42 protein-coding genes and 2 pseudogenes are annotated in these 55,335 nt (G+C 71.0%); 24 read left to right on the top strand and 20 right to left on the bottom strand.

The features are described 5' to 3' along the window. Positions 1 to 110 precede the first annotated feature (110 nt). The 4 genes from BJF79_RS30495 to BJF79_RS30480 all read left to right on the top strand — a co-directional run bounded on the left by BJF79_RS30495 (position 111) and on the right by BJF79_RS30480 (position 4,290). On the top strand, positions 111 to 662 hold the full coding sequence (locus BJF79_RS30495; protein ID WP_075902601.1) for a hypothetical protein: 552 nt from the start codon (positions 111 to 113) through the stop codon (positions 660 to 662). A 149-nt stretch (positions 663 to 811) separates the two neighbouring features. Continuing rightward, positions 812 to 1,885 (top strand): threonine aldolase family protein, encoded by a 1,074-nt coding sequence (locus BJF79_RS30490; protein ID WP_075902599.1) that lies wholly within the window; start codon positions 812 to 814, stop codon positions 1,883 to 1,885. Positions 1,886 to 2,086: 201 nt separating this feature from the next. Beyond that, positions 2,087 to 3,277 carry a lipid-transfer protein gene (locus BJF79_RS30485; protein WP_075902597.1) on the top strand — a complete coding sequence of 397 codons (1,191 nt, stop codon included), beginning with the start codon at positions 2,087 to 2,089 and terminating at the stop codon, positions 3,275 to 3,277. Positions 3,278 to 3,486: 209 nt separating this feature from the next. Then, entirely contained in the window at positions 3,487 to 4,290 is an 804-nt protein-coding gene (locus tag BJF79_RS30480) for an oxygenase MpaB family protein (protein WP_075902595.1), read from the top strand. Between the two features lie 73 nt (positions 4,291 to 4,363). Here the strand turns inward: BJF79_RS30480 and BJF79_RS30475 are convergent, their stop codons facing one another. Next, complete coding sequence (locus BJF79_RS30475; RefSeq protein WP_075902593.1) at positions 4,364 to 5,524, bottom strand: aminotransferase class I/II-fold pyridoxal phosphate-dependent enzyme; 1,161 nt, start codon at positions 5,522 to 5,524, stop codon at positions 4,364 to 4,366. Positions 5,525 to 6,118: 594 nt separating this feature from the next. On the opposite strand from BJF79_RS30475, the pseudogene BJF79_RS30470 reads away from it, so the two are divergent. Then, positions 6,119 to 7,283 (top strand): annotated as a pseudogene (locus BJF79_RS30470) (Cmx/CmrA family chloramphenicol efflux MFS transporter). Here BJF79_RS30470 and BJF79_RS30465 read toward each other — a convergent pair. From BJF79_RS30465 to BJF79_RS30445, 5 genes are all read right to left on the bottom strand, one after another. After that, positions 7,235 to 8,044 (bottom strand): SGNH/GDSL hydrolase family protein, encoded by an 810-nt coding sequence (locus BJF79_RS30465; RefSeq protein ID WP_075902609.1) that lies wholly within the window; start codon positions 8,042 to 8,044, stop codon positions 7,235 to 7,237. The pseudogene BJF79_RS30470 and the gene BJF79_RS30465 sit on opposite strands and share 49 nt — an antisense overlap. A gap of 209 nt (positions 8,045 to 8,253) precedes the next feature. Next, positions 8,254 to 9,543 carry an MBL fold metallo-hydrolase gene (locus tag BJF79_RS30460; RefSeq protein ID WP_075902591.1) on the bottom strand — a complete coding sequence of 430 codons (1,290 nt, stop codon included), beginning with the start codon at positions 9,541 to 9,543 and terminating at the stop codon, positions 8,254 to 8,256. Positions 9,544 to 10,009: 466 nt separating this feature from the next. After that, positions 10,010 to 12,979: an ATP-binding protein gene (locus BJF79_RS30455; RefSeq protein ID WP_075902589.1), complete on the bottom strand. Its 2,970-nt coding sequence runs from the start codon at positions 12,977 to 12,979 to the stop codon at positions 10,010 to 10,012. Positions 12,980 to 13,386: 407 nt separating this feature from the next. Continuing rightward, complete coding sequence (locus BJF79_RS30450) at positions 13,387 to 14,733, bottom strand: hypothetical protein (RefSeq protein ID WP_075902587.1); 1,347 nt, start codon at positions 14,731 to 14,733, stop codon at positions 13,387 to 13,389. A gap of 727 nt (positions 14,734 to 15,460) precedes the next feature. After that, positions 15,461 to 16,243 carry a hypothetical protein gene (locus BJF79_RS30445; RefSeq protein ID WP_075902585.1) on the bottom strand — a complete coding sequence of 261 codons (783 nt, stop codon included), beginning with the start codon at positions 16,241 to 16,243 and terminating at the stop codon, positions 15,461 to 15,463. 335 nt (positions 16,244 to 16,578) lie between these two features. On the opposite strand from BJF79_RS30445, the gene BJF79_RS30440 reads away from it, so the two are divergent. The 3 genes from BJF79_RS30440 to BJF79_RS30430 are packed head-to-tail and all read left to right on the top strand — an operon-like array spanning position 16,579 to position 18,782. Further along, complete coding sequence (locus BJF79_RS30440; RefSeq protein WP_075902583.1) at positions 16,579 to 17,571, top strand: aldo/keto reductase; 993 nt, start codon at positions 16,579 to 16,581, stop codon at positions 17,569 to 17,571. Positions 17,572 to 17,610: 39 nt separating this feature from the next. Next, positions 17,611 to 18,249 carry a GNAT family N-acetyltransferase gene (locus BJF79_RS30435; protein WP_083734208.1) on the top strand — a complete coding sequence of 213 codons (639 nt, stop codon included), beginning with the start codon at positions 17,611 to 17,613 and terminating at the stop codon, positions 18,247 to 18,249. A 47-nt stretch (positions 18,250 to 18,296) separates the two neighbouring features. After that, positions 18,297 to 18,782, top strand: a complete 486-nt coding sequence (locus BJF79_RS30430) for an NUDIX domain-containing protein (RefSeq protein WP_262402764.1) — start codon at positions 18,297 to 18,299, stop codon at positions 18,780 to 18,782. On the opposite strand, the gene BJF79_RS30425 is transcribed toward BJF79_RS30430, so the two are convergent. Beyond that, positions 18,767 to 19,906 (bottom strand): cytochrome P450, encoded by a 1,140-nt coding sequence (locus BJF79_RS30425; protein WP_083734205.1) that lies wholly within the window; start codon positions 19,904 to 19,906, stop codon positions 18,767 to 18,769. The two genes, BJF79_RS30430 and BJF79_RS30425, sit on opposite strands and share 16 nt — an antisense overlap. Positions 19,907 to 20,252: 346 nt before the next feature. Between BJF79_RS30425 and BJF79_RS30420 the strand changes: the two genes are divergently transcribed. Continuing rightward, positions 20,253 to 21,926, top strand: a complete 1,674-nt coding sequence (locus tag BJF79_RS30420) for a hypothetical protein (protein WP_143220413.1) — start codon at positions 20,253 to 20,255, stop codon at positions 21,924 to 21,926. Here the strand turns inward: BJF79_RS30420 and BJF79_RS30415 are convergent. From BJF79_RS30415 to BJF79_RS30380, 8 genes are all read right to left on the bottom strand, one after another. Next, on the bottom strand, positions 21,898 to 24,024 hold the full coding sequence (locus BJF79_RS30415) for a tetratricopeptide repeat protein (protein WP_075902575.1): 2,127 nt from the start codon (positions 24,022 to 24,024) through the stop codon (positions 21,898 to 21,900). The two genes, BJF79_RS30420 and BJF79_RS30415, sit on opposite strands and share 29 nt — an antisense overlap. A 72-nt stretch (positions 24,025 to 24,096) precedes the next feature. Next, on the bottom strand, positions 24,097 to 25,293 hold the full coding sequence (locus BJF79_RS30410) for an McrC family protein (RefSeq protein WP_075902573.1): 1,197 nt from the start codon (positions 25,291 to 25,293) through the stop codon (positions 24,097 to 24,099). Continuing rightward, positions 25,290 to 26,846 carry an McrB family protein gene (locus tag BJF79_RS30405; RefSeq protein WP_075902571.1) on the bottom strand — a complete coding sequence of 519 codons (1,557 nt, stop codon included), beginning with the start codon at positions 26,844 to 26,846 and terminating at the stop codon, positions 25,290 to 25,292. The genes BJF79_RS30410 and BJF79_RS30405 overlap by 4 nt, the downstream gene beginning before the upstream one ends. Next, positions 26,804 to 27,373, bottom strand: a complete 570-nt coding sequence (locus BJF79_RS54030; protein ID WP_143220412.1) for a hypothetical protein — start codon at positions 27,371 to 27,373, stop codon at positions 26,804 to 26,806. Before BJF79_RS54030 ends, BJF79_RS30405 begins: the two co-directional genes overlap by 43 nt. Before the next feature lie 98 nt (positions 27,374 to 27,471). Continuing rightward, complete coding sequence (locus tag BJF79_RS30395; protein ID WP_143220411.1) at positions 27,472 to 28,038, bottom strand: hypothetical protein; 567 nt, start codon at positions 28,036 to 28,038, stop codon at positions 27,472 to 27,474. Then, on the bottom strand, positions 28,035 to 28,448 hold the full coding sequence (locus BJF79_RS30390; protein ID WP_075902605.1) for an ATP-binding protein: 414 nt from the start codon (positions 28,446 to 28,448) through the stop codon (positions 28,035 to 28,037). Before BJF79_RS30390 ends, BJF79_RS30395 begins: the two co-directional genes overlap by 4 nt. A 238-nt stretch (positions 28,449 to 28,686) precedes the next feature. Then, entirely contained in the window at positions 28,687 to 30,156 is a 1,470-nt protein-coding gene (locus BJF79_RS30385) for a hypothetical protein (RefSeq protein ID WP_143220407.1), read from the bottom strand. Positions 30,157 to 30,214: 58 nt separating this feature from the next. Next, the gene (locus BJF79_RS30380) at positions 30,215 to 32,002 is read right to left on the bottom strand and encodes a DUF262 domain-containing protein (RefSeq protein ID WP_075902563.1); all 1,788 of its coding nucleotides are present in this window, start codon (positions 32,000 to 32,002) and stop codon (positions 30,215 to 30,217) included. A gap of 261 nt (positions 32,003 to 32,263) precedes the next feature. On the opposite strand from BJF79_RS30380, the gene BJF79_RS30375 reads away from it, so the two are divergent. From BJF79_RS30375 to BJF79_RS30360, 5 genes are all read left to right on the top strand, one after another. Further along, complete coding sequence (locus tag BJF79_RS30375; protein ID WP_075902560.1) at positions 32,264 to 33,958, top strand: hypothetical protein; 1,695 nt, start codon at positions 32,264 to 32,266, stop codon at positions 33,956 to 33,958. 96 nt (positions 33,959 to 34,054) lie between these two features. After that, a complete protein-coding gene (locus tag BJF79_RS30370) occupies positions 34,055 to 35,413 on the top strand; it encodes an ATP-dependent nuclease (protein WP_083734198.1) in 1,359 nt (452 codons plus the stop codon). Beyond that, positions 35,383 to 35,952: an ATP-dependent endonuclease gene (locus BJF79_RS51695; RefSeq protein WP_083734196.1), complete on the top strand. Its 570-nt coding sequence runs from the start codon at positions 35,383 to 35,385 to the stop codon at positions 35,950 to 35,952. The genes BJF79_RS30370 and BJF79_RS51695 overlap by 31 nt, the downstream gene beginning before the upstream one ends. 408 nt (positions 35,953 to 36,360) lie before the next feature. Continuing rightward, positions 36,361 to 37,242, top strand: coding sequence for a helix-turn-helix domain-containing protein (locus BJF79_RS30365; RefSeq protein ID WP_075902558.1), 882 nt, complete (start codon positions 36,361 to 36,363; stop codon positions 37,240 to 37,242). Further along, positions 37,239 to 37,436 (top strand): DUF397 domain-containing protein, encoded by a 198-nt coding sequence (locus BJF79_RS30360; protein WP_075902556.1) that lies wholly within the window; start codon positions 37,239 to 37,241, stop codon positions 37,434 to 37,436. The genes BJF79_RS30365 and BJF79_RS30360 overlap by 4 nt, the downstream gene beginning before the upstream one ends. A 235-nt stretch (positions 37,437 to 37,671) precedes the next feature. On the opposite strand, the gene BJF79_RS30355 is transcribed toward BJF79_RS30360, so the two are convergent. Beyond that, positions 37,672 to 38,799 carry a DNA sulfur modification protein DndB gene (locus tag BJF79_RS30355; RefSeq protein WP_262402763.1) on the bottom strand — a complete coding sequence of 376 codons (1,128 nt, stop codon included), beginning with the start codon at positions 38,797 to 38,799 and terminating at the stop codon, positions 37,672 to 37,674. Positions 38,800 to 38,943: 144 nt separating this feature from the next. On the opposite strand from BJF79_RS30355, the pseudogene BJF79_RS65900 reads away from it, so the two are divergent. The 7 genes and pseudogenes from BJF79_RS65900 to BJF79_RS62235 all read left to right on the top strand — a co-directional run. Then, positions 38,944 to 39,585, top strand: a pseudogene (locus BJF79_RS65900) (N-6 DNA methylase); the annotation flags it as partial. Further along, positions 39,486 to 41,525 (top strand): N-6 DNA methylase, encoded by a 2,040-nt coding sequence (locus BJF79_RS62240; protein WP_316043472.1) that lies wholly within the window; start codon positions 39,486 to 39,488, stop codon positions 41,523 to 41,525. The pseudogene BJF79_RS65900 and the gene BJF79_RS62240, both read left to right, overlap by 100 nt. Further along, positions 41,522 to 43,024 (top strand): class I SAM-dependent DNA methyltransferase, encoded by a 1,503-nt coding sequence (locus BJF79_RS30340; protein WP_262402761.1) that lies wholly within the window; start codon positions 41,522 to 41,524, stop codon positions 43,022 to 43,024. The genes BJF79_RS62240 and BJF79_RS30340 overlap by 4 nt, the downstream gene beginning before the upstream one ends. A gap of 94 nt (positions 43,025 to 43,118) precedes the next feature. Then, positions 43,119 to 44,279: a restriction endonuclease subunit S gene (locus tag BJF79_RS30335; RefSeq protein ID WP_158079343.1), complete on the top strand. Its 1,161-nt coding sequence runs from the start codon at positions 43,119 to 43,121 to the stop codon at positions 44,277 to 44,279. A 13-nt stretch (positions 44,280 to 44,292) separates the two neighbouring features. After that, on the top strand, positions 44,293 to 47,451 hold the full coding sequence (locus BJF79_RS30330; RefSeq protein ID WP_262402765.1) for a type I restriction endonuclease subunit R: 3,159 nt from the start codon (positions 44,293 to 44,295) through the stop codon (positions 47,449 to 47,451). 84 nt (positions 47,452 to 47,535) lie between these two features. Further along, positions 47,536 to 48,678: a serine/threonine-protein kinase gene (locus BJF79_RS30325; RefSeq protein WP_262402760.1), complete on the top strand. Its 1,143-nt coding sequence runs from the start codon at positions 47,536 to 47,538 to the stop codon at positions 48,676 to 48,678. Continuing rightward, complete coding sequence (locus BJF79_RS62235) at positions 48,615 to 49,103, top strand: tetratricopeptide repeat protein (RefSeq protein ID WP_262402759.1); 489 nt, start codon at positions 48,615 to 48,617, stop codon at positions 49,101 to 49,103. Before BJF79_RS30325 ends, BJF79_RS62235 begins: the two co-directional genes overlap by 64 nt. A 12-nt stretch (positions 49,104 to 49,115) precedes the next feature. Here BJF79_RS62235 and BJF79_RS30320 read toward each other — a convergent pair whose 3' ends face one another. Both BJF79_RS30320 and BJF79_RS30315 read right to left on the bottom strand, forming a co-directional pair. Beyond that, on the bottom strand, positions 49,116 to 50,036 hold the full coding sequence (locus BJF79_RS30320; RefSeq protein ID WP_143220405.1) for a serine/threonine-protein kinase: 921 nt from the start codon (positions 50,034 to 50,036) through the stop codon (positions 49,116 to 49,118). A gap of 145 nt (positions 50,037 to 50,181) precedes the next feature. Continuing rightward, positions 50,182 to 50,886: a hypothetical protein gene (locus BJF79_RS30315; RefSeq protein WP_075902545.1), complete on the bottom strand. Its 705-nt coding sequence runs from the start codon at positions 50,884 to 50,886 to the stop codon at positions 50,182 to 50,184. A gap of 75 nt (positions 50,887 to 50,961) precedes the next feature. Here BJF79_RS30315 and BJF79_RS30310 point away from each other — a divergent pair, with 75 nt between their 5' ends. After that, a complete protein-coding gene (locus tag BJF79_RS30310) occupies positions 50,962 to 51,591 on the top strand; it encodes a TetR/AcrR family transcriptional regulator C-terminal domain-containing protein (RefSeq protein ID WP_143220403.1) in 630 nt (209 codons plus the stop codon). A 7-nt stretch (positions 51,592 to 51,598) separates the two neighbouring features. Here the strand turns inward: BJF79_RS30310 and BJF79_RS62230 are convergent, their stop codons facing one another. Both BJF79_RS62230 and BJF79_RS30305 read right to left on the bottom strand, forming a co-directional pair. Further along, a complete protein-coding gene (locus BJF79_RS62230; RefSeq protein WP_262402758.1) occupies positions 51,599 to 52,147 on the bottom strand; it encodes a hypothetical protein in 549 nt (182 codons plus the stop codon). A gap of 29 nt (positions 52,148 to 52,176) precedes the next feature. Next, the gene (locus BJF79_RS30305; protein ID WP_262402757.1) at positions 52,177 to 53,565 is read right to left on the bottom strand and encodes a class I SAM-dependent DNA methyltransferase; all 1,389 of its coding nucleotides are present in this window, start codon (positions 53,563 to 53,565) and stop codon (positions 52,177 to 52,179) included. 248 nt (positions 53,566 to 53,813) lie between these two features. Between BJF79_RS30305 and BJF79_RS30300 the strand changes: the two genes are divergently transcribed. Then, positions 53,814 to 54,518, top strand: coding sequence for a DUF4352 domain-containing protein (locus BJF79_RS30300; protein ID WP_143220402.1), 705 nt, complete (start codon positions 53,814 to 53,816; stop codon positions 54,516 to 54,518). Between the two features lie 74 nt (positions 54,519 to 54,592). Beyond that, positions 54,593 to 55,335: hypothetical protein (locus BJF79_RS57460; protein WP_075902541.1), on the top strand; the 743-nt coding region annotated here is incomplete at its 3' end.

Here is a 55,335-nt window from a genome sequence, read left to right as displayed (position 1 = left end):
GATCACCGGGGGCGGTTCACCGAAACGACACGTGATTTACATAAGGGGTTCGGGGCACGTTCGCCTAGAGTTAAAGGAGCATCCCGTCGCCGGCCCCTGGGGGGAGCATCATGACCGTTATCCCGGGTCTCGTCCGCCGCGCCGCCGCGGAGGCGGAACGCCAGTTGCGTGGAGGCGCCGCCCTCCTGTGCAGACTGGGCCGAGATCTGGAACGGTCGGCCGACCTGGAACGGCTGCTCCCCACGCACTCCGCCCGCCTGCGCGCCCTGGAGGACGCCCTCCACGCGCGGGACGCGCAGATGTGCGCGCTGCGCACCGAGCTCGACTCGCTCGTCGCGCAGCTCAACGACCGCCTCCTGCCGCGCATCGACGAGCGCATCGACGACACCGAACGGGACGTGTCGGCGGTCATGGCGGGCCTGGTCCGCGCCGGGCGCGAGACCGCCGAGCAGGGCACCCGGCTGGAGACCGCGGACCGCCGCCTCGACGACCTGCGCTCCCGCCTCGCGCAGCTCGAACAGCGGACCGGTCTGTGGCGCGACGTCCAGGCCAACATGGCCCGCCTCGGCGACGACCTCGACTCCCTGCGCGCGCGCCTGGTGGTGCACACCACCGAACCCGAACCGGCGCCCGTCCAGAACATCACCGACCGTCCCGCCTGATTTCGGACGGGCGTATCGTCGAAGGCCGGGCGCGTCGTGTTCAGGCGCGATGCGCCGAAGGTCCCGGACGTCCCGTTCACCGTTCCCCCGGCGCGGCACGGCGCGGTGCGCCCGGGGCACGGTCGTCGTCCAACCGAACGGAACCCGCCTTGACCTCTCCGGAGCCGGTCGCCCCCGCCACCACCGTTCCCGCCGCCCGCCGCGGATTCGCGAGCGACAACCACGCGTCCGTCCACCCCGAGGTCCTCGCGGCGCTCGCGGCGGTCAACGACGGGCACCAGCCCGCCTACGGGGCCGACACCGTCACCGCGCGGCTCGGCGAGATCGTCCGGGGGCACTTCGGCGCGCGCGCGGAGGCGTACCCGGTGTTCAACGGGACGGGCGCGAACGTGGTCGCGCTGCAGGCGATGTCGGAACGGTGGAGCGCGGTGATCTGCCCGGACGCGGCGCACATCAACACCGACGAGTGCGGCGCCCCGGAGAGGATCGCCGGGCTCAAGCTCGTCACCGCGCCCGCCCCGGACGGGAAGCTGACGCCCGCGGCGGTGGAGCGGCTCGCCGTCGGGTTCGGCAGCGTGCAGCGCGCGCAGCCCGCCGCGGTGTCGATCAGCCAGAGCACCGAGCTCGGCACCGTCTACACCCCGGACGAGGTCGCGGCGATCGCGGCGGCGGCGCACGGGCGCGGCCTCGGCGTCCACATGGACGGTGCCCGGCTGGCCAACGCGGCCGCGGCGCTCGGCGTCCCGCTGCGGGCCCTCACCACCGACGCGGGCGTGGACGTCCTGTCGTTCGGCGGGACGAAGAACGGGCTGCTGCTCGGCGAGGCCGTCGTCGTGCTGAACCCGGACGCCGCCCGCGGGGTCGAGTTCCTGCGCAAGTCGAGCCTGCAACTGGCGTCCAAGATGCGGTACGTGTCGGCGCAGCTCGTCGCGCTGCTGGAGGGCGACCTGTGGCACCGCAACGCCGCGCGGGCCAACGCGATGGCGCGGCGGCTCGCCGACGGCGCGGGCGCGCTGCCGGGCGTGGAGATCACCCAGGCGGTGCAGGCCAACACGGTGTTCGCGACCATGCCGAAGGACGTGTGCGAGCGGCTCCGCGAGCGGTTCGCGTTCTACGTGTGGGACGAGCGGACGGGCGAGGTCCGCTGGGTGTGCTCGTTCGACACCACGGAGGCGGACGTCGACACGTTCGTCGCCGCGCTCGCCGCGGAACTCCCGGGCTGACCCGGCGGCCGACCGGAGCCGACCCGGCGGCTGTCCCGGGGTCGGCCCGGCGGCGTCCCGGGGCTGACCTGGGGCCGGCCCGGACGCCCACCGGCCGGGACGTCCGCGACGATCCCGATCAACGGAACCAAGCGATCGCTTGGAAGCCGCGCCGCGTTATCGTGTCCCGAACTGGATTCGGTACCGAGAGAGGCGAGCCTGATGGCCAACCGCACCTTCGTCGTCGGCGTGGGCATGACCAAGTTCGAGAAGCCGGGCTCCCGCGACTGGGAGTACCCCGACATGGCCAAGGAAGCCGTCGGCAAGGCCCTCGAGGACGCCGGCGTCGGCTACGACAAGATCGAGATGGCCTACGCGGGCTCGATGTACGGGTCGATGGGCCAGCGCGCCCTCTACGAGACCGGCATGACCGGCATCCCGGTCATGACCGTCATGAACGCGTGCGCCACCGGATCCAGCGCGCTGTTCCTCGCCCGCCAGGCCGTCCGCGGCGGCCTCGCCGACTGCGCCCTCGCGCTCGGCATGGAGAAGATGAAGAAGGGCTCGCTCGGCGCGGGCATGGACTCCAAGGTCACCATCATCGACCACCACCTCCGCTCGATGACCGCGGGCCGCGAGTGGGAGCTGGACAAGGCGCCCATGCCGCAGATGTTCGGCAACGCCGGCCGCGAGCACATGGAGAAGTACGGCTCCACCCCCGACCACTTCGCCTGGATCGGGTGGAAGAACCACAAGCACTCGGTGAACAACCCGTACGCGCAGTTCCAGGACGAGTACTCCCTCGACGACATCAAGAACGCCACGATGGTGTTCGACCCGCTCACCAAGCTGCAGTGCTCCCCCACCTCCGACGGCGCCGGGGCCGCGCTCGTCGTCAGCGAGCGGTTCCTCGACGAGCACGACCTGTGGGACCAGGCCGTCGAGATCGCCGGGCACAACATCACCACCGACACCCCCGACAGCTTCGAGGACCACTCGTCCATCAACGTCGTCGGCTTCGGCTGCTCGCAGCGCGCCGCCCGCGCCGCGCTCGACGAGGCGCAGGTCGGCATCGAGGACGTCGACGTCATCGAGCTGCACGACTGCTTCAGCGCCAACGAGCTGATCACCTACGAGGCGCTCGGCATGGCCGGGGTCGGCGAGGGCCACAAGCTGATCGACGACCAGGCCACCACCTACGGCGGCAAGTGGGTCGTCAACCCGTCCGGCGGGCTGATCTCCAAGGGCCACCCGCTGGGCGCCACCGGCCTCGCCCAGTGCGCCGAGCTGACCTGGCAGCTGCGCGGCAAGGCCGGCGCCCGCCAGGTGGACGGCGCCCGCGTCGCCCTGCAGCACAACATCGGCCTCGGCAGCGCCTGCGCCGTCGCCGTCTACAAGCCCGCCACCGCCTGACCCGGCCGCCGGGCCCGTCCGCCCGGACGGACGGACGGGCCCGGCGCACGCGGCACATGCGACAAACCTCGCCTCTTGTCTCAGCAGTCTCCGCGCCTTACGCTCAAGGTCAGCAGACTTCGATCAGGAGGTGCGATGCCCGCCTCGCCCCCGACGGCAGCCCGCGCCCCGCTCGGCCCCGGCACCCTCCTCAGGCGGCACGCGGCGACGTGCGCTCCCTGCTGCCCGGCGCCGCCGCCGGGCTCCTGCAACTGCTGCACCCCGGGATCGGCGCCGGCGTCGGCGAGCACTCCGCGTTCTTCGACGCCCCGTTCGACCGCATCCACCGGTCCGTCCCGCAGATCTGGGCGACGATCCTCGCCCCCGACGGGGACGCCCGCGGCCGCGCCATCCGCGACCTGCACCGCGGCATCGGCGGCCGCGACGAACGCGCCCGCCGCTACCACGCCCTCGAACCCGAGACGTTCTGGTGGGCGCACGCCACGTTCACGTGGGAGATCTTCAAGGCCGCCGAACTGTTCCACCCCGGCACCCTCACCGCCGAGGAACACGAACGCATGTACGCCGAGACCGTCACCTGGTACTCCCGCTACGGCGTCAGCATGCGGCCCGTCCCCGCCGACTACGCCGCCTTCCAGTCCAAGTTCTGGCACGTCTGCGCCGAACGCCTCGAACTCACCCCCGCCGCGGCCCGCGCCCTGGAGATCGCCAAGCACGGCTCCGACACCGTCACCCTGCTCCCGGTCGGCGGCCCCCGCCTCGACCGCGCCGGACGCATCGTCGCCGAACGCCCCCTCCGCCTCGTCACGTTCGGCTGCCTCCCGCCGATCGTCCGCGACCGCTTCGACATCCCCTGGAGCACCCTCGACCAGGCCAGGTTCGCCGCCATGGCCCTCGCGAACCGGCAGGGCCACCGCATGATCCCCACCGGCCTCAACCACTGGGCGCTGCGCAGCATGCTCCGCTACATCGGCGCTCGGACCCGCGACCACCGCTACGTCCCCGCCGCCTGACCGGCGGCCGCCCTTGCCGGGGGGGGTGTGGGGGGTCGCCCCCCACAATGACACGCCTGACCGGCGGCGGCGGTCAGGCACGCGGCAGCGGAATCCGCGCACGGGCCTCCCGGCACACGGCGAGCACCAGCGACACGTCCTCGTCGGTCAGCGCCGCGTGCGCCGACAGCCGGACGAGGCTGCGGTGCGGCGACGCGGCCGGCTGGAACAGCGCGGCGCTGAACACGTCCCGCGCCATCAGCGCGTCCCGCAGCAGCAGCGCGTCCGCCTCCGTCCCCGTCTCGACCGCGACGATCTGCGTGTCGGCGTCGACGAGCCGGTACCCCATCCCGGCCAGGCCGTCCCGCAGGCGGCGGGTCACCGCCCCCAGCCGCTCCCGCCGCCAGCCCTCCTCGCGCACTATGCCGAGCGCCGCCCGCAGCCCCGCCAGGTCGTGCGGCGGCAGCGTCGACCCGCACACCGCCGGGAACGCCGTGTCGACGAAGTAGTCGGCGAACCCGGGACGGTCGCAGACGATCAGCCCCGCCCGCGCGTGCAGCGCCTTCGACAGGCTCGCGGTGCCGAAGTCGACGCGTCCCCCCAGCCCCGCCTCCGCCGCCAGCCCCTCGCCCCGCTCCCCGCGCACCCCCAGCGAGTGCGACTCGTCCACCACCAGCAGGCAGTCGCGCTCCTCGGCCAGCCGGACGAGCTCGTCGAGCGGGCAGCGCGCCCCGCTCGTCCCGTACACGGCGTCGACCACGACCACCCCGGACCCGCCGACGTCGATCCGCCGCCGCAGGTGGTCCACGTCGTTGTGCCGGAAGTACGCGATCTCCGCACCGGCCGCGCGCGCCCCCTCCCACAACGACAGGTGCGCCAGCGCGTCCAGGTACACCGGCACGTCCGGGCCCGCGACCACCTGCATCAACCCGGTGTTGGCGGCCCAGCCGGACGGGCACACGACCCCGGCCCGCGCCCCCATGTGCCGCGCCAGCGCCTCGCCCAGCAGGATCTGCGGATGGTCTGCGGGCGGGCGCCGCGCGCGCGAGACGGTCTCCCCGCTCTCCGCCGACCGCAGCCCCGCGATCATCGCCCCGGTGATCGCCGGATGTTCCCCGAGCGCCAGGTAGTCGCTGCAGGTCAGCACGACCGTCCGGTCGGCGTCGGGCGCGCGCGGACGGGGGGCTCGGGGCGCGTCGTCCGCACCGTGGAAGTCCCTGATGCGTTCGCCCAGGCGCTGATGCGCGCTCGTCATCGCCGTCCCTCTCCCCCGCAACGGATACGTCACTCAGTGTAGCGCGACCTAATCAGCATGTGAAAAGGATCTATGGAGTCGATCAAACCCGCGACGCCCCACCCGATCGCACGACAGGAGGCCTCAGACGACGGCCACCCCTCACGAATCCGACGCCCCGGGCCCGCGACGCGTCCCCTCCCGGTTCCGAGCAGGCGCCGACGGTCGACCTTCGAGTTCGTGACGGCGACGCCCGCGGCCGCGCCGGTCGGCGCCTTTACGTTGTAGATCACGAAATATCGGACATCGTGTCTTCCGCCTGCTAACCTGGCGCCCATATCCAGCCCCGACCCGGGTAGACGCTGACCGCCCCGATGGCCGCGTGCGTCGCGGACCAGCGGATCACCGTCCCGCGGGGCTTCCAGGGGATCTCCCCCTTCTCGCCGCGCTCCTCGACGCCCACACGTCGTCCCGTCTCGAAACGGCCTCGGCCGCCCGCGCGAACACGCGACCCGCCCGGTTCGGACGGTCTCGCGGCACGCCTCCCCGCACGGTCCGGCCCGTCCGGCCGCCCGTTCGCGGGCGCCGTGTCCGTTCGACGTCTCGGGAGCTTCCTTGCCCTTCGCCGTTTATGTCCTCGGGCTCGCAGTGTTCGCCCAGGGCACCTCGGAGTTCATGCTCGCCGGGCTGCTGCCCGGCATCGCCGCCGACCTGAGCGTGTCCGTCCCCGCCGCCGGGCTGCTCACGTCCGCGTTCGCCGCCGGCATGGTCGTCGGCGCGCCGCTGATGTCGCTGCTCGGCCGCCGGTGGCCGCGCCGCCGCGCTCTGCTGGCGTTCCTGCTCGTCTTCGTCGCCGCCCATGTCGCGGGGGCCGTGACCGGCGACTACGCGGTGCTGCTGGGCACCCGGGTCGTCGCCGCGTTCGCGAACGCCGGGTTCTGGGCGGTCGCCCTCGCCGCGGCCGCCCGGATGGTCGCGCCGGAGATCCGCGCCCGCGCCACCGCCGTCGTGGTCGGCGGCGTCACCGTCGCGTGCGTCGCGGGCGTGCCCGCCGGCGCGCTGCTCGGCGGGCACTGGGGCTGGCGGTCCGCCTTCTGGGCGGTCGCCCTGGTGTCGCTGCCCGCCGTCGCCGCCATCGCCCGGACGATCCCGGACGAGCGGCCCAACGCACCGAGCCCGCGCCGCGAACTGGGCGTCCTGCGCGACCGGCGCGTCCTGCTCGCGCTGCTGACGAACGCGCTCGTGCAGGGCGCGACGTTCTGCACCTTCACCTACCTGGCGCCGCTGGCCACGCGGGTGTCCGGGCTGGACGAGACGTGGGTGCCGGGGATCCTCGCGCTGTTCGGCGTCGGCGCGTTCGTCGGCGTGACGCTCGGCGGCCGGATCGCCGACGCGCGTCCGACCGTCCTGCTGTTCGCCGGGACGGGCGCGCTCGCGGTCGGCTGGGCGGCGCTCGCGCTCGCCGCCGGGAACGCGGCCGCCGCGACCGCGCTCGTCTTCGTGCAGGGCATGCTCGCGTTCGGGACGGGGCCCGCGCTGATCACCCGAGTCCTGGAGACGGCCGCGGAGGCGCCCACGCTGGCGGGCGGTTTCGCCACCGCCGCGTTCAACGCGGGCGCCGTCGCCGGGCCCTGTGCTCGGCGGCGTCGCGATCGGCGCGGGCCTCGGCTTGCGCTCCCCCGCGTGGACGAGCGCGCTGCTGATGTGCCTCGCGGCGGGCGTCCTCGCGGCTCAGGTCACGGTGCTGCGGGCGGTCGACCCGGTGAACGCGGGCAGGTAGCCGAGCCGGTGGCCGCGGGCCGTCGGGTGGTAGGAGTCCTCGAAGGGCCACGCGACGGCGTTGAGCCAGTCGTCGCCCGAGCACAGCTCGTGCCCGTCGAACTCGTCGCGGACGTCCGACCAGACGAACCCGGCGCGGCCCGCGGCCTTCTCGACCGTCTCGTCGAGGGCGTCCGCGGCGCCGTTCAGCGCCTTGCGCTTGGTGTTGCCGATCCCGATGCAGCCGCTGACGATCGTGTAGAGGCGCGGGTACCCGAGCACGACCACCCGCGCCTCCGGCGCCCGGTCGCGGATCTTCCCGTACAGGTCGTCGAGGCGGCCCGGCAGCGTGTCCCGCATGTACCGCTCGGCCTCGGCGACCCGGCTCTCGCACGCCGACGCGGTCTGCAGCACGCACGTCAGCATCACGTCGGAGAACCCCGCGTCGTTGCCGCCGACTGTGATACTGACGAGCGTGGTCGCGCCGCTCAGCGCGTCCAGCTGCCCGCTCGCGACGTCCGTCGAAGTCGCTCCGGAACACGCGACGAACTCGTACGATTCGGTCTCGTTCTGCGCGGCCCACAGATTCGGATAGGCGTTCGCGCTGCGCGTGCAGGAACCGCTCGCGGGATCGTAATCCCCGGCGCCCGTTCCGGACGAGTAGGAATCACCGAGAGCAACATATCGGGCCCCGGCCGCCGAAGCGGACGCGGGCCAGGCGAACGAGCCGGCGGCTAGGACGACCGCGCCGAGAGCGGCCAGGCAGGGGCGGGAGATTCGCATCACCACTCCGGGGAAAATCGATTGGCGTCACCCCGATTCTTACCCGCACCGCCATTCACTCAAGCCACCGGACAGATCAACTAATTTCGTCATATATCGCTATTGAACCGCATCCAGAACGGGCACCCGCTGATCATCAATCACATCCGGAACAGCCAATACCCTGAACGACACAATCCAGTACCGCCCGGCTTCGGACGCCGCGTCGCTCACGGACGCCACGCGCCCGTGCCGACCGTCGCGCGGTCGCGGACGCGCAACGTCTCGCGGAACGCCCGCTGCCGGTGCGCGACCCCGTGCACGAGCATCGTCCGTCCGGGCGCGACCTCGTCGACGACGTCGAGAAGACCCCGCCGGTCGGCGTGCGCGGACAGCCGCATCGTCGCGACGCGGGCGCGCACCGGGACGGTCGCCTCGCCGGCGCGGTCGGGCAGCGTGAACTCACCGCCCGTGTCCGCCAGGTCCCGCAGGGCGCGTCCGGGCGACTCCTCGTCCTGGTAGCCGGAGATGAACAGCGCGCTGCCCGGCTCCGGCAGGATCCGCCGCGCCCACTGCAGGGCCGGCCCGCCGGTCAGCATCCCGGACGTCGAGATGACGACGCCCGTCCGGAACGTGTCGAGTTCCCCCGGGCGCGCCGCCACGGCCGTCCCGCCGCCCAGGATGCGCAGGGACGGGTCGAGCAACTCGAACTCGGCGGACAGGTCGGCGGCCATGCCGTCGATGCGGACCGGCACCTCCGGCAGCCACCGCTTCATGATCAGCGCCAGCTCCTGGGCCCGGCCCAGCGCGAACGCCGGGATCAGCACCCGGCCGCCGCCCCGGTGCACGTCGGCGACGGCCCGCACCAGCTCCCCGACCCGCATGCCGCGGTCGTCGTGCTCCTCGGCGCAGCAGGTCGACTCCATGACCAGCAGGTCCGCGCCGCGGGCCGACTCGGGCACCGCGTACCCGTCCACGGTTTCCTGCCGGAAGCCGGAAATGTCCCCGGTGACGACGACGCGGCGTCCGCCCGCGTGCACGACGACGCCCGCCGCGCCGAGGACGTGCCCCGCCGGAAACAGCTCGACGGTCAGCGCGCCGATCCCGCGGGGCGCTCCGAACGCCAGTTCCTCGCAGCGCCGCACCGCCGCCGCCACGTCGTCCCGTCCGTACAGGGCCGCCGCCCCGGCGTCACCCCAGCGAGCGCGACCGCGCTCCCGCCCCGCCATCACCTTCACGGCGTCGGTCCACATCGCCGGCATCAGCGCCGTGGTCGGCGGAGTGGCGACGACCCGCAGGTCCGGACGCCGCGCGACCAGCCCGGGCACGTACCCGCAGTGGTCGGTGTGGGCGTGCGTCACCACGACGGCGTCGAGCGGCCCGTCGAACGCCCGCGCGATGTCGCGCGGCGGACCGCCCGGGTCGCCCGGCCGCAGGCCGGCGTCGACGAGGATCCGCGTCCCGCCCGCCTCGACCAGCAGGCACGACCCGCCGATGTGGTCGTCCCCGCCGAGCGGCACGACCCGCAGGTCCAGCTCCCGGACGCCGCGACCGGCGGCGGCGACGGATCCACGATCGCCCGCAGCATCGCCAGGACGTCGTCCGGGGCGCGGCCCGCGGCGCGTGCGGCGGCCACGAGGTGCTCGTCGCGGCGCCGCGCCGGTTCGAGGTTGCGCGGGTCGCGCGCCGCCGCGTCGTCCTCCGGCGCCGAGCGGCCCCCTTCGAGCAGGCCGAGCAGCCCCGCGGCGAGACCGCGCGGATCCGTCCAGCGGAGCTGCTCGTTCCCGAGCCGCTGCCGCAGTACGGACAGTTGCTCGTCCCGCTCGGCGAGCGCGTCCCGGGCGTCCTCCAGCAACCGGCCGTTCACCGCCGCCTCCCGCCGGGCGTGGCCGAGCCGCCCGCGTTCGGCGGCGAGCCGCGCCCGCAGGTCCCCGATCCTGCGCTCCCTGCGCTCGGCGGCACGGTCCCGGACCGGCGTCACCCATTTCACGGCCGCCCTGACGATCTCGTCGTCCGGGTGCAGCAGGACGGCGGCGAGCGCACGTGCGCGGCCGTCCGCCCGGGCCCCGGCGAGCCGCGCCGCCGCCCGGCGCCGCAACGCCGGGAACCGCTGCAGCGCCGCCAGCAGCATCGGAGTCCTTTCCTTGACGAGGACGTCCGGGCGGACGCAGGTCCGCGCCGGACGGCCGGTCGAGCACGACGGACGCGGCGGCGCGCAGGACGGCGGCGAGCGCCTCCTCGTCGCGGATCACCGGTCCGCCGCCCACCGGGTCGCCGCGGCGAGCACGGGCTCGCAGGACAGCCGTCCGTCCGCGGGGAACAGCGCCCCCAGCGCGCACAGGGCATCCACCAGGTCGGCGGTTCCGGCGTAGCCCCGCTCCGCCAGCGCGGCCGGGCCGAGGTCCGGCGCCGACTCCTCGCCGTGCAGTTCGAGGAGGGTCGCCAGCTCATCGGGCGCATCGGGTTCCTCGGCGACGAGCACCCGCCAGGCTGCGGCCAGGCAGGGATCGTCCAGGACTCCGGTCGAGGCGACGAACTCCGCCGGACGCTCCCGCAGCCCGCGGACGCACTCGTCCAGGACCTCCTCGCGTCCGGTCCCCGACTCCGCGAGCCGCCGGACGACCCGGCCGATGAGCGTCGGCCAGCCGCCGGTCCGCTCCAGCAGCGCCTCCTGGCCCGCCTCGTCGGGGAAGCCCTGCTGGGAGTCCTCCGACATCCACTGCCGGACCGCCGCCGCGTTGAACCGGCCGAGTTCGACCAGTTCGACCCCGTCGCGCCCGCGGCGCGCACCCACGCGGGCGCGAGCGCCGAGCCCGCCACCAGGACGACCGCGAGGGTGCCGCGGCGGTGCGCCGCGACCGCCGCGGACGCGTCGGCGAGCCGCTGCTCGAAGTGGTGCCGGGGACGCCCGTTCGGCACGTCCACCACGATGACGGTGTGGCCCTCGTGCCGCTCGGCGCGCGTGCGCGCGCCGTCGAAGGTCAGATCGTCCCGGCCCACCCGGTACACGCGGAGGTCGGTCCGCTCGGTCTCCTCCGCCTTCAGTGTCGGATGCACCCGGTCGCCGCGCAGGGCGCCGGACCCTGCCACGACGTGGACCAGGTCGTGCGGGCGGGTGATCCTGGCGAGCTGTGCGCTGCTGAGCGGAGCGCGCTCCGGGCCGTCGCCGTAGGCGCCGCGGTAGGAGTGCGCGTCGAAGGCGTCCGGCAGCTCGAACTCCCCGGCGTTGTCCAGGACCTTCTGGACGTCGTCGATACCGCCCAGGAGATTGAGGATGTGCGGGGTCCGGAGCCGGTACCGGTCCGCGGAGAGGCCGAGCACGCCCAGGTTGACGCACTCGTCGAGCAGGCCGCGGAAGCCGTCCCCGGTGCAGCCCTCGAACCCGTCCGGCCAGGCGCGCCGGCACTGCTCCCACAGCTCGCCGACGCTCAGCGTCTCGTCCGCCCCGACCGCCAGTGCGTGCAGCGCCACGCTGTAGGCGATGACCTTGTAGCGCTTGTCGAGGTTCAGGGTCCATTCGAACCGGTCGCGGAAGCCGCGGACCAGGTTCTTGTCCCGCCAGACGGCCTCGACGTCCGCGTGGGTGATCTCGTACGGGAGGGTCCTCGCGGTGGCGGGGTCGCGGCGCAAGCGGGTCAGCAGCTCCTCGGCGAACAGCTGGACGAGCGCGGGCGCGTTGTTCGCTTCCGCGATCACCCGGGCCGCGAGTGTCTCCGGGAACCGGAAGCCGAGCGCCGCGAGCGGCCGGACGAGCAGGTCGAAGGCGTTCTGCGGTTCCAGCGGGCCGACGGCGACGGGCGTCCCGAGGTGGGCGAGCGGCTGGTTGGGCAGGCTCTGGAAGCGGGCGGTCTGGTGCAGACCCGCGAACACGACCTTGAACCGGTCGTCGGTCTCGTCCATGAGGTCGCGCAGCGCGGTGACGTTCTCGAACCGGCCGTCCTCGGCGTCCTGGTTCAGGAAGTGATCGGCCTCGTCCAGCAGGACGAGCACCTGGCGCGCCCGGTCGGCCCGCGCCCACTCGCGGACCGCGTCCCGGACCTGGTCGCGCTGTCCGATCCCCTCCGGGATCAGGCCCGCCCGCGCGAGCTCGGCGGCGAGCTTCGGCCACAGCGACTCGGCCGGAGCGACCTTCCCCACCGTCTGGATGTTCTCAAGGATCACCCTCCGGCCGGGGTCGGTGCGCCGGATGTCCCGTTCGGCCTTGCGCAGCAGCGCCGACTTCCCGAGCTGCCGTCCCCCGTACACGAAGGAGCAGCGGATGCGGCCGGTCACGTCGCGGAGCTGCGCGTCGCGTCCGTAGAACATCTCGTCCGGGACGTCGCCGACGGGCGCGTACGGGTTGGTGGCGGTGAAGGGGGCCGTCAGCGCGACCGCCGCGGACCAGTCGGCCTCGGGCAGGCAGGCCAGGTAGCCGATCGCCGCGTCGTCGAGGACCGCGGTCACCGGCGACGGGCGCCGCCGCGCCGCGATCGCGAGCTGCCGCCGCTCCTCCGAACCCAGCACGCCGAAGTAGAACACGAGGATGGTCTGGTCCTCCGGCTGCCCCTTGAGTAGCTCGATGAGCTGCTGCGGGCCGGGCCTGCGCCACACCAGCACGAGGCGGAGCCGGTCGCCGGACGGGCTCATCCGCGACCCGAAGGCCGGGAGCGGCGTCTCCCCCACCCACCGGACGTCCTCCAGGTCGATCCAGGTCCGGTGCTGTTCCCTGGGCCCCTCCCGCTGCGCCCCCTCCAGGCCGATCATCTTGAGGATGGCGGTGACGCCGGAGCGCAGCGTCGCCTCGGTCTTGGACCCGAGACCGCACGCCTTCCACTGCCGCAGCCCCTCCCTGGCCTCCTCACGGCGGGCGTTGCGCAGCGCCGGGATCTTGACGCCCGCGCCGCTCAGGAGGCCCGCGAGGTCCGGGTCGCCGACGTCCCTGCCCCGCTGCAGGGCGTCCATCAGCTCGGTGAGCACCTCGCTGGTCTCCTGCTTGCGGGCGCGGCTCCCGGCCCGGACGCCGATGTCGGCGAAGGTCCGCGGGAACGCCGGGTAGAAGCGGTCCAGGTGCGCGGCGTCCCCGGACGCCAGCGGCGGCGGGTTGCCGTCCTCGAGCTGGGCGAGGAACTCGCGGGCGGTGGTCAGGTCGCCCGCCTCGACGCGGCCGCGGACGCGGTCCGCGACGGCCGCGTCCAGCCCGCCCGCCGCGGTCCGCTCGGCGAGCCGGGCACGCTCGCGGCCGATCGCCGCCTCGCGGTCGGCCCGCAGCGCTTCCCGAAGCGACTCCAGCGCCGCGCTCGACGCGGTCGAAGTCGACCCGGTCGCCGTCGAGCGCGCGCAGCCGCTCCTCCGCGCCGCGCGCCTGTTCCTCGGTCAGCACCCCGTCACGCAGCCACACCGCCGCCAGGTCGCGCACGTCCTCGATCGCGCGGTCCCGGTCGGCGCGGGCCGCCGCGACCAGCTCGTCGCGCGCCGCGCCCCCGGGCCGCCGCCGCGGGATCCGTGTGTTCCAGGACGGTGACGATCCCCAGCGTGCCCTCGTGGTCGCGGCGCGCCGCCCGTCCCTCGAAAGCCGCGTCCCAGTCTTCCGCGGCGGCGAGCGCGACGGGCACGAGGACGTCGATGGACGGTGCGGTGCGCGGTTCCAGGCCGTCCGGGTCGAGTGGAAGCTCCGGGGCCAACAGCAGATGGCGGCCGACGACATGGGCCGCGGGCGGTTCCGGCGCGTCGAAGGTCTCCCCCGACAGCAGGTCGAACGCCCGGCCGAGCAGGCCGCGGGCGGCGTCGGCGGCGGCCGCGAGCAGCGGGTCGTCCGAACCGGAACCGAGGTCGGTGAGCGTGCTCTCGACCGCCTCCCGGCGTTCCCCCGCGACCTCCTGCAGCCGGCCGAGCGGGCCGAGCCGCCAGTCCTTCGCGTCGGCCGCGCCGCCGCCCGCCTGCGTGACCGCGGTGGCCCAGCCGGTCACCGTCGCGAGCGCGTCCGCCGCCTTCTTCACCAGCTGGGCGTGCGCCCGCGCGATGATCTTCTTGTTCTTCCGCCGCGCGCCGAGCCGGCCGGCGTGCTCGTCGATCAGCCGGTTGATCGCGTCGCCGGACCGCAGCCGCATCGCCTCGGCGATCACGGCGGCCGCCGCGTCCGGATCGTCCTCGGCGGCGATGGCGAGCAGCCGTCCGATCGGGCCGTCGGGGTGGATGAGGCTCTTCCAGACCTCGGTGGCGAACTGGTATCTGATCTTCTGGTGCGGCGCTTCCTCCAGCATCCGCACGGCCTCCGCCACGGCGTTGCGCCGGTCCGTCGCGGCCTCGGCCGTGCCCCGGATGCTCCCCGCGAGACCCGGCCCGAGGTAGGCGCCGCTGCGCGCGGCCCGGACGAACGCGTCCCCGCACGCCGCGAGCTCGGGGCGGGCCGACACGACGACGGTCAGTTCTTCCAGCAGTCGCGTGGACTCGGGCGTCGGGTGGACGAGCCCGGCGCGGATCGCGGCGGCCCAGGCCAGCAGGCCGCCGACGGGGTCGTCGGCGAGCGAGCGCGCGGTCAGGTCGCGCGCGCCGCGGCGAACTCCGCCGACAGCGCCCCCGCGAACGCGGTCATCTCGGCGGCCAGCGCGGCGCAGCGCCGGGCGCGCTCCTCCGCCGGTGGACGTCCGGCGCCACGTCCACAGCCTGCCCGCCAACCCGAACCGCCCGGTGCGGAGCGCGGCGGCCTCGGCACGGACGAGTTCGGGCGGCAACGCGGGAACCGCGGCGGCGCGCGCTCGTCCAGGACACGGCACCGCCGTCCGCGGGCGGGCCGGACGCCTCCGGTTCCTCGGCGGCGGGCGCCGTTTCGCGCACCGGCGTGTTCCGCTCCCGCTCCGCCGCGGGCCGGGGCCTCGGTACGGCCGCGGGCGCCGTGGAACCGAGGGGCTTCTGGTCTGAGGTGGACGCTGCGAGGAACGCGTCGAGCCCGGCCAGCTCGTCTTCGTCTCCGCCGGCGGCGCCGTCGGCGGCCGCCGCCTCGGGAACGGACGGCTCTTCGTGGCCCGCGCGCGGTTCGGCGGCGGGGGCGTCGTCCTCCGCCGGGCGCGGCACGAGGGAGAGCTGCGCCATGAGAGCGAGATCGACGAGCACCTTCCACCGGTCCGGCAGTTCGGCGCGCGCCCGCTCGGCGAGGCCGGGGGCGCGCAGCGCCTCCTGCGGCAGCGCCCTGACCTCGATGAGCTCCGCGAGGGCGGCCAGGCCGGGCGCGCCGTCGCGGCCGCGGCCCGGCGCACCTCGACGAGGATCCCGGCGACCTGGCCCGGTCCCTCGATCCCGTGGAGGGCGCTCATCCTGGCGCGGGCGCGCCGCGTGTCGAGGGCGCCGGCGACGGCGGCGGCGAGTTCCGGCAGTTCCGCCTCGCGCGTGCCCGGGACGGCGGCGTCCACCCGAACGCGCACGGCGTCCAGGTCCGTCACCGCCGCGCGGATCGCCGCGAGGTCATCGTCGTCCGGCCGCCGTTCCTCCCGGAAGGATGCGGCCGCCCGGTCGGCGGCCCGCGCGCGCCTCGTCGAACCGCCGGCGCAGCTCGTCGAGGGCGGCGGTCAGGTCATCGAGGGCAGGCGGGGAGGGCATCGGCGTTCCGTTCTTCTCTTCCGTGTCGGACGGGCGGCGCGCGATCCGCCGCAGATCCCGCAGTTCCACCGGGTGCTCGGGAAGGTCGGGGCGGTCGCCCCGCAGGCCGTCCCAGGCGGCCCGGGCGGCGGGCTCCGCCAGCAGTGCGAGCGCCACCACGGCGAGCGGCCGCCCCTTCGCGACGGCGCACGCCAGCCACCAGCGGACGATCGTGTCGGGGACGTCGGACGCGAGCAGCGAACGGAGCGCGGGCGCCCGTTCCAGGACGTCGCCGGCCGTCGCGTCGTCGAGCAGCCGGACGCAGTCGTCCGCGCCGAGCCCGTCCACGTTGCCGAAGACGTGCAGCGCGGGCGCCGCGAGGATGTCGCGCAGCGCCGCCCGGCGGCGCGGCTCGCCGTGCCGGAACGTGCGCAGCAGCAGGTCGGCGGCGCCGGGCGGCGGTCTGCGCGCGGCGCCCAGCCGCAGGACGCCGAGCAGGTCGCGAACGTGCTCCGGCGGCGCCGTGCGCAGGAAGGCCGCCACGTCTTCGGTCGAGATCGCCGACAGGGCCTCCCGTTCGAGTTCCGCCGTCGGTACGGCCCCCTCCCCGAGACGGCCGAACGGCGCCGCCCCCTCCTGACGTCCCGGGCAACGAGAGCTGCGTCCCATGGAGACCCCGCTTCACGATCGTCGTGATGTTGCGCTGACCATACCGCCATCTCCACGACATCTCCATCAAAGGACGGAATTTTTGTTGATCAAGTTCACAACACATGGATCGGACGACGGGCACGTCCCAGGTGATCCGCATCATGACAGGGCCCACGCGGGCGAACCACAGAAACGGCGGGAAGTAAGGCGAATCAGACCCCGAGGCGTGCCGCACCCCGGCCCGGGGCGATCGCGGGCGAGCGTCCATAACGATCGGCTATGACGCCTTGTCTTGGACGGCCGGGGCCCCGCGGGCCCACGCTTGGACGCATTCCGATCTTGAGGAGCATCCAGTGAGCATCCTTCCCACCCGTTCCCTCGGACGGCTCGAAGTGTCCGCGATCGGCTTCGGCGCCATGGTGCTGTCGCCCGGCGTGTACGGGGAGGTCGACGACGAGCGGGGCCTGACGGCGCTGCGGCACGCGTTCGACCACGGCGCCGCGTTCGTCGACACCAGCGACGGCTACGGCGTGGACGGCCACAACGAGCGGCTGGTCGGACGGGCGTTGCGGGGGCGCCGGGACGACGTCGCGGTCGCGACGAAGTTCGGCTTCAACCTGCCGGACGGCGTGGAACCGCACCCGTTCCCCGTCGGGTTCGCGTTCGGGGAACTGGCGGTCAACTGCGACCCCCGGCACGTCCGGGGCTACGCGGAGACGAGCCTGCGCAACCTTGGGACCGACGTCATCGACCTGTACTACCCGCACTTCCCGGACCCGCAGGTGCCGATCGAGGACACCGCGGGCGCGGTCGGCGAACTCGTCTCGGACGGGCTCGTCCGGTACTTCGGGCTGTCGAACGTGACCGCCGACCAGCTGCGGCGCGCCCACGCGGTCCACCCGGTGCAGGCCGTCCAGACGGAGTGGTCGATGTGGCGTCCCGTCGACCCCGGGCTGCTCGCCGCCGCGCGGCAGCTCGGCGTCGGCCTCGTCGCCTGGAGCCCGCTCGGCGCGGGGTTCCTCACCGGCACGGTGGACAAGATCGAGGACGGCGACTTCCGGAAGAACAACCCCAAGTTCGACGACGCCAACCTCGCCGCCAACCGCGACTCGTACGCGGCGGTGCGGGAGATCGCCGCCGACCTCGGCGTGTCGCCGGGCCGGCTCGCGCTCGCGTGGCTGCTGCACCGCGGGCCGGACGTCGTGCCGATCCCCGGCAGCCGCACTCCGGCGCACATCGAGGAGAATCTGGCCGCCGCGCGCGTCGAACTGTCCGCCGACGTCCTCGCCCGCATCGACGGCGCCCTGTCCGGAGTGACCGCGTCCGGCGGGACGCTCCTGCGGTGAAGTGGAATACTGCCGGAGACCGCGACCCGTGGGGGCCTGGTGGAAATCCGGACGTTCCAGGAAGACGACCGCGCCGAACTGCGGAAACTGTTCGCACGGGCGGGTGAGGGGTCGCCCGTCGAGTCATTATGGGGCCATCCGGAATCCGAGGCGGACATCTATCTGACGCCCTACATCGACCTGTATCCCGACTCTCTGTTCCTCGCCGTTTCCGAAGGGCGGCTCGTCGGTTATCTGACGGGCTGCCCCGACACCTCGTCCTTCCCGAGCGAGGACGAACTCCTGGTGCGGGCCGTCAGGAAGCATCGGCTGCTCTTACGCCGGAAGTCCGTGGCTTTCATCGCGCGCAGCATGACAGACCTGGCGGGGGCCGCGGTCCGGCGGCGGCCCACCGCGAAAGGCTTCGACGATCCGCGATGGCCGGCGCACCTGCACCTCACCGTCGCGCCCGAAGCACGCGGGACGGGCGCCGCCGACGGCCTGATGAACGGGTGGCGCGACCGTCTGCGGGCCGTCGGATCGCCCGGCTGCCACCTGCAGACATTGCGGGAGAACACGCGCGCCGTACGTTTCTTCCGCCGCATGGGATTCGCCGAACACGGCCCGGCCGTCTTCGTCCTCGGAATCAGGAACGGCGGCGAGAAACTGCACCAGCAGACGATGGTGTGGGCCCCCTAGGGCGGACGGCCCGGCCGGTGCGAAATACTCGCCCGGTGAGGGGACGCTTGATCGACCTGGCGGTCCGGCGGGTGGCGGCACCCGTCTGGAGGAAGCTGAGCGGACGCGCGCAGTGGCGCCTCGCGCGGCTCCGGCACCCGACGTTCCTCGTCTACGCGGGCGGGATCGTCCGCGACGACCGGGGCCGCATCCTGCTGCTGCGGCACCGGTTGTGGCCCCCGTACCGCGCGTGGGGACTGCCGGGCGGCTACGTCGACGCGGGCGAACGCCTCCAGGACGGCGTCGCGCGCGAGGTCCGCGAGGAGACGTCCCTCGAAGTCGCCGTCGCCGACCGTCCCCTGCACCTCGCGAGCGGTTTCCGTTTCCGGGTCGAGGCGTATTACGAAGCCGAAGTGACCGGCGGACGCCTCGACCTGGACCCCGCCGAAATCCTCGAAGCACGCTGGTGCGCCCTCGACGGACTCCCCGAGGAAATGTCCCCGCGCCTCCGCGCCCTGATAACCGCACTGCCCGGTCGTCACTCCCGGGCCTGAACCTGCGCGACGACGAATCCGCTCTTCGGCAGCACGGGCGCGCTCCACGGCGGAATGCGGAGGTCCTGCGCCGGAACCGTGTATTCCATCGACCGGGTGAGCGCCGCGACCGACACCTTCATCAGGTCCTCGGTGACCCACTCGCCCGCGCAGCGATGCCCTTCGTAGTGGTCGCCGCCGCCCTGCGGCACGAACGAGTAGGCGTCCGGTTCCCAGCCGAGGAACCTTTCGGGACGGAACTGTTCGGGGCGGTCCCACAAACGGGGATCGTGGTCGATGCCGTGCAGATCGAGCAGCACCCGCCGTCCCTTCTGGAACCGGTGCCCGCGCCAGGTGAAGTCGTGCGCGACGCGCGCCGCGGCGAACGGGAAGAACGGATAGAACCGCCGCACTTCCTGGACGAACGCGTCCATCGGCTCCGGCGCGTCGTCGTCCTGCAACCGGCGCCGCCAGCTCGGGTTCCCGTACAGGGCGAGCGCCGAGAAGACGACGAACCGCGCCACCGCGACGGTCGGCCGGAGCACGTTCAGCAGTTCGACGGCCGCGACCTCGGGCGGCAGCGGCCGTCCGTCCGTGTCGAGGAACCCGGCGATCCGCTCCAGCGCCGTGCCCTCCGCGGTCTCGGACGCCCGCGCCCGCACGACGTGCCCGGCGGCCCACCGGTCGGCGAGCCGGCGCGCGTCCCGTCCGCGAAGGTGGCGGGGTCCGACGGCGGCCGGGGAGTCGATCAGCGACAGCAGCACCCGGGTGACGGCCGGCACCTGCGGCCGCGTGACGGGCACCCCGGTCCACGCGCACACCGCCTCGCACAGCAGCTCGCTCACCTCGTCGAACAGCACCACCCGCCGCCCGTCCCCGGCCCACGACGCGATCCGTTCCCGCCACAGCCGCGCGGCGATATCGCACAGGTCGTCGCGGGCGCCGGGCGTCATGAGCGACATGAACAGCTCTTTGCGGGCCCGGTGCCGCTCGCCGTCCAGCGACTGCACGCCGTCCTCGCCGAACAGCGTCGCGCGCAGCCGCCGCGGCGCCGCACCGGCCCGGACGAACCGCCGCGGATCGTAGAAGACCTCCGCCGAATCGGCCCCGGTCATGCACGTCGTCTGCTGCAGCAGCAACCGCATGTCGTAGACGTCGCGTCCCGACCGCCGTGCCCGCGACGACAGCAGCCCGTAGGGACGCGCGAGCAGCGGCAGCGTCGCGTCCAGCCGGTCGACGATCCTCGTCAGCGCCGTCGTCCCTTGCCGAGCCGTCCGTTCCCGCTCGACGTTCTCGACGCGCGTCGTCCCCCCGGGACGGCTCCCTCACCTCAACCATGCCCGTCCCCCTACCCCGCAGGTCCGCGCCTAACGGACGACCTGTCCTGTCCCCGGGAAGTGGACCGTGTTCTAGAGCCGCTATGGTTGGCTCGCTTATCCTTTACTCCCCGTGCGTCATGAATGTGAGGCGTCCGAAAAGCATGACGCAGGATTGGCTGCGCGTCCCGATCGCGCCGACGCGCCCCGATGGACGACGCGCACCCCCGAACGGCTCGTCCTCGCCGTCGTGCACAACGTCACGTCGTTGACGCGCCTCCTCGACGCGGTGCAGATCCTGGAAGCCGATCCGCGAATCCAGGTCGTCTTCACGTGGACGCGCTCATCACCGTTCACGCACGACGTCGAGGAATTCCTCGGGGACATCGGAGCGCTGACGGCACCGTGGGATCAGGTCGTCTCCATGGATTTCGATCTCGCGCTTTCAGCCAGCTACGGCGGCGATCTTCATCTCTTGAAGGCCCCTCTCATGGTCTTGTCCCATGGTATGGGCTACAATAAAAAACTCGCCAGATTCCAGATTCCAGATTCCAGATTCCAGACTCCAGGAGCCGGGCCGGTCTTCGGTCTCGCCCCCGAATGGCTGATCGCGGACGGGCGCGTGGTGCCCGCGAGCATCGTCCTCTCGCACCCGGAACAGCTCGACCGGCTCGTGCGCGACTGTCCCGAAGCGGGTCCGGCGGCCGTCGTCGCCGGTGATCCCTGCCTCGACCGGATGCTCGCGGCACTCCCGTACCGCGACCGCTACCGGCCCGCGTTCGGCGCGGAGCCCCGGCAGACGCACGTCGTGGTCAGTTCCACCTGGGGTCCCCGGTCACTGCTCGGCGAGCACCCCGATCTCATCGCGGACCTCCTCGCCGAACTGCCCATGGACCGGTTCCGGGTGACCGCGGTCCTGCATCCGAACATCTGGCACGGGCACGGGCCGTGGCAGGTCAGGGCGTGGCTCGCGCACTGCCTGCGCGCGGGCCTGAACCTGGTCCCGCCCCGCGAGGGCTGGCGCGCCGCGCTCGTCGCGGCCGACCTCGTCATCGGAGACCACGGTTCGGTCACCTTCTACGGGGCCGCGCTGGGACGTCCGGTGCTGACGGCCGCGTTCCCGCACGAGGACGTGGATCCCGCGTCGCCGGTCGCGCGCCTCGGCCGCGCCGCGCCCGCGCTGACGCCCGGACGCCCCCTGGAACCCCAGGTCACGCGTGCGGTGGCCGAGCACGACCCGGCCCGTTACGCCGGCATCGTCGGCTGCGCGACGGCCGTGCCGGGCGGGTCGGGCCGCCTGCTGCGGACGGAGATGTACCGGCTGATGCGCCTCGGCGAGCCGGCCGCGCCACCGGCCGTCCTGCGCGTTCCCCCGCTCGACCGCGGCGACCTCGAAGGCGGCCGGGCGACGGCGGCCCTGACCACCGTCGAGTGGCGGGACGGCGTCGCCGTCGTCACGCGCGTGCCCGCGCCCACGGCCCTCCACCGCGGCGGGGCCGCCGACGGGCGGCACCTCGCGGTCGACGACACCGAACTCGAAGAGCGCCTCCTGGGACTCGCGGACGTCGTCTACGGCCTGCACCCGGGGTCGGAGGCGTCCACGAAGGAATGGCTGGCGCGGACATTCGACCGCCATCCCGGCTGCCATGTGGCGGCCGTCGAGGAAAGTCCCGGTATCTGCGTGATCGGTACGAACGACGGCGACATGGTGCGCTGCCGGGCCGAGAGACCGGAATTGGCGGCTTCCCTCGTCTACGGATGGCTGGAAACAGGGCGTCGGCTGGCCGAGATCCCGGCGGAATGCACCGTCGAGGCGAGACCTACGAGTCACTCTTTCCGGTTCGGGTGAGGTCCGCCAGCCACGTCCGGGCCGTTTCGGTCCGCGGATCGTTGCGCGATTCGAGGATCCGCAGCGCGTCGGTGCCCCATTCGACGGCCGCACCGCGGTCGCCGTCCCGTGCCGCCGCCACGCCGAGGGTCAGCAGGACCGCCGCCCGCTCCGCCGGGAATTCCCGCTCGCCCAGCAGATCCAGCGCGCGCCGGAGCGGGTCGGACGCCGCGCCAGGCCGTCCGGCCCGCAGCCGCGCCCGTCCCAGGTCGGTGAGCGTCTTCCCCTCGTTGTAGGGGTCGGGCAGCGCCGCGAGCAGCTCGGCCGCGCGCGCCAGCTGACCGGCGGCCTCCGCGTGGTCGCCGCGGGCGCTGGACGCGCGCCCCAGATGCCGCCAGGCCAGGGCCACCGCACGGTCGTCGTCCGACTCCGACATGCGCAGGTTCAGCCGCAGATTGTCCGTGAGCAACTCGTGCGCCCGTTCGGCCTGCTCACGGTCGGACGTCTCCAGCGACGGCTCCTCGGCGCCCGAGCGGCGCAGCGCGAGCAGCCCGAGCGACTCGACCGCGGTCGCCTCGCCCCGGACATGCCCGATCTCGCGATCGGCGCCCAGCGCGGCCTCGAACTCTGCGGCGGCGTCGTCGGCCCGGCCCAGTTCGGCGTACGCGAACCCGAGCTGGCAGTGCATCCGTCCCCGGAACCGGGGGTCGGACGCGTTCGGCGCCGCCGCCACCCCGAGACGATGGACGTCGATCCAGTGCTCGTAGTGCTTGCGCGTGAAGCAGAGCGCCCACTGCGCCTCGACGAGCCGGACCACGAGATCGTCCCGGCCCCGTTCGGCGGCGGCCCGGACGGCGGCCCGCAGGACGGGCCGGTTGTCTTCCAGCCATTCGCGGGCCGCATCGTCCGGCAGTGTCGGCGGCAGCCCGCGCAGGGGCTCGTAGTCGGGGCCGAGCCTCCACCGGCCGGGCATCAGCGCATGGTCCGCCTCGACGGCCTTCCGCAGGTACCACGTCAGGACGCGCGACAGCGCCGCCTCGCGCTCGTCCGGTGCGCAGCGTCCCCGCGCGTGCTCGTGCACGAGCCCGTGGATCCGGAAGCGCCCGTCCCCGAGGTCGTCCAGCAGCCCGGCGCGCTCCAGTTCCCGCAGCGCGGGCAGGGGCGCGTCGACTCCCCCGGCGACCGCAGCGAGCTCCGCGGAGAACGTCCGGCCCAGCAGCCCGGCGAGCCGCCGGTACAGGGCCTGCGCGGGATCGGAGAGCGCGTCGTAGGCACTGTCGAACACGGCGGCCCCTTCCGCCTCGCGGACGATCTCGGTGTGCAGCGTCGCCGGACGGCGGCGGCCGAGCCGCCGCCCGGCCGAGCACAGCAGCAGCGGACTCCCGCCGCACAACCGCGCCACCGCCGCCGCCTCGGCCCGCTCCGGCTCGCCGAACGACCGCCCGGCGACGTCCTCGAGCAGCCGGACGGCGACGTCGTCGTCCATCGGCTCCACCGGGACCTCGACGGCCCCGCGCAGGTTGCCCGGCATGGCGCGCGCCGTGGCCACGACGATGCCGCCCGGCGAGTTCGGGACCAGCGGCCGCACCTGCGATGCCAGCGAAACGTCGTCGAGGGAGACGATGACCGCCCGGTCGCTGGTGAGGCTGCGGTACAGGCCGGTCATCTCGCCCACGCTCGCCGGGACGTCGTCGGGCTCGACTCCCAGCGCCCCCAAGAAGTCGCCGAGGACGTCGGCGGCGGTCCTCGGCCCGCCGTCGTTCATGTCGGCGTGCAGGTGCGGGCCGGGCACGTCCGGCGCCATCGCCTGGAAGGTCCTGGCCGCCAGCTCGCTCTTCCCGATGCCCGCGGGACCCGTGTAGACGACCACGAGCGTCGTCCCGGACTCCACGGCCCTCCGCCACGCCCGCTCGACGATCTCGAGCGGTTCCTCGCGGTCGCTGAAGTACGGCCACGGACCGGGCAATTGGCGAGGAATCGGACGGGTGCGCTTCCTGCCGCCCGCGTAGAAGTCCCCCTCGACCGAAATCGACCGCGCCTGCACGACCAGTTCCGCCGAATCCGCGTTGACCTCGTTGCGGCCCGTGTTGTGGCCCGTGCCGTCACCGGGCTGTTCCATCAGGAGGACCTCCGCGCAGATTCCGGCCACTGTGCACGCTCGCGAACCGCACGATATCGCGAAGCGGAGCCGTCATCCGCCCGCGCCGATCCGGCGGGCGAGATCGCCGATCCGGGCGAGGAGGACATCGGGCGACGCCGCGAGATCGAGTGCCGTCTCCTCGATGCGCACGTCCGCCGTCCCGACGATCCGGTGGACGTGCGGGACGGCGTCCCCGGCCGCGTAGACGAGATGCCCCCGCTTCACGCCGAGCGCGGTGCAGTAGGCGAGCACCTGGTAGAGGTCCGCCTCGTGCTTCCCCACTTTGGTCTCGATCTTGTACTTGGCGTCGACCGCCGCCCGCGGCCGTCCGTCCCGTCCGTAGTGGACGAGGTCGGGCCGGAGCCGCACCCGCCGACCGTGGTCGAGGTGATGCCGCACGTCCTGCGTCTCGACCTTGCCGCCGAGAGGACGCAGCGCATCGGCGAGGGCGGCGGTGACGAAGTCCTCGAAGACCCGCCACATCGTCAGCATCAGCCCGTCCACCCGGACGGACGCGCCGCCGTCGAGCTCGAACGAGGCTCCGCGCAGGATCATCCCGGCGAGCCCGAGCGCGGTGTGGTAGCGCGCGTTCAGCCTGGTCGGCGTCCATTCGGGCAGCGGACGGCCCGGCACGAAACCGCGGACACCGTCCAGCCGCACGAGCAGGTGCCGCAGCATCCGGCGCGTTTCCGCCGGGACGCCGGGCAGCCTCATCAGCCGCCGGGCCGCGCCGAACAGCAGCCGGTTCTCGTCGGTGTCCGGCGTGTAGTCGTCGTAGCGGACCTCGACCGGCACCGGAACCCCGTATCGCCGCCTGACCTGGTCGGCGACGCGCACCCGGCCGCGCACGACGGCGAGCGGCTCCTCGACCTCCCGGTAGCCGAGCAGCACGCCCTGGCGTAGCGCCCGTTCGGCCGCGCGGGCGAAGGCGTGCGCGAGCGCGGGCAGGAGGTCGGGCCGTTCCCCGGCGTCCACCTCGTCCTGCCGCCAGCCGAGCGGCCGCTGCGCGTAGCCCAGCAGGAAGACGAGCCGGTCGATCGGTGTCTTCGGCGCGACGTGCAGGTCGACGGCGTCGTTCGGGCCGCCGACGCGGGCCGAACCGACGAGACCGTCGTCGCGCAGCCGCCACACCCCGGCCCGGGGCCCGTTCGTGATCCGCACCAGCCCGGACGCGCCGAGCACCGCGGCCTGCCGATCGGTGAGCTCGCGTTCGACCCACCCCGCGCCTTCTTGCAGACGGACGGTCACGGCAGCTCGCGCCGCAGCGCGTCCAGCCCGTACTCCCCCGCCACGTCCTTGCCTTCGCCGTAGTGGTGTTCCTCCAGCAGCGGGAGGATCTGGTTGCGCCAGATCCGGTGCAGGACGGCGTCCGTATCGACTCCGTCCCGCATCAGGTACGTGGGGCCGATGCGCATCTCCCGGTCGGCGATGCGTTCGTTGAGGGCGTCGAGCAGGCGCGCGGGTTCGTCCGGCAGTTCCTTGGCCTTCAGCCATTCCCTGAGCATGTCCCGCGTCGGCGCCACATCGGGGTGCAGTTCCATGAACCAGAACCGGCGCCGCATCGCGGTGTCGACCAGGGCGATGGACCGGTCGGCGGTGTTCATCGTGCCGAGGACGAGCACGTTGCGCGGAAGGGTGAACCCCTGTCCGTCGTCCGACCCGTACAGCAGGTTCACCGACTCGCGCCGGTACTCCAGCAGGAAGTACAGCTCCCCGAAGATCTTGGCGAGGTTTCCCCGGTTGATCTCGTCGATGATCAGCACGTAGGGCCGTTCCGGGTGCGCGCGGGCGGCCGTGACGATCTTGCGGAAGGGACCGGGCACGATCTCGAACACGACGGTGCCGTCCGGCCCCTGCCTGGGCCGGTACCCCTCGAAGAAGTCCTCGTAGGAGTACGCCGGGTGGAACTGGACGAGCTGGACGTTCTCCGGCCGCGCCCCGGTGAGGTGCTTCGCGAGCTCCCGCGCGAGGTACGTCTTCCCGGTGCCGGGCGGCCCGTAGAAGATGAGCTGCGGACGGTCGCGGAGCAGCTCCACGCATTCCTGCAGCCAGCCGGGATCGACGTGCAGGTCGCGCGCGAGCTTCTCGCCGACGTCCGGGAGGAACATTTCCGGCTCGGACACGCCCGCCGGCTCACCGAGCAGTTCCTCAAGCGCGGGGAGGAACGCGGTCAGCTCGACGATCTGCGCGTCCGGATTGCCGGACATGCCGGAGAAGCCGTCCGGCATGTGCTCGAAGTAGTCGAGGGGCCGGTCGGCCGCCCAGTCCACCGGCCGCTGCAGGTCGGCCCCGTGCCCGGCGCTCTGCGAGAAGCCGGGCGGACCCGCCACGACACCCAGATAAACCTCCCCGCCGTCGTTGCTGACGACGATGTCCCCTTCGCTCATGCGAGACAGGAAGGTGTGGAACTCGGCGACGAGCCGCTCCCGCTCGGGGTTCGGCACGTGCCCGTAGTCTTCAGCCACAGCCGTCCGCACCCGGTCCCGCGTCACCCCGCCGGGCATTTCCCTCAACCGCGAGGCCGGAAGGGCGCACACGCGGCCCGGCAGCCACACGTCCCGCAGCGGATTAGCCCCCGTACCCTCCGCGCCTCGGACGAGCCACGCCCGGCGCGGCGCCGCCGTGCCGTCGTCCTCGTCGTCGAGGAGCGGCCGCAGTTCGCCGTGCCCGAGCCGCTGGGCGGGGTTCGCACGGCCTTGCGAGACGTCGACGCCCTCTTCGGCGAGGACGTCGAGCCACTCGTCCCGTTCCTCCGGGGTCAGCCGGTATAACGTTGGCGGATTCCCGTTCTCGTCGAGCACCTTCTGCCACCCGTCGGACGCGCCCCCTGAAGCCAGCCGAGCAGCCGCTCGAGGTCGACGGCCAGGTCCGAAGCCAGATCCTCGGCCGAGACCCATGTCTCGTCGGGAATCCCTTCAATGAGATCCGATGCCGCGTCGAATCGTTCGCGGTTGCGTTCCCAGTATCGATAGGCCTCATGTGCGAGGCGGTAGAAGTCGTCCCGTTCGGAGTGCGCCTCGAGAGCGGCACGACCGACGGAGGTCAAGTGCCACCGGCGGTCGTACTTGGCGATGAGACCGGCCTTGACCAGACCAGTGCTCTTGTAACTGAAGTTGACGGAAGCGCTGGTCGAACCACCGGTGGCCTCGTCGTACCACTGCTCGATCCAGGGCAGACGCTGGACGACGAAGGCCCACAGCTCCCGCACGGACAGTCCGTCGGGATGGTCCGCGAGAATCGATGCGCCCGTGTGCTCGACCAGCACGTCCCAGTCCCGCATCTGCTGCAAATCGTCCCGTGCCGGAACATCGAGATACTCGGCTGCCACAGATCCCCCTCAGAACGGACGGCCGCAACGGAACTCGCCACGTACCTTCTCACCGCCACCTCGTCCCGACAACCGATCATTCGAATGACGCGGGTTCTCTACAGCCGATCACCGATATACCGGCAATAGTGCTCGATCAGCACTTCCCGCCGAAAATCCGGCCAGCGGGTGAGGGCGCCAGTGCCCCGGTCGACGATCAGCGGCGACGCGCCGCCCGGCCTGACGGGGCGGACGATGAATCCCTCGTCGAACTCGTCGACCGCGAGGGGCACCGGCCGCGCCTCCGCACGGAAGCAGGCGTCCGCGCGGCGCCACGCCTCCGCGCGGTCGATGGGGACCGGCCGGACGGCGTACGCGGTCAGGACGTCGGCGAGACCGTGCAGGGTCCGGCAGTCGCGCGTCCCGCACCCCCGGCAGATCGGCGTGCCGTCGGGGCCTTCGCCAGGCCGGTGCGCCGCGAGGACGCACGTCAGGCCCGCGGAACCGGCGAGCAGGAGCCGCCGCGAGTCCCGGACGAACTCGCGGGTGTACGGGTCGAGGCGCGCACCGGCCGGACCGGTCGCGAGCGCCTCCAGCGCGGACGCGTCGGCGCGCATCGCACTGGTCATCACCGCGTGCACGCGCCGGTGCGCCTGGGCGTGGTCCCATGCCGCGCGGCCGGTCACGCAGCCCACTCCCCCGCGAAGACGGCGGTGACGGTGCGTCCGTCGCCGTTGCCGTGCCAGCCCCAGCTCGCGGCGGTGAGCGAGATCGTCTGCAGGCCGCGACCGGACTCGTCGAGGTCGGCCGCCGCGACGGCCGCGGGCTCGCCCGGCCCGCCCTCGTCGGTGACCGACACCACGACACGGCCGCCGCCGCGGGCGATCTCGACGACGAACGCGCCGCCCGCCTGCCCGGACTTGGTGTGCCGGAGCGCGTTGACGACGAGTTCGTCCGCCGCGAGCAGGACGTCGTCCAGGTACGGGCAGCCGGCCAGCAGGCAGCCGACGAACCGCCGGACGGCGCCCGCCTGCTCGGGCCCGCCGGGGAAGGAGCGCCGCCAGCACAGCGGCAGGGACTCTGCTACCAGAAGCATCGCGGGGGTCATCGGAACCTCTCCGGATCGAGATCGACGTGACGTTGCGGATCGGCGGGGCAGCCCCGTCGATCGCGAACCAATCGTCACAGCCGGTGGCCGTCCGAGCACGCCGAACCGGCGATTCGGTGGCTCTGACCAGGGAAAACGCACGAACGGGTTCCAGGCATGCGATTCGCGCACGCGCGAACTTCGCACGTGCGCGAATCCCGTGGACGGGCGACCTGAGGCGAAAAGATCAGGACGGTGGTCCGGGCCACAGCTCTTCCATGAACACCTCGGACAACGGCGTGTGCGGCTGGTCGTAAACCCGGACCACGCTCCGGTACACCCCTTGGTCGCGCAGACCCTCCATGACGGCCTCCAGGTCATCGCCGTAGGAATCTGCGCCGTACCGCTCGGTCACGCTGTCCAGTAGGAGAAGCTCGGTCCCGTCCACGCGGTAGTGCTCCTGCTCGGGGAAGAGAAGACGGTGCATCGCCAGGTTCCGGTCGAGCTCCACGCAGCCGAGGTAGCTGACATCGGCGCCCGGCATCACGGCATCGAGGTCCGCGGCCTGCGCTCGCGTGAGATTCGTGACCGTGGCGACCGCGAGGGAGCCGCAGTTGATCTGCCCGGCCAGTTCCTCGACTTTGGGCATGCCCCCGCGAACCGGATTCCCGAGGAGGATGCCCTCGGCGACCTCGGTGGCGTCGGTGGCGTCGGTGCCGTCCGGCGGGAGCAGGCTCGCAACCGTTACCTCGAGGTCACGACGGTACTCGGGCACCGTGCGGGCCACCCTTGTCAGCACGGCAAGGTCGATGTGCGGCGGCATGTCCCGGCCCTCGTCGAAAAAGAACGCGACTTCCAGACGTTCCACCGTCTCCACCGCTCGCAACGGCACCTCGGCCACAGGGGGCGGGGCGTTGCGGACGTCGGCGACGTCCAGCACTCGCGGCATCGTGCGCCTGGACGTCAGGAGATTCCACAGAGCCTGTTCGGTGGTCTGCGGCTGTCCGAAGACCAGCGCGGAGATCCGGACGCGGCCGTCGGCGGACACCGACGCCACGCGGCCCAGCCCGGAGTAGACCTGCGGTTCCTCGGCGGCATCGTGGAGTGTCGTGCCTGCCGTGGCCGTCGTGAGCCATTGCGGATCGAAGCTGACGATCACGGACTGACCGCCGACGCTGAAGACGAGGTGCGGGTCCCGGGCCAGGTTTCCGCTCGGCGGCTGCGGCGGCGCCGCCGGTGGGTTGACACATCGCATGGACGCCTCGAAAGACACCAGCACACCTCCGCGCATCTTGCCCACGGTGGTCTCGTCGAGCACGACCGCCTCGGCGTCCCAGGCGTCGAACAGCGGCCTGACCTTGCCGACAAAGGTGCCGGGAGCCATCCCCTGACCGTGAAACGGCCTGGTGACGTCGAGTCCGGCGCTCCGCGCCACGGACATCACCGGCCCGCCCGCCGCGAGCATCGCGACACGCGGCAGGTTCACGAAGTCGACGTTCGCGAACCGGGACCGCCACACCCGGGCCGAACGTCGCAGTTCCTCAGCCAATTCCTCATCGGCGGGCTCCGCTTCGGGCACCACGATGATCGTGTTTATGACCACGTCGCCGCCAACGGAACCCGCTTGAACGACCGATCCGTCGGCGCGTCCGGAAAAGCTGATACGGCTGTCCGGTACCGGCGGCTCCCCCTTCTCTCGATCATTCTTTCGAAACACGTTCCACCCCGCCCGCTCGACTGGCCTCCATTCTGGCGGACGGGGCCGACATCATCGCCTATGAGCCACTGTCGGCCGCCAGCATGTGATCACTGTTGATCAGCTGGGCGAGCCGCTGCGCGAGGCGCTTCTTGCGATGCTCGTAGAAGTCGACGAATCCGGTGATGCCGTCGGGCAGCAGGTCCAGGTCGTTCTGCGTGGCGTACTGTTCGCGCGCCTCGGCCGAGGGAAAATGGTCGCCGTCGAGCCACTCCCACGGCCACCGGTTGCTCTTCTCCACGTTCGGCACACCCGCGAGGAGCTGGAGGTTGGGGAGGCCGTTCACCCGGGACCTGTACTCCTCGACCTCGTCGGCCGGGACGCCCGCCTTCGTCAGGGCGCTCGGGGTGAAGCGGGACTTCGGGAAGATGTGGTCCTCGTGGATCTGCTGGTCGAGGTTCAGCCCCGGATAGAGGATCGCCAGGACGGGGAACGTCCGCGGCTTCCGGTACTGGAGCTCGAGAAGCTCCTCGACCTCTTCGGCGCTGAACGTGAGCGCCTTCCCGCGTGAGGCCATCGCCGATTCGACCGCGCCGATCGGGAAGCCCGAATCCGGGCTGTCCCGGATGACCGTCTGGATATGACGCAGCAAGGTGTCCAGCCCGGAGCCCCAGACACCGCGCTTCAGGAGGCTGCGGAACACCCAGCGGCGGACGGCTGCCCGGTCGGCGGCGTGCGCACCCGCCTTGACGTAGCCGTCCCCGTGCCCGTGGGTGTGCAAGTAGTACGCGACGGGGATGACCACACTGTCCGCGCTCAGGTTGCGGCCGTTGAGGCCGAAGGACGCCAGCAGTTCGGCGGCGCGGAGCAGGCTCGCGCGGATCTCCGTCCAGCCCTTCTCCAACCGGCTCATGTTCGCCTTCGTGAAGTTGGAGATCTTGAACTGGAAGTCCGGGGCCTCGGTGAGCACCAGCGCGGTCTTCAACACGAGGTCCTTGCTGAACTGGAACTTGCCGGGGCCGTCGGCGAGGTCGGCGACCAGCGACCGGATCTCCTCCCGGGCGTCCCGTTCCTCCCACTGGTTGGTGGCCATCGACAGCAGCAGGTCGGAGTTCGACAGCTTGGTCCCGCCGCTGTTCACGCGGACGAAGATGTCCAGGACGCGCTCCGGGTCCTGGCTGTCCTCCTGGTAGGCGTTGATCGCCGGCTTCTTCCGGACGCCCTCGACCAGCTGGTCGAGCCGGTCGTACACCTCGGGCCAGCCGGAGGCGTCGCTGACGCCGCGCGCCTTGAGCTCCTGCATGATCCCGGACCCGCCCGACAGGCTCAGCACGTCCCCGACCCTGAACCAGGCGCGGACTCCGTCGATCTCCGCCTTGGCTTCCTCGTCGGTCAGGAATTGCAGGTTGTACTGAAGGCCCAGTTCGTTCTCGCCTTCGGGCTCGCGGAGCAGGTTCAGGTAGAGCCGCTTCGTCGGGTAAGCGTCCGGGTTGCCCACCCATCTGCGCGGCAGGCGCTCGGCGTGACTCCCGTAGAGGCCGATGTTGAGGGCCGTGAGCCGCTGCTGGCCGTCCAGTACCGCGATGGCGTCATGCCCGGCCGGAATGCTCGCTTTGGGTGCGTACGGCCGATTGAACTCGTGATAGTCGGTCAGGAAGTCATAGAAGGTGAAGTCGCCGACGTGTTCCTTCTCCAGGCCCCACAGCAGGAAAGAGCCCATCGGGTAGCCGCGCATCAGGCTGTCGAAGAGCGTGCGAATCTGATTCGTGCTCCACACGAACTCCCGCTGGATCGCGGGCAGCACCCATGACTTCTTGTGGACCTTCGCCAGCGCGTCCTCGACCGTGATCGCCGGCAGAAAACCCATACGGCACCCATCCTCACATCGGCATGTTCTTCGCAAACGTGCATAAGACTCTACGGGAACACCTCGACAGGCGCGCCGAAATCATCGAGGCCGCGTCACGCATCGTCGACCGTTGAGCCCGGCGAGGTGGCCGTTACCCCGCCGACGGCGTGGGCCGAACGCACCGACTCCCGCCGAATCCGGGCGTAAACTGACACCGCCTCGCCGAGGCTGCTCCCACCATCCCCACGTAGCGCGACGACGCGAGATCGAAGGATGCGAATGGTGGGCACCGGACGTTACCGGTCGGTCTTTCACACGGAACTCCCCGCCGACGAGGCGTTCACGGCCGCGAACCGGGAACTGCGCGGCTGGCTCGGCGGCAAGAACCTGGACCGTGAGGCGTTCGACCGGGGCAGTGCCCGTGTGGGCAAGGACGGTCAGGTCGTACTGGCCCTCTCCCGGAACACGGCCGACGGCGGGCAGACCCGGCGGTGGCAACTCCGCGAGCCCAAGGACGACGGCTCGTGGGTGACGACGCTGACCGTCCACGCCCCGGGACGGGCGCACGGTTCGGTCCGAAGCTGGTTCTGGCTGGACGTCGAGTTCCTCGGCTCACCCCACGCCGAATCGGACTCCGACGACGCTTCCCCGTTCCGGGCCGCCGCCGTGCCCCGGCTCGCCCGCGGCCTGCTCGACGCGGTCGACGCGCAGGACTCGCTCGCGGAGGTGCGGGAGAAACCGGTCCTGGTACGTCCTCCGTCCGTCGAGCCACTGATCCATGTGCTGTGCGATCCCGACCGCCGGATGCCGGTGATCGTGGCGAGCGCCCATCCGCAGCGCGACTTCGAGTCTTGGCGCGGGACGATCGAGCGGGCCACGCGGTTCGCGGCCGGGCTGGCGGCGCTCTACCTGCTCGACCCGCACGCCATGGAAGAGTTCAACCGGGAGATCGGCGCGTCCCACGCCGTTTGGGGCGGCGCTGTACGCACCTACCTGCCCGACGTCGATCCGGCGACGGCCGAGGACGCGCGCCGCCACCGTGTGCTGACACCGGCCCGGGTGGAGGACGATCCGCGTCGCGTCCAGGGGCTCCTCGCGGGCCTGCCCCGTCGGCTCAGCGCGGAGGCGCTCCTCCCCCGCCCGCTGGCGGGACTCAGCCGGGCGCTGCTCTCCGAGGACGTCCCCGCAGCACGGCCCGGCGCCGCATCGCCGGACGATCTGCGCGAGATCGCCGCGCTCCGGGAGGAGAACGAACGGCTCCGCGGCGGCTACACGGCGGCGCTGGAACTGGTCGACGAGGCGGGGCGCGTCGAGGAGGCCCTCGCGCGCCGCAACAGCGAACTGGCGGCCCTCTCGACCCAGTTCAGCGCGGTGAACCAGCACGCGGAGTCCCTCCGAGACGAAGTCCGGGCGCTGCGGCGACGTCTCGTCCAGGCCGGGCGCAAAGCGGACACCTACACCCCGCCCGAAGAGCGGACGTTCCTGCCGGCCTCCTTCGCCGAACTCCTCGACCGCGTCGAGGAACTCGAACGGGTCGAGTTCACCGGCGACGAAGACCAACCGCTGCACATGGACGAGATGCCGAGCGCGGCGTCCTGGGCGCAGACAGCGTGGCAGGCGATGCTCGCCATGAACGACTACGCGGAGGCGAGCGCGACGGGCCGATTCTCGGGCGGTTTCCGTGCTTGGTGCACCGAGCCCCCGTCCGGAGCTCATGCGATCAGCGCGGGGAAGGTCGCCGCCGACGAATCGGACACGGTGAAGGCCAGCGCCAAGATGAGCCGCGCCCGGCTGCTCCCGGTTCCGGTCGAGGTGGACCCCTCCGGCAGGCTGCACATGTGGGCGCACGTCCGTCTGGGTGGGGGCGCAGGGATGAGTGCGCCCCGGCTGCACTACGCCGACGCCGTCAAGCAGATGGGGAAGATCTACATCGGCTACCTGGGCCCGCATCTACCGGTCAAGTCCACCAACTGACAGACCGACACGCCGACAACTTCCCATTTCGCCGCATAGCGGTCAGTTATTGAAAAGTGGTTGCGGTGGGGCACCCGTGGTTGATGAGGTTCACGAGTGCAAATCCAGCGAGTGAGGATCCGGAACTACCGATGCCTGCGTGACGTGGACATCAGCTTCGACGCCATCACGACCTTCATAGGCCCCAACGGCGTCGGCAAGTCAGCCGTCCTGCGCGCTCTGGACTGGTTCTTCAACGGCTCAGAGAAGGACCTCACCGACGACGACGTGTGGGCGGAAGCCGAAGAACGGGTGATCAGCGTCGAGGTCGAGTTCTGCGACCTCACACCCGAGGATCGGGCGGAGCTCGGCAAGTACGCCACCGGAGACACCGAGACCGTCCGGCTTTGGCGGCGCTGGGAGAACGACAAGGCGAAGCTCTCGGGGCACATGCGCGCCTATCCGGCGTTCGCGGAAGTGCGGCAGGGTGCGAGCGGTCAGCTCAGCCGGTATCGGGCGCTTCAGAAAGAGATGCCCGACCTTGGCCTGCCGTCCGCGAAGAGCGCGCAGGCCGCCGAGGACGCGATGGCCGCCTGGGAAAGAGCCAATCCCGACAAGCTCGCCTTCATGGACACGCCGGTCGACGGTCACTTCTTCGGCTTCGCCGGCCAGGCGAAGATGACGGGCCTGTTCGACTACGTCTTCGTCAGCGCGGACCTCCGAGCGGCCGACGAGGGCCCCGACGTCAAGGGGTCCATCCTCGGCCGCATCATGGCCCAGGCCATCGACAGCACGGGGGCCGACGAGGCCATGCGCGAGGAACAGGCGGCGTTCGAGAAGAATCGGGGCACGATCTACCGCAACCATTTCGACAAACAGCTCGGCGACCTTTCGGATGAGCTGAACCGGCAGGTCGGGCAGTACATCACCGGCCGGACACTGCGTGTGGGCTCTCGTGTTCCGCCGCTCCGGATACCGGCAGCCGAGTTCCAGGTCTCGGTGGAGGACGGCTCCGCCAGCACCCGCATCGACCAGCAGGGACACGGCTACCAGCGGACCGTGCTGATCAGCGTGCTCCAGATACTGGCGGACAGGAAGGCCAGTGAGGCGGGACGGACGGTTTTCCTGGCCATCGAGGAGCCGGAGCTGTTCCAGCACCCGATCCAGGCTCGGACGTTCGCGTCGGTGCTCCGTGATCTGGCCGAGAGTCCGGAACGCGGCGTCCAGGTCTCCTACGCCACGCACAGCCCGTACTTTTTGGAGACGGAGGGCTTCGACCAGATCCGCCGGATCACCCGTGGCATCGAGGGAAAGGCACCGGCGGCCCGCGTCCATTCGACCACGCGGGCGGCTGTCCAAAAAAGACTTGGCAAGGATGCGGTACCGGGCCAAACCCGCAAGCAGGCGGATTTCGCGAACAAGATCGCGACGCCTACCTTACGGACATGCCGGAGGCCATGTTCGCGCACGCCGTGATCCTGGTCGAGGGGATCACCGATAAGGGGGCCCTGGAGGGCTGCGGGCAGCGGGACGACAAGCTGAACCGGTCCGGCGTCATGGTCGTGTCGGTCAAGGGCAAGCAGAACCTTCATCTGCCGTATGCGATCCTCACGGAACTGGGCATCCCGACGTTCCTAGTGTTCGACGGTGACGCGTCCGTCCAAGGACAGCAGCCCGATGCGAAGGATGTGGACGGCAGTAACCTGAAGAACAAGATCAAGCAGGCCGCCGACAGGAACCGCAGTCTTCTCGCTCTCCTGGGCGAGGAGCCGGTGGATTGGCCGGAGACCAAGGTGACGGCCGCCTACGCCGTCTTCCAGGACACCTTGGAGGTCTTTCTCACGGAGCGTTGGCAGGAGTGGGTGAACACGAAGAAGCAGCTCGTCGAGAACGGTGAGTGCACCGACGGGAAGAGCGAGCACACCTACCGGCAGGCCGCGTTGAAGGCAGCGGACCCGCCGGACCAACTACTGAAGATCATCGCGCAGGCGCGTCTGATGGCCAAGCAGAACTGAGGGCGAGCGAAGTGAGGGGCCACGCGGCCGGGCCGTGTGGCCCCTCACCCATCAGAGCAGCATGCGTCGCCAGTCCGGACTGCGCTTCCGCGAGCCGCACGTCGTCCAGCGCCATCCGCGAAGTCCACTTTGATCTCTTTTGGAAAGAAGTGGCAGCATTTAAGCCGCACCCTTGACCAACATTACAGAAGAGACAAATCCGGACTTAGCTGTACGGGCAGCACCGAGGACAACTGTCCATCGAGTCAAAAACTCGCACGCCCAAATTTCACGTGCGAAATTTGGATGTGCGAATTTCCCGCTTACGGTTCAGATGTCGCGTTCTCTGGGTTACATTGCCACTACACGTTGATCGCGGAGAGTTAGCAATCAATGCGGCAAGTAGTTCCCCGAGGTCAGGGAGGCTTCGTGTCAAGCCCCTATATGCGGCGGCAGCGTCTGGCCGCCGAGCTCCGAAAGATCCGTGAAGATCGCGGTCTCACCCTCGACGAACTGGCTCAGCGAGTCTTCTTGTCTCGCACGAAGATGACTCGGCTGGAGAACTGCCAGATCCGTCCGGACCTTCACGAGATCCTGAACGTCCTCGACGTGCTCGAAGTCGAGGGAAGCAAGCGGGAAAAGCTCATCAACCTCACGCGAGAGGCTGGCCAGAAGGGATGGTGGGACCGCTACGGCATGTCCATGGGGCCTCGCCAGAAGCTCTACGCCGACCTCGAAGCCCACGCGGCTTCCATCCGAAGCTACAACCAGGCTGGCTTCCCGGTGATGCTCCAAACGAGCGAGTTCATGGACGAGCTGGTACGGCTCGACGAGTGCCAGGGCCCGCTCGACTACCAGCCGGACCGGATGGCACGCGCACGCGAGCAACGCCAGGAAGTTCTCCTCCGCTCAGGCGGTGCCGCTTACGAAACCATCCTGGATGAGTGCGTCGTCCACCGCCTGGCCGTCCCACCGACCGTCATGGCGCGGCAACTCCTCCACCTTGTCGAGGTGGTCAGCTCCCACGAGCAAATCAGTCTCCGGCTCCTGCCTCCCAGCGTCGCGCTTCCCGGTGGCCTGCTCCCCAAGGCGTCCTTCTTCATCTACACGTTCACTGAGAAGAGCGATCCGGAGACGGCGGTCGTCGACACCGTCAACACCGACCTCGTCCATACCAAGCGACAGGAGGTGGAGCGCTACAAGCATATGTATGACCGCTTGAGAGAGGCTTCGCTCTCCGCGCAAGAAACAGTCGGCTTCCTCATGCGGGTAGCCAACCGTCTCGCCGACAGGTCAGGATCGGAGACATGAGCACGTATTTTCACAACTGGCGCAAGTCACGCCGAAGTGATCCGAACGGCGCATGCGTCGAAGTTGGGCGGGCAACCGAAGGCGTCGTGGGCGTCCGAGATTCCACGCTCGGCGAGAGTAGTCCGGTCATTGAGCTGTCCCCCCATGGATGGACAACGCTCCTGAGTACCCTCCGCAGCACAACTGGGCAATGACGAACGTTCGTACCGGCCGCCGGTAACCGGCACCGCCCCGCCGTCCGAGCGGGCATCCCGCCAAGCCCACCGCCCCCATACCTGCGACGGTCCGGCCTCGCCCGTGGGACCACGGGCGAGGCCGGACCGTCGGCGGACTACTGGAGGCCGCGGACCTGGCGGCCGAGCGAGGAGTGCGGAGACAGCAGGGCATCGGCGACGCGGCCGCCCGCGTCCTTGGTGCCACCGCCGAAGTTCAGGGAGCCCGAGGCGCCCGAGCGGGCGGCCACGTTCTCCCAGTACCGGGCGTCGCGTTCCCAGCGACGTCCGCGAGCAGGGCCAGTAGCCCGTCCACGGTCTGGCCCCCGTCGCTCCACGACATGATCGGGTTCGCGGCGACACCGATTCCCGCCAGGACCGCGGGCGCGGAGATCGCGGACCGCGCGGCAAAGTACGGGAACAGCTCGGTCACAAGCGTCGAGAGCGCGTCGACGACCTCCCGCTCGATCTGCTCGGGAGCCACCTCCTCCGGCAGCTTGTCCTCGTGGACCGTCGCCGACGACAGCCCGATGCCGTTACGGCCGAAGATCGAGGTGAGGACCAGTCCCCGCAGGGCGGAGAGGGTGACCACCTCGGGGTCGGTCTTGCCGAGCTGCCGCTTACGGGACTGGACGAGCGTGGAGAGCGGAACGAGCTTCCCCTCCTGCTCGACCTTGACCGCGTCCGCGATGCGGTGGGCGAGATGGGTGCCGAAGTCGCGCTGGTCCATCGACATCGCGAGGTTCTTCGCGACCGGGACGCCCTCGACGTTGCGGTCGTAGAAGATCTGCCGGGCGTCCTCGACGCTCAGCCCCCAGTAGAGCTCGAACGGAAGCCGGACCCCGGCCAGCTCCTCGACCGTCAGGCCGTACTTCGCCGGGTTGTCGGACAGCTCGTGCAGGGCGGTCACCTGCGTCTCGCCGTCGATGGCCACGACCGGCGTGCCGGCGGTCAGCGTGAGGGTGCAGATGCCGCTCCCCGGGATCAGCTCCTCGCTCGCCGCACCGGGCTCCTTCGAGAGCCAGAGGGTGATCGGCGGCGTGGACCAGGCCGCGCCGAGCTCCTTCTTAATCCCGTCGCCGATGTAGCGGGCGTACTTGTCGACGTTCTTGCCCTTCTGCGTTCCCTTCAGCATCCGCTGGACGAGCTCGCGGACCTCGGCGTGCCGCTTGGTGGAGCCCGAGGCGTGCTTGAGCGCCCGCTTGTCCTCCTGCTGCCGCGGCGACGGAACGAGCTGGAGAAGAGTCGGCAGGGCGATCGTCCCGACGCCCGCGGTCGGACGGAACGCGGCGACGGTGACCCGGATGCCCTCGGGGGCGGCGGACGGCATGGACATGGCGGTCATGGAGGGGATCCCTTCGGAGGTGATCTCTCTGAAACTACCGACAGGAGAACATGCCACTGAAAGCACTGTCAATCCATAATCGCCAAAAGAGCGGGGGTGTACAGTGATTCTCGTCCGCGTAGATCGACACCGTAGAAGGCCGATATGCCCCCGCAGTCCGAGCAGTTGACCGCAGCCGACATCTCCCGGTTGGCCGAGGTCACGCGTGCCACGGTGAGCAACTGGCGTCGCCGCCACCCGGACTTCCCGCAGCCGAGCGGCGGGACCGCCGCCAGCCCCACCTACGACCGCGGCGCCGTCGAAGCCTGGCTGGCCGCACGTGGCCAACTCCCCGAACGGTCCGCCGAGGACGATGTGCGGGCGGAACTGAGCCGTCCACGCGGAGTCACCCCGCCCCACCGGCTCTATCCGGTGGTGGTAGCCGCGAGCCGGATGAGCCCCGGTGAGCTGGAGATCCTGCTCAAGGTCTCCGACACTGCGTTGGCGGAAGGGCTGACAACGATCGCCGCACCATTCACGGTAGACCCGCCGGGGGACGAGCGGACGCCCTTCACCGCAGACGACGCGGGCCGCCTGCGTACCGTCCTCGACTACGTGCGGGAGGCCGGCGCGCCCGCCGCCCTCGACCTGCTCTCCGAGCGGCAGGGCACCGCCCCCGGCGTGCGCGGCACCTTCTCCACCCCCCAGTGGGCGGCCGAACTCATGGCGGACGTGGCGATACGGGACGATTCCGTCCCCGAGACCGTCCTGGACCCGGCGTGCGGCACCGGCGGCCTCTTGGCGGTCGCCGCGCGGAGAGGGGCCACCGCCTTCCTCGGGCAGGACATCGCCGTGCCCCAGGCCGCGCTCGCCGCCGCCCGGATCGCCGTCACCGCCCCCGATGCCGCCACCGCCGAGATCCGGGCGGCGACAGCCTGCGGGACGACGCGTTCCCCGGCCTCGCGGCCGACATCGTCCTGTGCAACCCACCGTTCGCGACTCGCGACTGGGGACACGACGAGGTCGCGTTCGACGACCGGTGGGTCTATGGCCTGCCGCCCAAGAGCGAGTCGGAACTCGCGTGGGTGCAGCACTGCCTCGCACACCTGAAGCCCGGCGGTCGAGCAGTCCTCCTGATGCCGCCCGGCGCGGCCGAGCGGCCCACCGGGCGGGACATCCGCACCGCGCTCGCCCGCGACGGCGCCGTCCGGGCCATCGTCGCCTTCGCCGCCGGTACCGCACCGCCGTTCAACATCGGCCTGCACATGTGGGTCCTGCAGCGCCCCGACGGAGAGCGTCCGGAGGAGACCCCGGTCCTGTTCGTGGACACGGCCAACTTCCGCGAGGACCTCCAGGGGGACGCACTCCGCGAGACCATTACCGCCCTCTGGAGTACGTACCTACGCGCCCCGAAGAGCTTCGAGGCGGTGCCGGGCACGGCCCGGACCGTCCCTGTGCTCGACCTGCTTAACGCGGCCACGGACCTCAACCCGGCGCGGCACGTCCGCACGGCCGCGCCGATGTCCACGCCCGTCCAATACGCCGCCGCGCTCAACAAGCGCCGGGGCCGGTTGCGCCACGCGGCCGACGCGCTGCTCTCGTTCGCCGGTACCGAGGATTGGCGGCCCGTGGGCGCGGAGCCGGTCACGTGGCGCACGGCCTCGGTCGCCGACCTGTTGCGCGGCAACGCCCTCGATCTGCAACGCGGGCCGTCCACGTCCCGCGCGACGTCCAGAAGAGGCGCGCGCGGTGGCGGCCCCGCCCCCGTGATCCGTCCGGACGCCCGGGTCTTCACCGCACGGGACGTGACGAGCGGCGGCCCGGCGACGGGACTGCCCGCCGAACACGAACTGGCAACGCCGTTCGTCGTCCAGGCGGACGACATCCTGGTGCCGGAGGTCGTCCGCAGCAGAATCACGCCCCGCGTGGCCGATGATCAGGACGCAGGCCACCTGCTCGGCCCGCACCTGATCCTCTTCCGGCCCGACCCCGAACGCCTCGATCCCTGGTTCCTCGCCGGTTTCCTCGCCACCGAGGGCAACATGCGCAACGCGACGGCCGGGAGTTCGATCGTGCGGATCGATGCGTCCCGGCTACGCGTCCCGCTGCTGCCAATGGACGTCCAGCGCCGCTACGGCCGGGCGTTCCGGCGCGTCTACGCGCTGCGCCGGGCCGCGCACCTCACCGGACGCCTCGCCGAGCTAACCGCGCGGGAGTTGGACGTCGGCCTGTCCGGCGGCGTCCTGGAGCCCCCCGCGTCTTCCGCGGTTACGGCACGGCCGCGCCCGCGATCCACGACCATTGAACCCCACACCCCCAAGCCCGAAAGGACGACCTTGGACACCGGCAAGCACGCGGAGCTCACGAACCGAGCCTGGTCGGTCGCCGACCTGCTGCGCGGCAACTACAAGCAGTCGGACTACGGCAAGGTGATCCTGCCGTTCACCGTGCTGCGGCGGCTCGAGTGCGTCCTCGAACCGACCCGCGAGAAGGTGCATCAGGTCTACGAGCTGCGCAAGAACCAGGACCTCGAACTGGACCGGTTCCTCCGTCGTGCCGCCGAACACCGCTTCTACAACACCAGCGACTACACCCTCGAAAAAATCGCCTCGGACCCGTCACAGACGGCCAAGCATCTCCTCGCCTACATCGGCGCCTTCTCCCCCACGCCCGCGAAGTCCTGGAGAAGTACGAGTTCGCCCAGCAGGTCAAGCGGCTGGAGGGCGCGAACCTCCTCTACAAGGTGATCGGCCGATTCGCCGACCTGGACCTGCGCCCCTCGGTCGTGAACAACCACCAGATGGGTTACGTGTTCGAGGACCTCATCCGACGTTTCGCCGAAGCGTCGAACGAGACGGCCGGTGAGCATTTCACACCGCGCGAGGTCATCGAACTCATGGTCAACCTGCTGCTGGAGCCCGACCACGACGCGCTCACCGTCCCGGGGACGGTCCGTACCGTCCTCGACCCTGCCTGTGGGACGGGCGGGATGCTGACCGCGGCCGAAGAGCACATCCGCGACATGAACACCGACGCGACGGTGAAGGTCTACGGCCAGGAACTCAACCCACACTCCTGGGCCATCTGCCGCTCGGACCTGATGATCAAGGGACAGGACCCCGACAACGTCAAGCTCGGAAACTCGTTCAGCGACGACGGCCACAAGGACGAATCCTTCGACTACGTCCTCGCCAACCCGCCCTTCGGCGTCGAATGGAAGAACGTCAAGGACGAGGTCGAGTGGGAGCACAACAATCTCACCGAGAGCGGCCGGTTCAGCGCTGGCCTGCCCCGCATCAACGACGGCTCGCTCCTGTTCCTGCAGCACATGATCTCGAAGATGAAGCCGCGGGAGAAGGGCGGTAGCCGCATCGCCATCGTCTTCAACGGCTCCCCGCTCTTCACCGGCGCCGCCGGGTCCGGCGAGTCCGAGATCCGCCGTTGGATTCTCGAGAACGACTGGCTCGAAGGCATCGTCGCCCTCCCGGACCAACTCTTCTACAACACCGGCATCTCGACCTACTTCTGGGTTCTCACCAACCGCAAGAATCCCGATCACCGCGGCAAGGTCATGCTGGTTGATGCCCGCGAGCACTTCGCCAAGATGCGCAAGTCCCTCGGCGACAAGCGCAAGTACATCACCCGCGACCAGATCGAGGACCTGACTCGGCTCTACTCCGACGCCCTCCAGGTCGCTAAGGACGCCGAACACCCCTTGCATGGCAAGGCGAAGGTCTTCAAGAACGAGGACTTCGGCTACCGTCGCATCACCGTCGAGCGGCCCCTCAAACTCCGTTTCGAGGTCACGGACGCGACGCTCGAAGCCATCCGCGACTCGGCCAAGCTCGAAAACCACATCAACACCGACACCATGGCTGACGCCCTGCGGCCTCTCGTCGGCAAGAGCTGGGGCAAGAAGCTCGACGCCTACGACGCCATCCGGGAAGCCCTGAACGACGCGGGCCTGCTCTGGCCCGGCAAGCAACCTTTCGCCAACGCACTCCGCGACATCGTCGGCGTCCGCGACCCCGACGGCGAGGTGCAGATGAAGAAGAAAGAACCCGAGCCCGACTCCGAGCTGCGTGACTTCGAAAACGTCCCCCTCGACGAGGACGTCGAAGAGTACCTCCGCCGCGAGTACTTCCCCACGTCCCCGACGCCTGGATCGACCACGCCAAGACCAAGATCGGCTACGAGATCCCCTTCACCCGCCACTTCTATGTCTACACCCCGCCCCGCCCCCTGAGCGAGATCGACGCCGAACTAAAGACCCTCGAAGTCGAAATCCAAACCCTCCTGAGCGAGGTGACCGAGTGAATCACCTACTTCCCTTGAAGCGTGTGGCACGCCTCAACTATGGCGATGCCCTCCCGACAGAAGACCGGATCGCCGGGGACTATCCCGTACTAGGCTCAGGTGGCCCTTCCGGAACACATAAACACGCGAACTTCCAAGCACCAGGCATCGTTATCGGACGCAAGGGAAGTTTCGGGTCGATTCACTGGGCACCTGCCGGCGGCTTCGCCATTGACACGGCCTACTACATAGACAGCAGAAGTACATCCGTCGATCTCCGGTGGCTGTATTACGCTCTCAACGCCGTAGATCTTCGAGGTGCATCACAGGATGTCGGAGTACCAGGATTGTCCAGGGAAGCAGCCCATGAAGTACTAATCCCGGTACCACCCGAACCGTCAGAACAGGGTCGCATCGCCGATTTTCTCGACGCCGAGACTTCAAGGATCGACCAACTCGCGAAAGTCAAAGAGCGTTCTTCTGAACTTCTCGAAGAAAGGAGAATAGCTCTAACTAGTCAACTCTGCTTCCGTGGCACCGAAGCAGTAAACACACTTCGGGGCAGCGAGATTGGATCTATCGGAAAAATTCCCAGACACTGGCAAGTGGTCCGAAACAAAACCTTCATCACGGAGGTGACTAGTCTATCGAAAACCGGGGAGGAGGAACTTCTCACTGTTTCCCACAAAACGGGCATTACCCCTCGAAGTGAAAAGACGGTATATATGTTCATGGCCGAGTCGCGGGTCGGCTATAAGCAGTGCCGTCCCGGCGACCTTGTAATCAATACCCTCTGGGCCTGGATGGGAGCCCTTGGCGTTTCTCGCTATTATGGCATCGTGAGTCCGGCATATGGGGTCTACCGCTTCACCTCGAACGAAGCCAATCCAGAATATTTCGACTACCTGTACCGGACGCCTGAGTATGTCTGCGAGATGACTCGACACTCAAAGGGTGTCTGGACCTCGCGACTTCGACTCTACCCTGAGTCGTTCCTGGCTCTGAATACCCCCATGCCGCCACGTGTCGAGCAGGACAACATAGTCGAAACTCTAAAAAGGGAACTTGAACCGGATAGGCAACTTCGGTCAGTCATACAGCGATCCTCCGAGGTATTGGCGGAGCGGCGGCGGGCGTTGATTACGGCTGCTGTTACCGGGGAGTTCGACGTGTCCACGGCGAGTGGGCGTGGGGTGGAGGTGTGATCCGGTGAGTCCTATGCACCACGAGTCCGTGTTCGGTGACGCCATCGTCTCCGCGATGGTCGACAACGACGTGTGGGAGCTGGGCAGCAGCTCCGACTACCGGCCTGAGCTGGGGTTGGACACTGCACAGCTCTACGCCTTCATCGGGGAAACGCAGCCGGAGGAGTGGGAGGAGCTCCTCGCCTTCTACGGGGACGACCCCGACGCCGCGCAGCTCGGCTTCGCCAAGCGGGTCGGGCAGGCGATCGAGACCGAGGGTTTGCTCGACGTCCTGCGGCGCGGGGTGAAGGACCGTGGTGTGCGGATCCGAGTCGCGTACTTCAAACCGTCGCTCGTCCGGTCCGACGACGTCTTGGACGACTACCGCAGGAACCGGCTGACCGTCGTCCGGGAACTGGAGTACGCGACGAAGTACGGCGGGAAGGGCAAGCGGCTCGACCTGGCCTTGTTCCTCAACGGCATTCCGGTGGCGACGGCGGAACTGAAGAACCCGATCACCGGGCAGGGCGTCGAACAAGCCAAGCAGCAGTACCGGCATGACCGAGACCCGAGCGAGCCGATCTTCGCGAAGCGGGTCGTCGCGAACTTCGCGGTGGACCCCGGCCTGGTGTTCGTCGCGCCGCAGTTGCGCGGGAAGGCGACGCGGTTCCTCCCGTTCAACCAGGGGTCGGCGGGGGCCGGCGAGTCCGGTGGGCGGGGCAACCCGAAGGCGAAGCTCGGCAAGTACGCGACGTCCTACCTCTGGGAAGAGGTGTGGCAGTCCGACAACTGGCTGGACCTGCTCGAGCGGTTCGTGCATCTGGCGAAGGAGAAGGGGCCGGACGGGCGGGTCGGCAAGACGCTGATCTTCCCTCGCTACCACCAGTGGGACGCCGTCCGGCGGATGAGCACGCACGCCGCGACGCACGGCAGCGGGCACAACTACCTGGTCATGCATTCGGCCGGGTCCGGGAAGTCCAACACGATCGCGTGGCTCGCGCACCGGCTGACGTCCCTGCACACGCCGACCGACCCGGCGGCGCTCGATCCGGCGGCGGTGAAACGAGGCATCAAGCCGGGGGAACCGGTCTTCGACAAGACCATCATCATCACCGACCGGACCAACCTGGACGGGCAACTCCGCGAGACCGTCGGCAGCTTCGAGCAGACCGCGGGGCTCGTCGTGAAGGTGGACGGACAGGGGGAGGCGAAGTCCGCTCAGCTCGCGAAGGCGCTGTCCAGTTCGAGCGGGAAGATCCTCACGGTGACCCTGCAGACGTTCCCCGCCCTGGTGGACTATCTGCGGGAGAACCCGGTGGAGATCCAGGGGCGCCGGTTCGCGATCATCGTGGACGAGGCGCACTCGTCTCAGTCCGGGGACGCGGCCACGGCCGTCCGCAAGACACTGCGCGGCATGGGCCTCGACGCCGACGACGAGGACCAGGGCGCCGCGAAGGCGGCAGCGGACGACGTCGAGGCCAAGCTGAAGGAGATGGCGGCCGAGCGCGGCCACAGCGACAACCTGTCCTACTTCGCGTTCACCGCGACGCCCAAGCACAAGACCCTGGAACTGTTCGGCGAGCTGCGAGCGGACGGGCACTACTGGCCGTTCCACACGTACTCGATGCGGCAGGCCATCGATGAGGGGTTCATCCTCGACCCGCTGCGCAACTACGTCACGTACGGGACGTTCTGGAAGCTGGTCAACAACAACCCGACGGACCGCGAGGTGGATCCGGCCAAGGCCAACCCACTGCTGGCCCGGGTCGCGGCGGCCGGCTCGGTGCCGCGGCAGGCGCACGAAATCGTGGAGCACTTCCGGACCCACACGGCGGGACGGGTCGGCGGGCGCGCCAAGGCGATGGTGGTCACGGGGTCCCGCCACAGCGCCGTCCAGATGAGCCGCGCGATCAAGCAGCACATCAAGGACCAGGGCTACAAGGGCATCGGCGTGCTGGTGGCGTTCTCCGGTTCCCTCCCCTACGACGGGGAGGAGGTCACCGAGTCCAGCGAGAACGGCGGGCTTCCTGAGAAGGGGCTGCCGAAGGCGTTCGCCTACACCCGTCAGGACGACTCGGCCGTGAAGAAGGGCGGCGCGGGGCAGACCGAGTACCGGATCCTGGTGGTGGCGGAGAAGTACCAGACCGGGTTCGACCAGCCGCTGCTGACGACCATGTACGTCGGCAAGAAGCTGGCGGGCATCGCGGCCGTGCAGACGCTGTCACGGCTGAACCGGACCGCGCCGCGCAAGTCGCAGGCGGACCTGGCTGTCCTCGACTTCGTCAACGACACCGAGCAGATCCAGGACGCGTTCCGCGACTTCTACGAAGTCGCCGCGACCCTTCCGTCCGACCCGAACATGCTGTACCAGGCGCAGAGCCGGGTGATGCGGCCCGACATCCTGCTCGAGTCGGAGATGCGGGCGTTCGCGGAGGCGTACACGGCGGCGGACGCGACCGCGGGCGGCGATCAGGGCGCGTGGGCGAAACTGCACCCGGAGCTGTACCGGCACATCGAACCGGCCGCCAAGCGGCATGCGGAGCTGCTGTTCGGCGAGGACGAGGACGACCAGCAGACCGCGGAGGACTTCCGCGCCGACCTGCAGGACTACACGCGCAAGTACGCGTTCCTGTCGCAGATCGTCCACTACCGGGACGCCGAGCTCGAACTCCTGTACCGGTACGGCCGGTACCTGCTCAACCGGCTGGAGCGGCGGCAGGACGGGAGCGTGGACATCGGCGAGATCGACCTGTCCCATCTGCGGCTGGAGAAGACGGGCGAACACGACCTCGGCCTCGCGCCGGAGGGGCCCGTGGTCGTCGACGGGTTCGGCGACGGCGCGGGCGGCGCCCAGGAACCGGAGAAGTCGCCGCTGTCGGAACTGGTCGAGAAGTTCAACGAGCGGTACGGGACCGAGTTCACCGAACAGGACGTCCTCACGCCGTTCGAGGAGGCGAAGGCCGACCGCAGGGTCCGCCTCGCGGCGGTCGCCACGCCCGACCCCGACGCGTTCGGCCCGGTGTTCGACGAGGTCTTCGAGGACAAGATGATCGACCACATCGACTCCATGGCGGAGCTCGGCCGCAAGTACTTCGAGCCCGGTGGCGACTTCCGGTCCCGGCTCAACGGGACCGCCCGGCGGGCCGCCTGGAACATGATCCGCCGCGAGGAGGGCGTGGAGGAGGTCGCCTGAATCCTGGACGCGCGATGACGGCAAGTACCACACTGGTCCCTCGACACGGCAAAAAGCCACAGAACCACGCGACTCGGGAGACCCGTGGCAACGGTGATCGGTGACCGGTACGAACTGGTCGAGGAGCTCAAGCCCGGCGGGATGGGACGGGTCTGGCGCGGTTACGACACCGTGCTGGACCGTCCCATCGCGGTGAAGCAGATCCGTTCGGACGTGATCCGGTCGGACGAGCAGGCGCGGATGTTCGCCGAGCGGTTCCGCCGCGAGGCCCGGGTCACCGCGCGGATCAACCATCCCGGCGTCCCGCAGGTGTACGACGCGGTGCTCGACGACACGTTCGAGCACCTGTACCTGGTGATGGAGCTGGTCGGCGGCGCCACCCTCAGTTCGTTCCTGCGGTCGAGCGGCGCGCTGCCGATCGCGTGGGCGGCGTCCGTGGCCGCCCAGATCTGCACCGTCCTGTCGTACGCGCACGCGATCCCGGCGGTGCACCGCGACCTCAAGCCGGGCAACGTGATGGTGGCGCCGGACGGCACCGTGAAGCTCCTCGACTTCGGTGTCGCGGCGATCCTGCGTGCGGACGTCACGCGGATCACCGAGGCGGGGGCACACGTCGGCACCGCGCGATACATGGCACCTGAGCAGATCAAGGACGCGCAGGTCAGCCCGCAGACCGACCTGTACGCGCTCGGCTGCGTACTGCACGAGCTGCTGGCGGGCCGGCCACTTGCGGGCGGGACCAACGAGGCCCACCACCTGTACCAGCATCTGCACCGGGCGCCGCGGCCGCTCCGAGAGTTCCGTGCGGACGTCCCGGAGGAGCTGGAACGTCTCGTCGGGCAGCTGCTGGAGAAGGCACCGGAGCGGCGGCCCGCCGACGCGCAGGAGGTGTTCGAGCGACTCCTGCCCTTCCTGCCGGAGCGCGGCGCCCCGAGCCTGGCCGTCGGCGAGGAGTCGCCGGACGGAATGCCCGACCCGACTCGTCCCTACCGGGCGCCGTACGCGCCGCGGGCCCGCGCGGCGCAGGTGGAGAACGAACCGGCGCGACCCGGGTCGAGCCCACCCCGGCACCCGACCCGTCCGTGGCCCGGGACGCGATCACGGAGGCGTTCAGCCGTTCGGAGCGCCTGCTGGACGACGGGCGTTTCACGCAGGCCGCCGAGGTGCTCCAGGCCGCGATCGACCAGGCGGCGCCCGCCGTCGGCACCGATAACGCGCAGGTGCTGAAGCTGCGGCAGTGGCGCGCCGCGGCGCTGGAGCTCGGCGGCGACGTCCGCCGCGCGCTGCCCGAGTTCGACCGGCTCGCCGCCGCGTTCGCGCGGACCGGCGGCCCCCGTCATCCGCAGGCGCTCGCCTGCCGCAGGCAGGCTGCCTACTGCCGGGCGCAGCTCGGCGAGGCGGGCGCGGCGCTCCAGCAGTTCCGGGACGTGCTGGAGGACTACCGGGCCGCCGAGGGGGACGGGAACGAGGCCGTGGGGGAACTGCGGCGCGACATCGTCATGCTGCTGCTGGCCGAGCAGCGGATCCCGGAGGTGCTGCCGCTGCTGGCGGACCTGCACACCGACTTCGCCGTCCTGTACGGCCCGGACCATGAGCGGACGCGCGAGATCGCGGAACTCATCGAGCGGCTGCGCCGGACCGGCGAGTCCTGAGAGCCGACCCGTTCACAGGCGGGCGGCGACGATCGCGTACAGGTGCGCCGGATCGTGCGGGGCACGGTCGACGAAACCGTGCAGTGGAGGCAACCGCGCACCGGCGGGCGGCGGAGTGTGCCGCAGTAGCCCGTGGAACACCGTGGTGGCGTCGCCCGGCCGGTCGGCGGGTGCCTTGGCCAGCAGGGAGATGACGAGCCGTTCCAGGTCGGAGGGCACGTCTTCGCGGCCGATCGCGCGCGGTTCCTCGGTCAGATGCCGGCCGACCTCCTCGACGGCGGACGCGCTCTCGAACACGCGGCGTCCGGTCAACAGCTCGTACAGGAGGCAGCCGAGGGAGTAAAGGTCGCTGCGTTCGTCGGCGGCGGCGCCGTCAAAGAGCTCGGGAGCCGCGTAGACGGCGGTGCCGGGGACTTCACCGGCCGTCGTGATCTGGGAGAAGTCCCCTTGGTCGCCGAGAGCGGCGGCCACGCCGAAGTCGAGGACCTTCACCTGGCCGGTGCGTGCCAGGACGACGTTCGCGGGCTTGATGTCGCGGTGCACGAGCCCTGCGGCATGGGCGGCGGCGAGCGCGGCGCAGACCTGGGCGCCGATCACGGCTGCCCACGGCACGGGGACCGAGTCGCCGTGATGCTCGTCGATGAGGTGGCGCAGGGCGGCGGCGTCCGGGACCAACTCCATGACCATGTAGAGCTCGCCGTCCTCGGCGGCATAGTCGTACAACGCCGGAATCCCGGGATGGCTCAGCCGCGCCAACGCTTTGGCCTCCCTGCGGAAACGGCGCCGAAGCATCTCAGGGTCGTTCTCTTGCCGGTGGCTGACGACCTTGATGGCGACCCGGCGGCCGAGGCGGGTGTCCAGTCCTTCCCAGATCTCCCCCATGCCTCCGATGCCGAGCGGCAGCATCTTTACGTAACGGTCACCGAAGTCCAAGGGGTGCCTTTCCAGCCTCGAGATTCGCCGTATCGGCGAGCCGCCTGTGCATCGGAGCCAGCGGATCCTGAAAGGCCCGATCCGGCGGTTCCTGGGGCAGTTCCGATGCCGGTCCCGTGTGCGTAGGGTACCGGCGTCCCCCGGGTCAGAGGCCGCGGCGGCCGTCGGCCCAGTGGACCTGCGTGTGGATCGAGCGCCGGGACATCGCCGTCGCGGCGCGGACGGCCGTCCGGAGGCGCTGGAGCGAGGCCGCGTGGCCGATGAGGTAGACGTGGTCGAAGGGGCCGCGGTCGAGGAGGGCGGGGAGGCGTTCTTCGAGTGCGGTGCCGGGTGCGGACGCGGACGGCACCAGGTCGGCGTCCGGGACCAGGTCGGCCAGCGCGGCGAGTTCGGAGGCGGGCACCTCGACGGCTTGGACGGCGGTCCCTCCGGCGGCGGTGATCGCGGTGGTGAGGGCGTGCGCGGCGGCGATGGCGGTCGCGCCGCCGAGGACCAGGTGCCGGCTGCCGGACCGGGGGCGCAGCGGACGGCCGGACGGGGGCGCCACGATCCGGGCGCCGGGGCGGACGTCGCGCGCCCACCGCGCTCCGGGGCCGTCCGGCACGAGGTCGACGAGGACGCTGTAGCCGGTGGGGTGCGTGTCGAGGACGGTGTAGCGGCGGAAGTCGCGGTCGCTCACCCGCACGCCGATGTGGTCGCCGGGGACGTGCCGGGCCGGGTCGTGCTGCGTGTCGCGGCAGCGCAGGAGCACGAAGTGGGCGGAGATTCTGCGGTTCTCGTCGATGACGGCCGCGTAGCGTCCGGCCAGCTTCTGGGCCCCCGACATGAGGGCGGCGGGCATGGAGGGCATGGGTTCGCTCCAGAGTTTATTCGACGTTAACGTTGTTATCACCAGGAAAGGAAATGTACTGATATCGTTGTTAACATGTCAATGAGAGCGGACGGCGGCAGGGCGGAGACGGTGGTGCGTGCGGCGCTCGCGCTCGTCGACTCAGGGGGGCTGGAGTCGCTGACCATGCGCAAGCTCGCCGCGAGCCTCGACATGCAGCTCCCGACGATCTACCGGATGTTCGACGGGAAGCGGGAGCTGCTCGACGAGATGGCCGAGGCGCTCATCGGGGACGTGCTCGACCGCGTCCGTCCGGGCGGCGCCGGGTGGCCGGAGCGGGTCGCGGCGCTCGCGCGGGGGCTGCGGGCGGTGCTGCTGGAACAGCGGGACGGCGCCCGCATCGTCGGCGGCAGTTACACGGCGAAGCAGCCGACGATGACGGTCGCCGAAACGGCGCTGACCGATTTGGGGGAGGCCGGGTTCCCTCCGGAAACCGCCATCTGGGCGGGCACCACGGTGTTCTGCTACGTCCTGGGCGAGGTGCTGGAGCAGCAGGGCGCGGACGGCGGCGCGGCCGAGTCGCTCGCCGGTTCGGCGCCCGGCGGGGCGTACCCGCACCTCGCGGCGATGCCGGTCGAGCGGTTCCTGGACTTCGACGCGCGGTTCGAGTTCGGGCTGCGCGTCATCCTCGCCGGGCTGAGAGCGGAGCTTTCCGGCGGGACGTGACGGCGGGTCAGGCGCGGGGGCGCAGGGTGCCCGCGCCCAGGCCCTCCAGGCCGAGGGTGAGGACGTGGTCGCCGGCTTCCTGGGCGGCGCGGAGCGCGGTCTCCAGGTCGGCGAGGCGGCGGAACGCGGCGCCGTATTCGGCCTGCTCGGCGAGGGTGACGCGGGGCAGGCGGGCGCGGCGGACGTCGAACCGGGCGGACGAGGTGGAGCTGCGCAGGTTCGCGCCCCGGGCGCCGAGGCGGAGCCAGCCCGCGTCGAAGTCGGGGTCGGTGCGGGACGGGTCGACGCGGACGACGGTCAGGCCAGGCCCGAGGACCGGGCCGTCCGCGGCGGCGACGCGCGCGATCGGGTGGCGGGCGATCTGGGAGACGACGATGTCGCGGGCGCGGATCCGGACGTGGTCCTCGTCGGGGGCGGCCGAGCCGGTGGGGCCGCGCCCGCGCGCGGCGTCGTCGAGGGTCAGGACGGGCACGGTGCCCTCGTCCATCCGGATGCGGGGCGACACGCGCAGGATCTGCAGGACGCCCGCCTTCGCCAGCTCGCCGATGGTCGTCATGGCGGGCTCGTCGCCGCTGCGCGACTGCTTCAGGACCGACAGCGCGGTGACGGCCCGGGGCAGTTCGGCGGCGGCGGTCTCGAGGCGATCGCGCCGCGGGCGAAGCCGCCCCCGGCGGCCGGTGCGGCGCGTTGCGGCAGGTGGCGGGCGGGGTTGAGGTCGACCTCGTCGTCGAGCAGGTCGATGATGCGGACGACGGTCGCGGCGCCGCGCTGGGGCCTACCGTCGAGGTAGCGGCGCCAGGCGTCCACCGCGACCTTGTGGTAGGTGTCGGGTTCGCCGGACATGTCCGCCATGAGGACGTCGTCGGCGGGCTGGTCTCCGGGCGCGGGGCGGCGCAGCACCCAGACCGAGACCGCGACGGCCATGTTCGGGACGGCGCCCGCGGGCAGCCCGACGACCGCGCGCAGCGCGCCGCGGCGGAGGAGTTCGGCGCGGATGCGGCGGCCCGAGCGGCGGTTCGCGACGGCCGGGGGGATCAGCACGACGACGAGCCCGCCGGGCGCGGCGTGCGCGAGGCCGTGCTGCAGCCAGGCGAGCTCGGACTCCATCCGGGGCGGGAGACCGTACTCCCACCGGGGGTCGCCGGTGAGCTCCTCGTAGCCCCAGTTGCGGTCGTTGAACGGCGGGTTGGTGACGACGAGGTCGGCGTCGCGTCCCGCGAACGCGTCGTCGCGCAGGGAGTCGCCCGGACGGACCTCGGCGGGCGCGCCGCGTAGGGCGAGCTGTACCGCGGTCATGCGCGCGGTCGTCTCGTCTATCTCCTGGCCTAGGAGCGCTCGCACGTCTTTGTAGACGTCTTGGGCGACGGTCAAGAACGCACCCGTCCCGCAGGCGGGGTCCAGGACGGTGCCGGGGGGCTCCGTGCAGAAGTCCAGCATCAGGCGGACGACCGGTTCGGGCGTTATGTACACGCGCCGGCTGTGGTGCTCCAGGTAGCGCGTCCGGAGGAACTCGAAGGCGTCCGCGGTGCCGAGCTCGTCGGCGAGGCCCGTCAGCGCGCGCGCCAGCGGGACGTGCGCGGGGGCGTCGAAGGGGTCGGGGAGCAGGTCGGTGTGCGCGCGGACCGCGTCGGCGAGTTCCGCGCCGGCCCGGTCGTCCGGGGCGTCGGCGAGGTCGCGCAGGCGGTCGGGGTCGGCGTGCAGGGCGAGCAGGAAGGCCCCGGCGAAGGACATGACCTCGGAGAGCTCGACGTCGCCCGCGGCGACCTGCCGGAGGGTCTGCCAGACGCGCTCGCGCATCGGCGGGTCGGCCAGCTTGCCCTGGTCGCGCAGCCAGAGCTCGATCTGGCCGAGGGAGAACGTCGGGCTGGTGGCCGTGCCGCCGACCGGCAGCGGGAAGTCGTCGTGACGGCGCCGCCAGTTGCTCACCGCCGCGCGCCCCACCCCCGCAAGTCGGGCGATGTCGGCAGCGGTCACCGTCGCATCGTTCGACACACCAGCACTCCCTTCAGCCGACGTTCAGGCGGCTTTCAGCGATCACACCCTAGTGGTACCGGCCGACGGGCCGGTTGACCTGGTTCACGGTATCGCGGATCGCCGGAGTCGCCTCGAAGAGCGATGCGATGGTTGATTGCGTACACAATTGCTCTGTGGTTTGATGTGAACATCAGCCGATGCGCCGGACGAGAGCGGCGCCACGAACCTGACTTTTACGGAGAAGCCCCATGAATCCCGGCCACGGAAACCCCGGTCCGCAGTACGCGCACGGCCCGCACCAGGGGCCGCCGCCCGTCTACCCGGCCGCTCCCCCGCCGAAGCGGCGGGGGAAGGGCTGCCTGTACGCGGTCGTCGGCGGTGTCGCCGTCCTGTTCCTGATGGGGGCCTGCGGCGCGATCATCAGCACCGCGTCGGACCCGGCGGCCACGTCGTCCGAGGCCGGGACGGGCGCCGAGGCGGCCGCGGGCGAGGGCGGCGGCGACGGGAAGAGCGAGAAGGAGGCGAAGCCGGAGAAGAAGGAGAAGGTCACCAACGGGATCGGGCGCGAGTACCGGGACGGCAAGTTCGCCTTCACGGTCACGAAGGTGCAGAAGGGCGTCGAACGCGTCGGGAACGAGTACGCGGGTTCGGACGCGCAGGGACAGTTCGTCCTCGTCCACATCACCGTCGAGAACATCGGCGACGAGGCCCGCATGTTCGACGGGACGAACCAGACGCTCGTCGACACCGAGGGACGCGAGTTCGAGGCGGACACCGAGGCCGCCATCTGGAGCAACGAGGAGACGAAGTCGTTCCTCGAACAGATCAACCCCGGAAACTCGGTGAAGGGCGTCGTCATCTTCGACGTCCCGAAGAACGTGAAGCTCAAGGCCATCGAACTCCACGACTCGATGTTCTCCGGCGGCGTCACCGTCCCGCTCGGCGGCCGCTGACCCGCCCGCGCCCGGACGCCGCCCGGTGGGCCGGGCGTCCGCGGAACGAACCGTCCGGACAACGGGAAATGACAGTGACCGAACTCTCCTGGGCCCTGACCGTCCCCCAACCCGCCGCGTGGGCCGTCGCCCACGGCCACCAGGACGTCTACAACCGCACCTACCCGACCGACCGGCGCGGCTGGCTCGCGATCTGCGCGGGCCGCACCACCGACGCCCGGCTGCTGGCCGACACCGCCGGACTCACCGGACGCGCCCCCGCGCAGATCGAACGGGACGCCGCCGACCGCGACGCGATCGTGGCCGTCGCACGTCTCACGGACGTCTGCAACGAACCGTCCTGCGACTGCGGGCCGTGGGCGCAACCGCGCTACGTCCACTGGCGGTTCGCCGACACCGTCCTGCTGCCCGAACCCGTGCCGGCGCCCCGCCAGGTCGGCGTCTGGAGAATGCCGAAGGAGGTCGCCGACGCCGTCGTCCCGCAGTGGCGGTCGGCGCGCCGCCTCGACGAACCGGACGACCACGCCGCCGTCCGCGACGCCCTCCTGCCGCTGCCCGCCACGGGCCACCGGCGGGTCCTGCTCCTCGGCACCACCGGCGCGGGCAAGACGACCGTCGTCCGGCAACTGCTCGGCACCGACCCGGAGACCGAGCGGTTCCCGTCCACCTCCACCGCCAAGACGACCGTCGCCGACACCGAGATCGTCCTGACGCCCGACGGCCCGTACCGCGCGGCCGTCACGTTCGCGGGACGCGCCGAAGTCGCCGCCCACCTGCGCGACAACGTGTGGGAGGCGGCCCGCGCGGTGTTCCGAGG

The sequence above is a fragment of the Actinomadura sp. CNU-125 genome (genome assembly GCF_001942465.1).
Lineage (GTDB): Bacteria > Actinomycetota > Actinomycetes > Streptosporangiales > Streptosporangiaceae > Spirillospora.
Note: the sequence above shows the minus strand (reverse complement) of the source record. Positions and strands in the feature narration are given on the sequence as shown.

Bases quoted from the DNA above. Each gene is read 5' to 3' on its own strand.
- BJF79_RS30495 (WP_075902601.1), top strand. From the start codon at position 111: ATGACCGTTATCCCGGGTCTCGTCCGCCGCGCCGCCGCGGAGGCGGAA.
- BJF79_RS30485 (WP_075902597.1), top strand. From the start codon at position 2,087: ATGGCCAACCGCACCTTCGTCGTCGGCGTGGGCATGACCAAGTTCGAG.
- BJF79_RS30475 (WP_075902593.1), bottom strand. From the start codon at position 5,524: ATGACGAGCGCGCATCAGCGCCTGGGCGAACGCATCAGGGACTTCCAC.
- BJF79_RS30465 (WP_075902609.1), bottom strand. From the start codon at position 8,044: ATGCGAATCTCCCGCCCCTGCCTGGCCGCTCTCGGCGCGGTCGTCCTA.
- BJF79_RS30445 (WP_075902585.1), bottom strand. From the start codon at position 16,243: ATGGGACGCAGCTCTCGTTGCCCGGGACGTCAGGAGGGGGCGGCGCCG.
- BJF79_RS30425 (WP_083734205.1), bottom strand. From the start codon at position 19,906: ATGCGGTTGCTGCTGCAGCAGACGACGTGCATGACCGGGGCCGATTCG.
- BJF79_RS30415 (WP_075902575.1), bottom strand. From the start codon at position 24,024: ATGGAACAGCCCGGTGACGGCACGGGCCACAACACGGGCCGCAACGAG.
- BJF79_RS30390 (WP_075902605.1), bottom strand. From the start codon at position 28,448: ATGCTTCTGGTAGCAGAGTCCCTGCCGCTGTGCTGGCGGCGCTCCTTC.
- BJF79_RS30380 (WP_075902563.1), bottom strand. From the start codon at position 32,002: ATGGGTTTTCTGCCGGCGATCACGGTCGAGGACGCGCTGGCGAAGGTC.
- BJF79_RS30375 (WP_075902560.1), top strand. From the start codon at position 32,264: ATGGTGGGCACCGGACGTTACCGGTCGGTCTTTCACACGGAACTCCCC.
- BJF79_RS51695 (WP_083734196.1), top strand. From the start codon at position 35,383: ATGCCGGAGGCCATGTTCGCGCACGCCGTGATCCTGGTCGAGGGGATC.
- BJF79_RS30360 (WP_075902556.1), top strand. From the start codon at position 37,239: ATGAGCACGTATTTTCACAACTGGCGCAAGTCACGCCGAAGTGATCCG.
- BJF79_RS30355 (WP_262402763.1), bottom strand. From the start codon at position 38,799: ATGACCGCCATGTCCATGCCGTCCGCCGCCCCCGAGGGCATCCGGGTC.
- BJF79_RS30330 (WP_262402765.1), top strand. From the start codon at position 44,293: ATGCACCACGAGTCCGTGTTCGGTGACGCCATCGTCTCCGCGATGGTC.
- BJF79_RS30315 (WP_075902545.1), bottom strand. From the start codon at position 50,886: ATGCCCTCCATGCCCGCCGCCCTCATGTCGGGGGCCCAGAAGCTGGCC.
- BJF79_RS30310 (WP_143220403.1), top strand. From the start codon at position 50,962: ATGTCAATGAGAGCGGACGGCGGCAGGGCGGAGACGGTGGTGCGTGCG.
- BJF79_RS62230 (WP_262402758.1), bottom strand. From the start codon at position 52,147: ATGACGACCATCGGCGAGCTGGCGAAGGCGGGCGTCCTGCAGATCCTG.
- BJF79_RS30300 (WP_143220402.1), top strand. From the start codon at position 53,814: ATGAATCCCGGCCACGGAAACCCCGGTCCGCAGTACGCGCACGGCCCG.